Annotated in this window: 51 protein-coding genes, 3 tRNA genes and 1 pseudogene; 37 read left to right on the top strand and 18 right to left on the bottom strand. The window is 71.4% G+C overall.

The window, feature by feature from the left end; all coding sequences use genetic code 11:
- Positions 1-75: 75 nt before the first annotated feature.
- On the bottom strand, positions 76-1,800 hold the full coding sequence (locus tag ARTHRO9V_RS05825) for a glycoside hydrolase family 13 protein (protein WP_159826082.1): 1,725 nt from the start codon (positions 1,798-1,800) through the stop codon (positions 76-78).
- A gap of 129 nt (positions 1,801-1,929) precedes the next feature.
- Here ARTHRO9V_RS05825 and ARTHRO9V_RS05830 point away from each other — a divergent pair, with 129 nt between their 5' ends.
- Positions 1,930-2,874 carry an aldo/keto reductase gene (locus ARTHRO9V_RS05830; protein ID WP_159826084.1) on the top strand — a complete coding sequence of 315 codons (945 nt, stop codon included), beginning with the start codon at positions 1,930-1,932 and terminating at the stop codon, positions 2,872-2,874.
- Positions 2,875-2,883: 9 nt separating this feature from the next.
- On the opposite strand, the gene ARTHRO9V_RS05835 is transcribed toward ARTHRO9V_RS05830, so the two are convergent.
- Positions 2,884-3,456 carry a 2'-5' RNA ligase family protein gene (locus ARTHRO9V_RS05835; RefSeq protein WP_159826086.1) on the bottom strand — a complete coding sequence of 191 codons (573 nt, stop codon included), beginning with the start codon at positions 3,454-3,456 and terminating at the stop codon, positions 2,884-2,886.
- 126 nt (positions 3,457-3,582) lie between these two features.
- Here ARTHRO9V_RS05835 and ARTHRO9V_RS05840 point away from each other — a divergent pair.
- The 5 genes from ARTHRO9V_RS05840 (at position 3,583) to ARTHRO9V_RS05860 (ending at position 6,958) form a co-directional block, all read left to right on the top strand.
- Positions 3,583-3,654 (top strand) — tRNA-Thr (locus ARTHRO9V_RS05840).
- A gap of 52 nt (positions 3,655-3,706) precedes the next feature.
- Positions 3,707-3,780, top strand: a tRNA-Met gene (locus ARTHRO9V_RS05845).
- 130 nt (positions 3,781-3,910) lie between these two features.
- On the top strand, positions 3,911-5,029 hold the full coding sequence (locus ARTHRO9V_RS05850; RefSeq protein WP_159826088.1) for a type III polyketide synthase: 1,119 nt from the start codon (positions 3,911-3,913) through the stop codon (positions 5,027-5,029).
- Positions 5,026-5,808, top strand: coding sequence for a class I SAM-dependent methyltransferase (locus tag ARTHRO9V_RS05855; RefSeq protein ID WP_236556941.1), 783 nt, complete (start codon positions 5,026-5,028; stop codon positions 5,806-5,808). The genes ARTHRO9V_RS05850 and ARTHRO9V_RS05855 overlap by 4 nt, the downstream gene beginning before the upstream one ends.
- The gene (locus tag ARTHRO9V_RS05860; protein ID WP_159826090.1) at positions 5,795-6,958 is read left to right on the top strand and encodes an NAD(P)/FAD-dependent oxidoreductase; all 1,164 of its coding nucleotides are present in this window, start codon (positions 5,795-5,797) and stop codon (positions 6,956-6,958) included. The genes ARTHRO9V_RS05855 and ARTHRO9V_RS05860 overlap by 14 nt, the downstream gene beginning before the upstream one ends.
- Before the next feature lie 54 nt (positions 6,959-7,012).
- Here the strand turns inward: ARTHRO9V_RS05860 and ARTHRO9V_RS05865 are convergent, their stop codons facing one another.
- Together ARTHRO9V_RS05865 and ARTHRO9V_RS15775 are read right to left on the bottom strand one after the other, a co-directional pair.
- On the bottom strand, positions 7,013-7,915 hold the full coding sequence (locus ARTHRO9V_RS05865) for a UbiA family prenyltransferase (RefSeq protein WP_159826092.1): 903 nt from the start codon (positions 7,913-7,915) through the stop codon (positions 7,013-7,015).
- Between the two features lie 301 nt (positions 7,916-8,216).
- Positions 8,217-8,435: pseudogene (locus ARTHRO9V_RS15775) on the bottom strand (DUF3072 domain-containing protein); the annotation flags it as partial.
- Between the two features lie 215 nt (positions 8,436-8,650).
- Here ARTHRO9V_RS15775 and ARTHRO9V_RS05875 point away from each other — a divergent pair.
- The 3 genes from ARTHRO9V_RS05875 to ARTHRO9V_RS05885 are packed head-to-tail and all read left to right on the top strand — an operon-like array spanning position 8,651 to position 10,625.
- Positions 8,651-9,109 (top strand): MaoC family dehydratase N-terminal domain-containing protein, encoded by a 459-nt coding sequence (locus tag ARTHRO9V_RS05875; RefSeq protein ID WP_159826094.1) that lies wholly within the window; start codon positions 8,651-8,653, stop codon positions 9,107-9,109.
- Positions 9,106-9,537 (top strand): MaoC/PaaZ C-terminal domain-containing protein, encoded by a 432-nt coding sequence (locus ARTHRO9V_RS05880; RefSeq protein ID WP_159826096.1) that lies wholly within the window; start codon positions 9,106-9,108, stop codon positions 9,535-9,537. Before ARTHRO9V_RS05875 ends, ARTHRO9V_RS05880 begins: the two co-directional genes overlap by 4 nt.
- Positions 9,534-10,625, top strand: coding sequence for a UDP-N-acetylmuramate dehydrogenase (locus tag ARTHRO9V_RS05885; protein ID WP_255477492.1), 1,092 nt, complete (start codon positions 9,534-9,536; stop codon positions 10,623-10,625). The genes ARTHRO9V_RS05880 and ARTHRO9V_RS05885 overlap by 4 nt, the downstream gene beginning before the upstream one ends.
- 79 nt (positions 10,626-10,704) lie before the next feature.
- On the opposite strand, the gene ARTHRO9V_RS05890 is transcribed toward ARTHRO9V_RS05885, so the two are convergent.
- The 5 genes from ARTHRO9V_RS05890 to ARTHRO9V_RS05910 form a co-directional block, all read right to left on the bottom strand.
- Positions 10,705-11,346: a response regulator transcription factor gene (locus tag ARTHRO9V_RS05890; protein ID WP_159826098.1), complete on the bottom strand. Its 642-nt coding sequence runs from the start codon at positions 11,344-11,346 to the stop codon at positions 10,705-10,707.
- Between the two features lie 65 nt (positions 11,347-11,411).
- Positions 11,412-12,629 (bottom strand): sensor histidine kinase, encoded by a 1,218-nt coding sequence (locus ARTHRO9V_RS05895; RefSeq protein WP_159826100.1) that lies wholly within the window; start codon positions 12,627-12,629, stop codon positions 11,412-11,414.
- An 84-nt stretch (positions 12,630-12,713) separates the two neighbouring features.
- Positions 12,714-13,523 carry an ABC transporter permease gene (locus ARTHRO9V_RS05900; RefSeq protein WP_056046543.1) on the bottom strand — a complete coding sequence of 270 codons (810 nt, stop codon included), beginning with the start codon at positions 13,521-13,523 and terminating at the stop codon, positions 12,714-12,716.
- Positions 13,520-14,440: an ABC transporter ATP-binding protein gene (locus ARTHRO9V_RS05905; protein WP_159826102.1), complete on the bottom strand. Its 921-nt coding sequence runs from the start codon at positions 14,438-14,440 to the stop codon at positions 13,520-13,522. Before ARTHRO9V_RS05905 ends, ARTHRO9V_RS05900 begins: the two co-directional genes overlap by 4 nt.
- A 100-nt stretch (positions 14,441-14,540) precedes the next feature.
- Positions 14,541-15,743, bottom strand: a complete 1,203-nt coding sequence (locus tag ARTHRO9V_RS05910) for a pyridoxal phosphate-dependent aminotransferase (RefSeq protein WP_056046539.1) — start codon at positions 15,741-15,743, stop codon at positions 14,541-14,543.
- 233 nt (positions 15,744-15,976) lie between these two features.
- Between ARTHRO9V_RS05910 and ARTHRO9V_RS05915 the strand changes: the two genes are divergently transcribed.
- The 6 genes from ARTHRO9V_RS05915 (at position 15,977) to ARTHRO9V_RS05940 (ending at position 19,595) form a co-directional block, all read left to right on the top strand.
- Positions 15,977-16,049, top strand: a tRNA-Trp gene (locus ARTHRO9V_RS05915).
- 84 nt (positions 16,050-16,133) lie between these two features.
- The gene (secE, locus tag ARTHRO9V_RS05920; protein ID WP_043592949.1) at positions 16,134-16,415 is read left to right on the top strand and encodes a preprotein translocase subunit SecE; all 282 of its coding nucleotides are present in this window, start codon (positions 16,134-16,136) and stop codon (positions 16,413-16,415) included.
- Between the two features lie 95 nt (positions 16,416-16,510).
- Positions 16,511-17,605, top strand: coding sequence for a transcription termination/antitermination protein NusG (gene nusG / locus ARTHRO9V_RS05925; protein WP_159826104.1), 1,095 nt, complete (start codon positions 16,511-16,513; stop codon positions 17,603-17,605).
- Positions 17,606-17,714: 109 nt separating this feature from the next.
- On the top strand, positions 17,715-18,146 hold the full coding sequence (gene rplK / locus ARTHRO9V_RS05930) for a 50S ribosomal protein L11 (protein ID WP_043592945.1): 432 nt from the start codon (positions 17,715-17,717) through the stop codon (positions 18,144-18,146).
- Positions 18,147-18,246: 100 nt separating this feature from the next.
- Complete coding sequence (gene rplA / locus ARTHRO9V_RS05935) at positions 18,247-18,936, top strand: 50S ribosomal protein L1 (RefSeq protein WP_043592944.1); 690 nt, start codon at positions 18,247-18,249, stop codon at positions 18,934-18,936.
- Positions 18,937-19,058: 122 nt separating this feature from the next.
- On the top strand, positions 19,059-19,595 hold the full coding sequence (locus ARTHRO9V_RS05940; RefSeq protein WP_159826106.1) for a GNAT family N-acetyltransferase: 537 nt from the start codon (positions 19,059-19,061) through the stop codon (positions 19,593-19,595).
- 55 nt (positions 19,596-19,650) lie between these two features.
- Here the strand turns inward: ARTHRO9V_RS05940 and ARTHRO9V_RS05945 are convergent, their stop codons facing one another.
- Positions 19,651-20,637, bottom strand: coding sequence for an NADP-dependent oxidoreductase (locus ARTHRO9V_RS05945; RefSeq protein WP_369794389.1), 987 nt, complete (start codon positions 20,635-20,637; stop codon positions 19,651-19,653).
- A 129-nt stretch (positions 20,638-20,766) separates the two neighbouring features.
- Here ARTHRO9V_RS05945 and ARTHRO9V_RS05950 point away from each other — a divergent pair, with 129 nt between their 5' ends.
- Complete coding sequence (locus tag ARTHRO9V_RS05950; RefSeq protein WP_159826108.1) at positions 20,767-21,408, top strand: Pr6Pr family membrane protein; 642 nt, start codon at positions 20,767-20,769, stop codon at positions 21,406-21,408.
- Here ARTHRO9V_RS05950 and ARTHRO9V_RS05955 read toward each other — a convergent pair.
- Together ARTHRO9V_RS05955 and ARTHRO9V_RS05960 are read right to left on the bottom strand one after the other, a co-directional pair.
- Complete coding sequence (locus tag ARTHRO9V_RS05955; RefSeq protein WP_236556943.1) at positions 21,390-22,124, bottom strand: YqaJ viral recombinase family protein; 735 nt, start codon at positions 22,122-22,124, stop codon at positions 21,390-21,392. The genes ARTHRO9V_RS05950 and ARTHRO9V_RS05955 overlap by 19 nt on opposite strands.
- A gap of 88 nt (positions 22,125-22,212) precedes the next feature.
- The gene (locus tag ARTHRO9V_RS05960) at positions 22,213-23,403 is read right to left on the bottom strand and encodes an ROK family transcriptional regulator (RefSeq protein WP_159826110.1); all 1,191 of its coding nucleotides are present in this window, start codon (positions 23,401-23,403) and stop codon (positions 22,213-22,215) included.
- Between the two features lie 217 nt (positions 23,404-23,620).
- Between ARTHRO9V_RS05960 and ARTHRO9V_RS05965 the strand changes: the two genes are divergently transcribed.
- The 12 genes from ARTHRO9V_RS05965 (at position 23,621) to rplL (ending at position 35,765) form a co-directional block, all read left to right on the top strand.
- Positions 23,621-24,364, top strand: a complete 744-nt coding sequence (locus ARTHRO9V_RS05965) for a sugar phosphate isomerase/epimerase (protein WP_152970255.1) — start codon at positions 23,621-23,623, stop codon at positions 24,362-24,364.
- Complete coding sequence (locus tag ARTHRO9V_RS05970; RefSeq protein WP_159826111.1) at positions 24,361-25,509, top strand: Gfo/Idh/MocA family protein; 1,149 nt, start codon at positions 24,361-24,363, stop codon at positions 25,507-25,509. The genes ARTHRO9V_RS05965 and ARTHRO9V_RS05970 overlap by 4 nt, the downstream gene beginning before the upstream one ends.
- Positions 25,510-25,641: 132 nt before the next feature.
- Positions 25,642-27,006, top strand: coding sequence for a sugar ABC transporter substrate-binding protein (locus tag ARTHRO9V_RS05975; protein ID WP_233568362.1), 1,365 nt, complete (start codon positions 25,642-25,644; stop codon positions 27,004-27,006).
- A gap of 79 nt (positions 27,007-27,085) precedes the next feature.
- Positions 27,086-28,081 carry a carbohydrate ABC transporter permease gene (locus tag ARTHRO9V_RS05980; protein ID WP_082460311.1) on the top strand — a complete coding sequence of 332 codons (996 nt, stop codon included), beginning with the start codon at positions 27,086-27,088 and terminating at the stop codon, positions 28,079-28,081.
- Entirely contained in the window at positions 28,074-28,913 is an 840-nt protein-coding gene (locus tag ARTHRO9V_RS05985) for a carbohydrate ABC transporter permease (RefSeq protein WP_043592933.1), read from the top strand. The genes ARTHRO9V_RS05980 and ARTHRO9V_RS05985 overlap by 8 nt, the downstream gene beginning before the upstream one ends.
- A complete protein-coding gene (locus ARTHRO9V_RS05990; protein ID WP_347342498.1) occupies positions 28,910-30,082 on the top strand; it encodes a Gfo/Idh/MocA family oxidoreductase in 1,173 nt (390 codons plus the stop codon). Before ARTHRO9V_RS05985 ends, ARTHRO9V_RS05990 begins: the two co-directional genes overlap by 4 nt.
- A 27-nt stretch (positions 30,083-30,109) precedes the next feature.
- Positions 30,110-31,123, top strand: a complete 1,014-nt coding sequence (locus tag ARTHRO9V_RS05995; protein WP_056047744.1) for a sugar phosphate isomerase/epimerase — start codon at positions 30,110-30,112, stop codon at positions 31,121-31,123.
- A 15-nt stretch (positions 31,124-31,138) separates the two neighbouring features.
- Complete coding sequence (locus ARTHRO9V_RS06000; RefSeq protein ID WP_159826113.1) at positions 31,139-32,104, top strand: PD40 domain-containing protein; 966 nt, start codon at positions 31,139-31,141, stop codon at positions 32,102-32,104.
- A 103-nt stretch (positions 32,105-32,207) separates the two neighbouring features.
- Positions 32,208-32,966, top strand: coding sequence for a response regulator transcription factor (locus ARTHRO9V_RS06005; RefSeq protein WP_056046521.1), 759 nt, complete (start codon positions 32,208-32,210; stop codon positions 32,964-32,966).
- On the top strand, positions 32,963-34,570 hold the full coding sequence (locus tag ARTHRO9V_RS06010; RefSeq protein ID WP_159826115.1) for a HAMP domain-containing sensor histidine kinase: 1,608 nt from the start codon (positions 32,963-32,965) through the stop codon (positions 34,568-34,570). Before ARTHRO9V_RS06005 ends, ARTHRO9V_RS06010 begins: the two co-directional genes overlap by 4 nt.
- A 246-nt stretch (positions 34,571-34,816) precedes the next feature.
- Complete coding sequence (gene rplJ, locus ARTHRO9V_RS06015) at positions 34,817-35,332, top strand: 50S ribosomal protein L10 (RefSeq protein ID WP_043592926.1); 516 nt, start codon at positions 34,817-34,819, stop codon at positions 35,330-35,332.
- A gap of 49 nt (positions 35,333-35,381) precedes the next feature.
- Positions 35,382-35,765, top strand: coding sequence for a 50S ribosomal protein L7/L12 (gene rplL / locus ARTHRO9V_RS06020; RefSeq protein WP_056046519.1), 384 nt, complete (start codon positions 35,382-35,384; stop codon positions 35,763-35,765).
- Positions 35,766-35,894: 129 nt separating this feature from the next.
- On the opposite strand, the gene ARTHRO9V_RS06025 is transcribed toward rplL, so the two are convergent.
- Complete coding sequence (locus ARTHRO9V_RS06025; RefSeq protein ID WP_159826117.1) at positions 35,895-37,337, bottom strand: APC family permease; 1,443 nt, start codon at positions 37,335-37,337, stop codon at positions 35,895-35,897.
- 42 nt (positions 37,338-37,379) lie between these two features.
- The gene (locus tag ARTHRO9V_RS06030) at positions 37,380-38,975 is read right to left on the bottom strand and encodes a LuxR C-terminal-related transcriptional regulator (protein ID WP_159826119.1); all 1,596 of its coding nucleotides are present in this window, start codon (positions 38,973-38,975) and stop codon (positions 37,380-37,382) included.
- A gap of 236 nt (positions 38,976-39,211) precedes the next feature.
- Between ARTHRO9V_RS06030 and ARTHRO9V_RS06035 the strand changes: the two genes are divergently transcribed.
- Complete coding sequence (locus tag ARTHRO9V_RS06035) at positions 39,212-41,086, top strand: ABC transporter ATP-binding protein (RefSeq protein ID WP_123570508.1); 1,875 nt, start codon at positions 39,212-39,214, stop codon at positions 41,084-41,086.
- 15 nt (positions 41,087-41,101) lie between these two features.
- On the opposite strand, the gene ARTHRO9V_RS06040 is transcribed toward ARTHRO9V_RS06035, so the two are convergent.
- Positions 41,102-41,755 (bottom strand): DUF305 domain-containing protein, encoded by a 654-nt coding sequence (locus ARTHRO9V_RS06040; protein WP_236556944.1) that lies wholly within the window; start codon positions 41,753-41,755, stop codon positions 41,102-41,104.
- Between the two features lie 77 nt (positions 41,756-41,832).
- Positions 41,833-42,507 (bottom strand): DUF3105 domain-containing protein, encoded by a 675-nt coding sequence (locus tag ARTHRO9V_RS06045; protein ID WP_159826123.1) that lies wholly within the window; start codon positions 42,505-42,507, stop codon positions 41,833-41,835.
- A gap of 245 nt (positions 42,508-42,752) precedes the next feature.
- Between ARTHRO9V_RS06045 and ARTHRO9V_RS06050 the strand changes: the two genes are divergently transcribed.
- Positions 42,753-44,117, top strand: a complete 1,365-nt coding sequence (locus ARTHRO9V_RS06050) for a cystathionine beta-synthase (protein WP_056046509.1) — start codon at positions 42,753-42,755, stop codon at positions 44,115-44,117.
- A 92-nt stretch (positions 44,118-44,209) separates the two neighbouring features.
- The gene (locus ARTHRO9V_RS06055) at positions 44,210-45,364 is read left to right on the top strand and encodes a cystathionine gamma-synthase (RefSeq protein ID WP_056046507.1); all 1,155 of its coding nucleotides are present in this window, start codon (positions 44,210-44,212) and stop codon (positions 45,362-45,364) included.
- A 100-nt stretch (positions 45,365-45,464) separates the two neighbouring features.
- Here ARTHRO9V_RS06055 and ARTHRO9V_RS06060 read toward each other — a convergent pair whose 3' ends face one another.
- Positions 45,465-47,333 carry a cell wall-binding repeat-containing protein gene (locus tag ARTHRO9V_RS06060; protein WP_159826125.1) on the bottom strand — a complete coding sequence of 623 codons (1,869 nt, stop codon included), beginning with the start codon at positions 47,331-47,333 and terminating at the stop codon, positions 45,465-45,467.
- A 94-nt stretch (positions 47,334-47,427) separates the two neighbouring features.
- Between ARTHRO9V_RS06060 and ARTHRO9V_RS06065 the strand changes: the two genes are divergently transcribed.
- The 6 genes from ARTHRO9V_RS06065 to ARTHRO9V_RS06090 all read left to right on the top strand — a co-directional run bounded on the left by ARTHRO9V_RS06065 (position 47,428) and on the right by ARTHRO9V_RS06090 (position 55,113).
- Entirely contained in the window at positions 47,428-48,810 is a 1,383-nt protein-coding gene (locus ARTHRO9V_RS06065) for an MFS transporter (RefSeq protein ID WP_159826127.1), read from the top strand.
- A 178-nt stretch (positions 48,811-48,988) separates the two neighbouring features.
- Positions 48,989-50,008, top strand: a complete 1,020-nt coding sequence (locus ARTHRO9V_RS06070; protein ID WP_233568360.1) for a LacI family DNA-binding transcriptional regulator — start codon at positions 48,989-48,991, stop codon at positions 50,006-50,008.
- A gap of 332 nt (positions 50,009-50,340) precedes the next feature.
- Positions 50,341-51,891, top strand: coding sequence for a multiple monosaccharide ABC transporter ATP-binding protein (gene mmsA, locus ARTHRO9V_RS06075; protein WP_056046505.1), 1,551 nt, complete (start codon positions 50,341-50,343; stop codon positions 51,889-51,891).
- Entirely contained in the window at positions 51,888-53,255 is a 1,368-nt protein-coding gene (mmsB, locus tag ARTHRO9V_RS06080; RefSeq protein ID WP_043592911.1) for a multiple monosaccharide ABC transporter permease, read from the top strand. Before mmsA ends, mmsB begins: the two co-directional genes overlap by 4 nt.
- A 110-nt stretch (positions 53,256-53,365) precedes the next feature.
- A complete protein-coding gene (locus ARTHRO9V_RS06085; RefSeq protein ID WP_056046504.1) occupies positions 53,366-54,463 on the top strand; it encodes a sugar-binding protein in 1,098 nt (365 codons plus the stop codon).
- A gap of 92 nt (positions 54,464-54,555) precedes the next feature.
- On the top strand, positions 54,556-55,113 hold the full coding sequence (locus tag ARTHRO9V_RS06090) for an MOSC domain-containing protein (protein WP_236556945.1): 558 nt from the start codon (positions 54,556-54,558) through the stop codon (positions 55,111-55,113).
- A 46-nt stretch (positions 55,114-55,159) separates the two neighbouring features.
- Here the strand turns inward: ARTHRO9V_RS06090 and ARTHRO9V_RS06095 are convergent, their stop codons facing one another.
- Complete coding sequence (locus ARTHRO9V_RS06095; RefSeq protein WP_043592905.1) at positions 55,160-55,726, bottom strand: TetR/AcrR family transcriptional regulator; 567 nt, start codon at positions 55,724-55,726, stop codon at positions 55,160-55,162.
- Positions 55,727-56,027 lie beyond the last annotated feature (301 nt).

The following is a 56,027-nucleotide window of genomic DNA, read 5'->3' on the forward strand; positions in this document are numbered from 1 at the left end:
GGTCCCGCGTCCGCGCGGCACGCACGAGAAGAGCCCCACCTGTCGCCAGGTGGGGCTCTTCCGTCGTCGCCGCCGCTACGACGTGGTGGCGAGCCAGACCGTCGCGTTCGCCGGCAGGGCCGGCCCGTCGACGACCATGGTGGCCAGCAGGACCTCGCCCACGGGGAGCTCGACGGGGACGTCGCCCATGTTGGCCACGACGGTGACCCCCTGGCTGCGGAACGCGACCACCTCGGGCCCGAAGCCCTCGAGCCAGGTCAGCGTGCCCGTACCCAGCTCGTGCTCCGCACGGAGGCGGAGCGCCCGCGTGTAGAGCTCGAGCGTCGACCCGGCGACGCCCCGCTGCTCGTCCCGGGCGTACGTCGACCAGTCCGCGGGTTGGGGCAACCAGGAGGCGCCCGTCGCGTTGAACCCGAAGGCCGGCTCGGTCGCGGACCAGGGCAACGGCACGCGGCAGCCGTCCCGGCCGTAGCGCTCCCCGTCCGTGCGGAACCACGTGGGGTCCTGCCGGGAGTCGTCGGGCAGGTCGATGGCCTCGGGCAGGCCGAGTTCTTCGCCCTGGTAGAGGTACGCGCTGCCGGGGAGGCCCAACATGAGCGCCGATGCGGCTCGCGCCCTGGCCAACCCGAGCTCGGGGACGGGCAGCCCCTCGGTCTTCGGCCCGATGCCGTACCCCTGCGGGTTCTCGGTAGTCAGGGCGAGCCGACTGGCGTGCCGGACGACGTCGTGGTTGCTCATGACCCAGGTGCTGGGGGCTCCGACGCTCGAGAAGGTCTGGAGGGACGCGTCGACGACCTCGCGGACGGCCGGAGCGGACCACCCGGTCTCGAGGTAGGCGAAGTTGAACGCCTGGTGCATCTCGTCGGGGCGCACCCAGTCGGCCAGACGCGAGAGCGGTTCGACCCAGGCCTCGGCGACGAGCACCCGGTCGCCCGGGTACTCGGCGAGGACGGTGTGCCACTCGCGGTAGATCTCGTGGACGCCCTCCTGGCCCCAGTAGGGCGGGGGAGCGGACTCGCCCTGGCCGCCGCCCATGCTGCCGGACTCGGCGGGGGGCGTGTAGTCGGGCAGGCCCTCGGCCTTCACCATGCCGTGTGCGACGTCGACCCGGAACCCGTCGACGCCGCGGTCGAGCCAGAAGCGCAGCACGTCGACGAACTCGTCGCGCACGCGGCGGTTCGTCCAGTCGAGGTCGGGTTGCGACGAGTCGAACAGGTGCAGGTACCACTGGCCCGGTCGGCCGTCGGCCTCGGTCACGCGGGACCACGCCGGGCCGCCGAAGACCGACTGCCAGTTGTTCGGCGGCAGGTCGCCGTCGGGGCCGCGGCCGTCACGGAACAGGTAGCGACCGCGGGCGGCCGAACCGGCCGGCGAGGCGAGGGCCTCGCGGAACCACGCGTGGTCGCTCGAGGTGTGGTTCGGCACCACGTCGACGATGACCCGCAGGCCCAGCTCGGTGGCCCGGGCGCGGAGGGCGTCGAAGTCGTCCAAGGTGCCGAACAGCGGGTCGACGTCGCGGTAGTCGGCCACGTCGTAGCCCGCGTCGCGCTGGGGCGAGGTGTAGAAGGGCGACAGCCAGACGGCGTCGACGCCGAGCTCGCCGAGGGCGTCGAGGCGCGACGTGATGCCGGGGAGGTCGCCGACGCCGTCGCCGTCGCCGTCGGCGAACGACCGCGGGTAGACCTGGTAGATGACGGCGGTGCGCCACCACTCGTGGCCCTGGTCGGCGGTCGTCGCGGTGCCCTCGAGGGGGGCGGTCGGGGTCAGCGTGTCGGTCTCGGCCGGATCTCGTGTGGACATGAGGCCACGATACGGCAGGCCCCCGACGCGGCATCGGCTACGGTCGTGGTCAGGACAGCCCGGAGGGGGACCTCCGGGACGAACACCCGCGACACGATTGGCACGATCCTGAACCCTGCGACCGATCTCGTGACGGCCGACCTGCCCGCCGGCACCCGGCCGTTCCCGCTCGCGCTCGGAACCAACGTCTTCGGCTGGACGGTCGGCGCCCCCACCGCCCTCGAGGTGCTCGACCTGTTCGCCGACGACGGCGGCCGCGTCGTCGACACGGCCGACGTCTACTCGGCGTGGCTGCCGGGCAACTCCGGGGGCGAGTCCGAGGCCATCATCGGCCGGTGGCTCGCCCGACCGGGCAACCGCGACCGGGTGGTGCTGAGCACCAAGTGCGGGCAGCACCCCGACGCTCCCGGCCTGTCGCGCGTCAGCATCCGTGCGGCGGTCGAGGCGTCGCTGCGCCGTCTGCGCACCGACCACGTCGACTTCTACTTCACGCACTTCGACGACGACGAGACACCGCTGGACGAGACCGTGGGCGCGCTCAGCGAGCTCGTCGACGAGGGCAAGATCCTCTGCGCCGGGGCGTCCAACTACACCGGTGCGCGCCTCCGGCAGGCCCTCGCGATCGCGGACCGCGACGGACTCCACCCGTTCCGGTTGGTCCAGGTCGCGTACAACCTGGTGCGACGGGGCGAGTACGAGCACGACGTCGCCGCCATCGTGGACCACTACGACCTCGCCGTGTTGCCGCACTCGTCCCTGGCGAGCGGGTTCCTGACGGGCAAGTACCGTCACGAGGCCGGCCGCGGCGACTCTCCCCGGGGCAGCCGGGCCCTCAGCTACGTCACGCCGCAGAACCAGGGCACCCTCGAGGTCGTCGTCGAGATCGCCGAGCGTCTCGACGTCGAGCCGGGCGCCGTCGCCGTCGCGTGGCTCGCCTCCCGCGACAACGTCATCGGCGCACTCGGCAGTGCCCGGACCCCCCGCCAGCTCGAGGGCCTGCTCGACGCCGCCCGGGTCGAGTTGACCGAGGGCGACCTGGCGTCCCTCGAGGCGGCCTCGCGTCCGCTCGTCTGACGTCCGGGGTCAGCGCCCTGCGCCGTCCCTCTCATCCGCCTCCGTGTCCGCGGCGACGGGACCCAGCGGGACGATCGTCCGCGCTCCCGGGTCCCAGCGCCGCAGCCGGGACAGCACGACCGGCCGGGTCGACGGGACGCCGGCCTCGGAGAGGGCGTCGAGGGCCCGGGCCACCTGGTCGGGCGTCAGGCGTGACGCGAGGGTGACGTGGGGGGTCCACCGACCGGGCGTGGTGTGCGGGACGTCCCCCGCGCCTCCGAGGCTCTCGTGCACCCGGGCGTGGAGGTCCAGCAGTTCTCCCGTCACGACCACGGGTCGCACGAGCACGAGCCCGCGCGGGGGCGATCCGAAGAGCAGCAGCCCGCCGAGCTCGGCGGGCATCGGCAATGCCTCCGAGAGGGGCAGGAGGCGCGGGTCGGCAGCTGGGTCGAGGTCGGGTCGTGCCACCAGGGTGACGTGCGGCGCGTTCGACGTCCCGACGTGGTCGCCCTGCGACGGGAGGCCCGCCGCGGACAGCACGCGCCATTCGTCACGGACGGCTCCGTCGGAGGCCGGGTCGAGCAGGAGTTCGAGGCTGTGCACCCGTCGATCCTGCCCCGCGGGGCCCTCGGCGGGCCGGGTCGGCACGTGGCGTCAGCAGCCCGTTCGCTCTGCTACCCTTGTCTGGTGCCAATCGGCAGCGGCCCCGGTCGCTCGCCTGGTGGTCACGCCCCGATAGCTCAGTGGTAGAGCACTTCCATGGTAAGGAAGGGGTCGTCAGTTCAATCCTGACTCGGGGCTCTGGCTGTCTCGGTCCCGTCCCGGTGTGATGCCGGCAGGGCCTGCAGCCTGCGGCGGGGTAGCTCAGTTGGTTAGAGCACACGGCTCATAATCGTGGTGTCGCGGGTTCAAGTCCCGCCCTCGCTACCGCAGGCCCGGATCTCTCACGAGTTCGGGCCTTCGTCGTCCGTACCCTCGGTGGTCACCCGCCGAGTCGTCTCCGTGCACCGAGACGCGACCGGTGCGCCGTGCCCAGGCGTCGGGCATACGATGAAGCATGGCCGTGAGCATCCGCAGCATCGGCACCGCGGTGCCCCCGACCATCATCCGACAGGACGACGTCCGAGAGATCTTCGCGACCCAGGCCGGCCTGGGTCGCCTCGGTCAGCGCATCGTCGGCGCCGCGTTCGGTGCCTCGGCCATCGAGACCCGGCACACCGTCGTCGACGAGCTCGACCGGCGACCGCGCGAGGGCGAGCCCACGTTCTACGACGCCGCGTCGAACGAGATCCTCCGACCCGGCACGGGCGCACGCAACCAGGTCTACACGGACCGGTCGCCCGAGCTGTTCCTCGACGCCGCTCGTGCCGCGCTCGCGGCGGCGCCCGACCTCGGGCCCGACGACGTCACGCACGTGATCAGCGTGTCGTGCACCGGCTTCTTCGCCCCCGGGCCCGACTACCTGCTCGTCCGGGGCCTCGGGTTGTCGCCGTCGACCCGTCGCCACCACCTGGGCTTCATGGGCTGCTACGGGGCCTTCCCCGCCCTCGCCGCCGCACGCGACTTCTGCCTCGCCGATCCGGAGGCGGTCGTGCTCGTCGTCTGCGCCGAGCTCTGCACGCTGCACCTGCGGAGCTCCGACGACCCCGACTCGATCGTCGCCTCGTCCGTGTTCGCCGACGGGGCGGCCGCCGCCGTGGTGACCGCCCGCCCGGCGCCGTCGGGCTCCGTCGTGCTCGACCTCGACGTCCTCGAGACGGTGCTCACGCCGGTCGGCGAGACCGACATGGCGTGGACGATCGGCGACTTGGGCTTCGACATGGTGCTGAGCAGCTACGTCCCGCAGATCATCGAGCTGCACATCGACTCGGCCCTGGCACCGCTCTTCGAGGCCGGCGGCGTCGGCGTCGGCGACGTCGACCTGTGGGCCGTCCATCCGGGCGGGCGCAGCATCCTCGACCGCGTGCAACAGCAGCTCGGGCTCACCGACGCCCACCTGGCGCCCTCACGCGACGTCCTGCGCGACTACGGCAACATGTCGAGCGCGACCGTCCTGTTCATCCTCGCCGACCTCCTGGCCGGGCCCCCCGCCCCGTCGCAGCGCGTGGGTGCCATGGCCTTCGGCCCCGGGCTGACCGTCGAGACCGCGCTGATGACGCGTCGCGCGGTCTCGTGAGCGCGACCCGCACCTCCTCGGCTCCGTCGGTCGCGGTGCGGCCGCCCTGGTGGCCCGACCTGTCGCGACGAGGCGTCGGACTCGTCGAGCTGATGGACGACCCGGGCTGCGACCTCGGCCTGCTGAACGCCACCTACCGGGCCTTCCCGGTCGTGAACGGTCTCGTGGCGGGGTGGCGCCGGGCGTACCTCCGCCGACTGCGCCCGCTGTTGTCGGCCGACGTGACGACCAGGCTGCTCGACCTCGGGTCCGGCGGCGGCGACCTCGCGCGCGCCCTGGCCGGCTGGGCCCGTCGCGACGGGCTCGCCCTCGAGGTCGTGGCCGTCGATCCCGACGAACGGGCCCACGCCTTCGCGGCGTCCTGCCCCGTCCCGCCCGGCGTCGAGTTCCGGCGGGCCTCGAGCGCCGACCTCGTGGTGGCGGGCGAGACCTTCGACGTGGTCGTGTCGAACCACGTCCTGCACCACCTCGACGACGAGGCCCGGGCGGCCGTGCTGGACGACAGCGCCCGCCTGGCGTCCCGTCTCGTGCTGCACGCCGACATCGAGCGGGCCCGCGGGGCGTACCTCGCCTACCGGGCCGCGACCTGGCCGTGGCGGACCCGCTCGTTCGTCCACGTCGACGGGCTCCTGTCGATCCGCCGCAGCTTCACCGCCGACGAGCTGGTCGACGAGGCTCCGCCGGGGTGGCGCGTCGTCCGGCAGTCGCCCTTCCGCCTGCTGCTCGTCCGCGAGATCGGCGTCGACGCCCCCGGGGGTGCCGGCCGTGCGGACGCATGACGTCCTGATCGTCGGTGGGGGGCCCGTCGGGGTGATGCTCGCCGCCGCCCTGGCGGATCGCGGCCTCGATGCCGTCGTCTGGGAGGCGCGGGTCGACGATCCGGCGCACTCGCGCGCCCTCGGCGTGCATCCGTCCTCGATCGACCTCTTCGACCGGCTCGGCCTCGCGGACGACCTGCTCGCCCACGCCGTCCGCATCCGGCGGGGGATCGCCCGGAGCGGCGAGCGGACGGTCGGCGTGGTGCCGTTCGACCGGGCGTCGTCGCGGTGGCCGTTCGTCGCGGCGGTGCCGCAGGACCGCACCGAGGCGGTGCTACGGACGGGGTTGGCCGCGCGGCGGGACGACGCGCTCCGTCGGGGCGTGCGGTTCGTCGGGCTCGCACAACGCGACGAGGACGTGGTCGTCGAGGGGGTCGACGACGAGGGGCCGGTGGTCGTCGCCGCCCGCTTCGTCGTCGGGGCCGACGGCACGCGCAGCGCCGTCCGCGCCGCGCTGGGCGTCGACACCAGGGCCCGGGACCTGCCCGACCGCTACGTGATGGGCGACTTCGCCGACGCCACCGGCCACGGCCCCGACGCCGTGATCCATCTCGAGCGCTCCGGGGTGGTCGAGTCGTTGCCGTTGCCCGCGGGTCGACGACGGTTCGTGGTGCACGTCGGGTCGGCTCACGCAGCGACCGCGTCGGTCGCACCGGACGACGTCGCGCGGCTCGTGTCGGACCGCACCGGGTCGCCCGTCGACCCGACGACCTCGACCATGACGAGCGGGTTCGGCGTCCGGCGCCGGCTGGCCGTCCGGACGGTCGTCGGCCGGGTCACGCTGATCGGCGACGCCGCCCACGAGATCAGTCCCATCGGCGGCCAGGGCATGAACCTCGGCTGGCTCGACGGGCACGCGCTCGAGGCCGTCATCGCCGCGGCGGTGAAGCGGAGGGGTGGCCGGGTGCTCGATCCGACCACGTTCGGCCGTTTCGACGCCGACCGTGCCCGCGCCGCCCTCCGCGCCGCCCGGCAGGCCGAGTGGAACACCGCCCTCGGTCGGCCCGTCGGCGGGGGAGCGGCTCGGGCCCGGGACCTGGCGCTCGGAGCCGTGCTGAGGGCTCCGAGCAGGCACCTGCTCGCGTCGGTCTACGCCATGCGCTGGGCCTGAGCGGTCGGCCCCCGCGGCCGCGCCGTCTCGGCTCCCCTCCGCCGACCCGCGTGCTCAGGCGACGACGGTGCCGCCGCTGAGGGCGAGCTGCACCACGAGCAGCACGGCCGCCACCATGATCAACCGGAAGAGGGCCCGGTCGACGCGTCCCGCGAGCACGAGGCGCACTCCGACGACGGCGATGCCGAGGGTCACGGCGGTGCCGACGGCGGCAGCGACGAGGCCCGGAGCCGACGAGTCGCCGACCAGTCGGCCCGAGAGCAGCAGGACGGCCGCGATGGCCAGCGCCGCGAACGCGACGACTCCCGAGACGGTCCGCCCGAGGCGGTGGGGGAGCCCGACGATGCCGGTGCGCGCGTCGTCGTCGAGGTCGGGCAGGACGTTCGTGAAGTGGATCGCGATGCCGAACACGGCTCCGACCGCCACGGCCCAAGCGACGGGAGGCGACGGTGGTGCCGCCGCGAGGGTGGCGACGGCCGGCAGCAGGCCGAAGCTCACGACGAAGGGCACCACCGAGACCGGGGTCCGCTTGAGCCCGAGGTCGTACGCCCACCCCGAGGCCACGAGCACGAGGTGGGCCGTGCCGGCTGCGGGCCCGAGCGCGTAGGACGGCACGAGCATCAGCACGCCGCAGACCACCGCGGCACGGCGAACGGCCGACACGCTCACGAGGCCCTGGGCCACCGGCTTGTCGGTCCGGCCGACGGCGCGGTCGCGCCCGGCGTCGAGCCAGTCGTTGGCGAACCCGATCGAGGCCTGTCCGAGCAGCACCGCGAGGGCGAGCAGCACGAGTCGGCCGAGGGGCAACCCCGAGGAGGCGCCCAGCACGACGGCGAGGACGGTCACCACCACCGTCGGCCCCGGGTGCGTCGAACCCAGCAGGGCGGCGGTCCACGAGGCAGGGCCGTCGCGGCGACCGGAGCCGGCGGTGGAGACCGGGGGCTCGGGGGAGGTCATCCGTTCACCCTAGACGGACGGAGCCGCACGGCCCCGAGTCGGTCGGCCCCGGACGGCAGGACACGATGCGGTGGGCGACGTGAAGAGGTGCACCCGAGTCGGGGGAGGACTCGGATGCACCCCGTCGCACCCTCGGCGCTCGAGGTGCAGGTGGATCAGTACCGGCACGCGCCAGAGGAGGGTGCCCACGTCGAGTTACCATCCCAGACGTGACTGGAGTGTACGACTGCCACGGGTGGATCGGAAGGGGCACCGGGCCGTCTTTCGCGGATCGGCCCGGGCCCCGGGGGACGACGAGGGGTCAGGCCCCGCGGCCGGTCTTCTGCTGGAGGCGGTCGATGTGCTCGCTCGCCTCGGCCTTCGTCATGTCGGCGGGCAGCTCTTCGCCGGCCTCGCGGGCGAGGGTGTCGAGGTAGCTCTTCTGCGGGCCGGTGATGGGCTCGTCGCCGGTGACCCAGTCGTCGGGGTCCTTCGACGCCGTGCTGCCGCCGTCGGGGCGGGCGCCGCCGAGCGTCTCGCCGTGTGCGGGCGCCGCGTTCTCCTCGCGGGCCGTGGCGGCCTGGTCGGTCTCGTCGGTGGTCGTCGTGTCGGTGGTCGTCGTCTCGTCGGACTCGGCCGCTGCCGGGTCGACGGGGGTGATGTCGGGGTCGATGTTCGCGTCGCTCATGACGTGAACGTACGCCGTGCCCCCGACACCGGGCCGGGCGACGTACCCCGCTGGTTAGACTCGACCGCGTGTCCGTGAACCCTGATCTGCAAGGGCGGGTCTTCCCGCCGGCCCCGCCCTACCTCGTGGGCCGCGAGAAGGTGCGTGAGTTCGCCCGCGCGACCGGCTCGACGAGCCCGCTCTCGTTCGACGTCGAGGCGGCCCACGCGGCCGGGCACGGCGACCTCGTCGCCCCGCCGACCTTCGCCGTCGTCGTCCAAGAGGCCACCCTCGCCCAGTTGCTCGCCGAACCCGACGCGGGCATCGACTTCTCGCGCGTCGTCCACGGCGAGCAGCGCTTCTCGCTCTCGCGTCCGATCGTCGCGGGGGACGAGCTCACGGCCACCCTGACCGTGACGAGCGTCAAGACGCTGGGCGGCAACGCCATGGTCACGGCGTCCTCCGACATGCGCGACGTCGACGGGCGGCACGTGGTCACCGCCGTGTCGACGCTCGTCGTCCGCGCCGACGACGAGGTCGCCGCGTGAGCGCCCTCGAGGTCGGCCAGGTCGTCGCCGAGAAGACCTACCCCCTGACTCGCGACTCGTTGGTGCGCTACGCCGGCGCCTCGGGCGACTTCAACCCCATCCACTACCGCGACGACGTGGCGGCCGCGGTCGGCCTCCCCGGTGTCCTGGCCCACGGCATGCTCACGATGGGCACCGCCGTCCAGCCGGTCGTCGAATGGCTCGAGGGGGCGGGCGACGACGCCGGCGTGCTCGGTTGGGTGTCGGACTACCAGGTGCGCTTCACGCGTCCCGTCGTGGTCGACCCCACCGCCGGGGCCGAGATCGCCGTCGTCGCGAAGGTGGGCAAGCTCGACGCCGCGGCCGGCACGGCGCGCATCGACCTGACCGTGACCGCCGGCGGCCAGACCGTGCTGGGCAAGGCCCAGGTCGTGGTGACGCTGGCGTGACGACCTTCGCCGAGCTCACGACGATGCAGGTGGGCGGCGAGCCCGCCCGCCTGGTCGAGGCGACGACGACCGACGAGCTGCTGGCCGCGGTCCGTGAGGCGTCGGTCGGTGACCACCCCTGGTACGTCCTGGGCGGCGGGTCGAACACGGTCGCCTCCGACGAGCCGTTCGACGGCACGGTCGTCCACGTGGCCACCCGGGGTGTCGAGCGCGTCGACTCCGACGACCACCGCGTCCACCTCCGCGTCGCCGCCGGTGAGCCCTGGGACGACCTCGTCGCCTCCACGGTCGAGCAGGGCTGGTCGGGGCTCGAGGCGCTCAGCGGCATCCCCGGCTCGACGGGCGCGTCGCCGATCCAGAACATCGGTGCCTACGGCCAGGAGGTCGCCTCGACGCTCGTGGCCGTCGACTTCCTGGACGACGACTCGGGCGAGTTCGTCCGCATCCCCGCGGCCAACCTCGACCTCGGGTACCGCACGAGCGTCTTCAAGCAGGGCCGTCGGGGCGTCGTCACGGCCGTGGAGTTCGCCCTCACGGACCACGGAGGCGCGAGCGAGCAGGTCGCGTACCCGCAGCTCGCGAAGGCCCTCGGCGTCGAGCTCGGGGCCCGGGTCTCGGTCGCCGACGTGCGCTCCAGCGTGCTCGCCCTGCGGGCCGCGAAGGGCATGGTGCTCGATCCGGCCGACCGCGACACGGCGTCGAGCGGATCGTTCTTCACCAACCCGATCGTGTCGCGGGCCGACGCGTCGACCCTGCCGGCCGACGCGCCACGGTGGCCGACCGGCCCCGAGCCCGAGCGCCAGGTCGTGCCACTCGGTGAGGAGCCGGCCGCCCCGGCGCCCCGTGCGCCCGCCGAGGTCAAGCTCAGCGCCGCCTGGCTGATCGAGCACGCCGGCATCGCGAGGGGTTTCCGCCTGCCGGGCTCGCGAGCCGCCGTCTCGTCCAAGCACACCCTGGCCCTGACCAACCGTGGCGGTGCCACGGGCGACGAGGTCGCCGAGCTCGCGCGCTACGTGCAGCAGCGGGTCCAGTCCGAGTTCGGCGTGCTGCTGCACCCCGAGCCCGTCCTCCTCGGCCTCTCGCTGTAGGGACGCGGCCGCGTGTGTCCGACGCGGCGATGGCCGCCCGACGCGGCGGTGCCCGTCCGACGTCGCGGCGCAGAGATCCTCAGCGGCGCGGCAGGTGGCCGAGCTCGAGCGCCAGCGTGACGGCGCGCGTCCGGTCGTTGACGCCGAGCTTCTCGAAGACGTGCAGCAGGTGCGTCTTGACCGTCGCCTCGCCGACGAACAGCCGGCGTCCGATCTCGCGGTTCGAGCAACCCTCCGCCACGAGGGCGAGCACGTCGGTCTCGCGAGGACTCAACGGGGTCGGGCGCGGCACGGGCTCGGCGCCGCTACGTGCGCGGCCGACGAGACGGGCCGCCATCGCGGGGGCGAGGGCCACCTGTCCCGCGACCACGGCTCGGAGGCCCGCCACGAGCTCGTCCTCCGGGGAGGCCTTCAGGAGGTAGCCGCTCGCCCCCACCTCGATCGCCCGCAGGATGCTGTCGTCGGACTCGTAGGTGGTGAGTACGACGACCTTGGTCGTCGGGTGACGTGCCAGGACGGCCTCGGTCGCCTCGACACCGTCGAGGCCGGGCATGCGGAGGTCCATCACGATCAGGTCGGGCTCGAGCGAGTCCGCCAGGGCGACGGCCTCGGAGCCGTCGCTCGCCTGCCCCACCACGACGAAGTCGTCCGTCGTCGCGAGCAGGGCGGCGATGCCCTGCCGCACGATCGGATGGTCGTCGGCCACGAGGGTGCGGTGCACGGGCGATCCCGCCGACGAGGCTCCGGGCCCGGTCGACGTCGCACCCTCGTGCGCGGGCCCCGCGGTCACGGGGTCACCACCGAGGCGCGGGGGACCTGCGCGGTGACGACCGTCCCGTCACGATCCGACGAGACGTCGAGGCGGCCGCCCGACAGTTCGAGCCGCTCGCGGAGACCGTCGAGGCCGAACCCGGTCGATGCGACCGCCGTGTCGAACCCGGTGCCGTCGTCGGACACGACGAGCACGGCCGTCCCGTCCGTCGCCGTGAGCGTGACCCGCGCCGACGTCGACGCACTGTGCTTGCGGACGTTGGCCAGCGCCTCCTGGGTGCACCGCACCAGCACGACCTGCAGGTCGCGGGGCAGGTCGACCTCGACGGCGTCGACCGTGATCCCGATTCCGCTCTCCCGCTCGAAGCGCTCGCCGAGGCGATGGAGGGCGGCCGCCACGTCGGTGCCCGCCGGTCCGGTGGACGCGGTCGCCGCGACGAGGGTGCGCGCCTCGGTGAGGGCCTCGCGGGCGGCGGCCTCGATCACGTCGAGCCGTTCACGGATCGTCGCCAGGTCGCCGGCCGCGAGGGCTCCGCGGGTCTGCTGCGCGAGCATGACGACTCCGGTGAGGCTCTGGGCGATCGTGTCGTGGATCTCCCGGGCCAGGCGCTCGCGTTCGGTGCTCGTGCCCGCGTCGCGGTGCCGCGCGGCCAGTTCGGCCTGGGCCTCGCGCAGCTCGTCGAGCAGCCGGCCGCGTTCGACCCCGACCCGGGCGATCGTGGTGATCCACATCCCCAGCGCGATGCTGAAGACGAGCGAGAGGCCTTCGCTGGTGGCGGCCGTCGCGAGGGCCTCGGCCGACCAGCCGAGGCTGACGACGAACCCGATCGAGATGGCGACGCACAGGCAGACGTTGGCGACGATCGCGGACCGGGTGCCGGGCAGCAGCGTCCAGATCAGCGGCATGAGGAAGGCCTGCACGACCGCGAGTTCGGGGGTGGCGGCCACCGTGACGCCGCCCACCACCACGAGCGCGGCGACGGCCGTCACGGTCGGGAGCGACAGCAGCGCGACGGCGCGACGCACCACGGGCCGCGCGAGGGCGAACCACGTGAGCACCAGCAGCCCGACGGCGACGAACGAGGCCGTGACCCGGCCGCTCGACGAGGTCGTGGCCAGGACGACCATCACCACGACCGTGATCGCGAGGCCGGCGTCCCACCAGCGCATCGAGATGGCGGTTCCCGACCGGGCGGGGGCCGCGGCCTCCGCCCGGTCGCCGGTGTCGTCCATGTCGATCACGCTAGTGGCAGCCGCGGGCCGGCGAGGCCGTCGTGGTCGTCGCCGATCGGGCGGAGGACGGTGGCCGTCCACGGGTCAGGTGTCCTTCCTGATCCACCGGAAGGTCAGCAGCGAGGCGACGGCGCCGGCGACGAGCCAGACCGCCAGCCAGAGGGCGACGCCGGGCAGGTCCCACGATCCGCCGGCCTCGGCGGCCGAGAACGTGTCGGGCAGGAACACGCTGCGCATGCCCTGCGCCAGCCACTTCAACGGGAACACCGAGGCCACCGACTGCAGCCAGTCGGGCAGCTGGGTGAACGGCAGATAGACCCCCGAGATGAACTGCAGCACGAGCGTGATCGGGACGATCACGGCCGTGGCGCTCTTCCCGCTGCGGGGCACGCGCGAGAGGGCGATGCCGACCAGCGCCGACGTCGCGATGCCGAGCAGGTAGACCCAGGCGAGCGTCAGCCACGACCCGGCGTCGGTCGGCAAGGGCACGCCGAAGAGCACCCGGGCCACCAGCACGAGCAGCGCCACCTGCAGCAGGCTCGTGACGAGCACCTGGCCGAACTTGCCGACGAAGTACGACCCGACCGGCAGGGGCGTCCCCGAAAGTCGCTTGAGGGTGCCGTCGCCACGCTCGAGGGCGATGTCGACGGCGAGGTTCTGCACGCCCGAGAGCAGGATGCCGGCCGCGATCATGCCCGGCAGGTAGAACGCGGCGGCCCCCACCTCGGAACCGTCCGGCCGCGTGCCGAACGAGCCCGAGGCGCTGAACGCCGTGGAGAAGATCGCGAGCATCACGACCGGGAACAAGAACGTGAAGAAGACGGTGTCGCCGGCCCGGAAGTACCCCCGCACCTCGTACCGGGTGCGGCTCAGGCCGAGCGAGAGCGTCCTCACGAGGTCACCCCGGACGAGGAGGCGCGCGGCGCGTCCCCGGCGTCGGTCGCGATCCGTTCCCCGTCCGCGACGGTCTCGGCGGTCGCGACCAACCCGAGGTACACGTCCTCCAGCGACGGCCGGATCACCTCGAGCGAGCGCGGTTCGCCTCCGCGGGCGTGCAGGTCGGCGACCAGGGCGCCCGGTGCGGAGGTGCGGACGTCGTGCCGTCCGTGTTCGTCGAGCCAGGTCACGCGAGGGGTGCGCGCCTCCTCGTCCCCGAGCTCGTCGGGTCGCCCCTGGGCGACGAGCCGGCCCTGCGCGATCACCGCGACGCGGTCGCTCAGCTGCGCCGCCTCGTCGAGGTAGTGGGTGGTGAGGACGATGCTCGTCCCGTCGTCCGACAGCGACCGGATCAACTGCCAGAACTGTCGGCGGGCCTCGGGGTCGAAGCCCGTGGTCGGTTCGTCGAGGAACAACAGCTCGGGGCCGCCGACCACACCGAGCGCGACGTCGACGCGTCGTCGCTGCCCCCCGGACAGCGACCGGATGCGTGCCCCGGCCTTCGCCTCGAGACCGACCGCGGCGATCACCTCGTCGACGTCGCGCGGGTTCGGGTAGAAGCCGGCGAAGTGGGCGATCTGCTCGCGCACCGTGGCCGTCCCCTGTTCGCCGGAGGTCTGCAGGACGATGCCGAGGCGCGCCTTCCAGTCGAGACCGGCGTGCTGCGGGTCGGCGCCGAGCACCGACACGTCGCCGCCCGACCGGTCGCGGTAGCCCTCGAGGATCTCGATGGTGGTCGACTTGCCGGCGCCGTTGGGGCCGAGCAGGCCGAGGGTCTCGCCCGCGGCCACCTCGAACGAGAGGCCGTGCAGAGCCGTGGCGGTGCCGTAGGTCTTGGTGAGGTCGTGCACTCGCACGACGGGTTCGGGGGTCATGGCTCCAGCGTGCGCCGTGGCGGCTCCGCGCACCAGGCCCGACCGGTCGAGGCCGGGTCCACCGATCGGTGGACCCGGCCTCGGGACGGGGGTCGCGGCCTCAGGCGAACAGGCGCTGGAGGCGGCGGACGCCCTCGAGCAACTCGTCGTCGCCGAGGGCGTAGGACAGCCGGAGGTACCCGCTGGGCCCGAAGGCCTCACCGGGCACGGTGGCGACGTCGGCCTGTTCGAGGATGAGGTCGGCGAGTTCGAGCGACGTGGTGGGCGTGACGCCTCCCCACTCGCGACCGAGCAGGCCCTGCACGTCGGGGTAGACGTAGAAGGCTCCCTCGGGGGTGGGGGTGACGACGCCGTCGATCCGGTTGAGCTCGCGGACGATGGTGCTGCGTCGGGCGTCGAAGGCGACCCGCATGGCCTCGACCTCGTCCTGCGGTCCGGTGAGGGCCGCCAGGGCCGCCCGCTGCGACACGTTCGAGACGTTCGACGTGAGGTGCGACTGGAGGTTCGCGGCACCCTTGACCACGTCGGTCGGGCCGATCATCCAGCCGACCCGCCACCCGGTCATCGCGTAGGTCTTGGCCACGCCGTTGACCAGGATCGCCTGATCGGCCAGCTCGGGCACGGCCTCGGTGATCGAGACGGCCGTCACCCCGTCGTAGGTGAGGTTCTGGTAGATCTCGTCGGTGATCACCCAGACGCCGGCCTCGAGGGCCCAACGACCGATCGCCTCGACCTCGTCGGGTGAGTAGACCGCGCCCGTCGGGTTCGACGGCGAGCAGAACAGCAACACCTTCGTGCGCTCGGTGCGGGCGGCCTCGAGCTGGTCGACCGTGACCTTGTAGCCCTGGTCGGCACCGGCGAAGACCTCGACGGTGACTCCGCCGGCGAGGGCGATGGCCTCGGGGTAGGTCGTCCAGTAGGGCGACGGCAGGAGGGCTTCGTCGCCGTCGTCGAGCAGCGCCTGGAAGGCCTGGTAGACGGCCTGCTTGCCACCGTTCGTGACGATCACCTGCGACGTCGACACCGTGGTGCCGCTGTCGCGCAGGGTCTTCTCGACGATCGCCTCGCGCAGTTCGAGCAGGCCGGCCGCGGCCGAGTAGCGGTGGTTGCGCGGGTCGCGGGCGGCGACGACGGCCGCGTCGACGATGTGGTCGGGCGTGGGGAAGTTGGGCTCGCCCGGGCCGTAGCTGATGATCGGTCGGCCCTGTGCCAGCAGGGCCTTGGCCTTCGCGTCGACGGCCAGCGTGGCCGATTCGGCGATCGACGAGATACGGGACGAGAGACGGCGCGCGGTCGGGGTCACGCGGGTCAGCCTAGCGGGGGTGTCACCGGCCCGGACGGGTGCGCCCACCGAGGGTCCGTCGGACCCCGCGGCGCCCGGCTTTGCACGCGCCCGCCGCTTCGCCTACACTTGACGAGGCGATCGAATGCGCCAAGCTTCAGCGCGCCTCTGCAGTCCGGTTCACCAACAGCCGACTGAGAGAGGCAGGGCCTCCGGGTCCGACCGAGAGGTCATCTGAAGGGCGTCGATCCCATAGGGCGGTGGCTCAATTGGTAGAGCAGCGGTCTCCAAAACCGCAGGTTGCAGGTTCGAGTCCTGTCCGCCCTGCAGCCCGGCTGTGTTCTTCATGACACGGTGATCACACACAGATACGGACACAGGCCCACGGGCCGAGCTCGGAAGGTCGGAACAGTGGCGAGAAAAGACGTTGACGTCCCCAGTGAAGACGTCGTCGAGAAGGCGAAGAGCGACGGTGCGACGCGCCGCAGCCCCTTCGCCCGCATCGCGTTGTTCATCCGCCAGGTGATCGCCGAGCTCAAGAAGGTCGTCACGCCGACCCGCAAAGAGCTGCTGAGCTACACCGGCGTCGTCCTGGTCTTCGTGGTCATCATGATGGCCCTCGTCTCCCTGCTCGACCTGGTGTTCGGCACCGGCGTCGGCTACGTCTTCGGCAACGGCCCGACCGGCAGCTGACGCGGCACCCACCGGCCGACTCCCCGAGCACCACGTGAGCGGGTCCCGTGCCACCGAGCACGAGCACCCGACAACCCCGATCGAAAGAAGAACCCTTGCCTGACAACGAGCGCGACGACATCGACCTCGCCACCGCTGCCGAGCAGTCCTCCGAGGTCGAAGAGGCCCAAGAGGGCGGCACGCTGGCCGCCGACGAGGACGCCGTCGAGCCCGCCGAGTCCGAGGCCCTCTCGGTCGTCGACGAAGGCGACTCCGGTTCGACCGACACGAGCGACCTCGACGGCCTGCTCGACACGCTGGCCGAGGCGCGCGACCCCGAGGCCGACGCGATCGTCGACGACGCCCTCGACGTCGACGACGAGTTCGAGGCCGAGGCCGCGGTCGAGGCCACCGACGACGAGGCCGACTCCGAGGCCGAGCAGGCGGCCGACGAGGGCGACGCCCCCGCTGCGAACGCCGTCATCGCCGAGGCCGAGCAGTCCGTCCAGGACGCCGACGCGGAGATCGCGCACGACGACGTCGACGTCGACGTGTCCGCCACCGAGGTCGAGGACGACGAGCCCGCCGAGGTCGACCCCTACGAGGCCTTCCGTTACGAGCTGCGGGGCAAGCCCGGCAAGTGGTACGTCATCCACTCGTACGCCGGCTTCGAGCGCCGCGTGAAGCAGAACATCGAGAACCGCATGGTCTCGATGACCATGGAGGACTACATCTACCAGGTAGAGGTCCCCATGGAGGACGTGGTCGAGATCAAGAACGGGCAGCGCAAGCTCGTCACCCGCGTCCGCATCCCCGGCTACGTGCTCGTGCGTCTCGACCTCAACGAGGACAGCTGGTCCGTCGTCCGCCACACCCCCGGCGTCACGGGCTTCGTGGGCAACGCCCACAACCCGACGCCGCTGCGTTTCGAAGAGGCCTTCAACATGTTGAAGAGCCTCGTCCAGGTCGACACGACCCCGGCGCCCGCCAAGGGCGGCGCCAAGGGTGGCAAGCAGGCCCAGCGGGTCATCCCCGCCGAGGTCGACTTCGAGATCGGCGAGACGATCACGATCAAAGAGGGGTCGTTCGCCGGACTTCCCGGTACGATCAACGAGATCAAGCCCGAGAGCGGCAAGCTCACCGTGCTGGTCTCGCTGTTCGAGCGCGAGACGCCGGTCGAGCTCAGCTTCGACCAGGTCACGAAGCTCTAGCAGGCACCCACCCCCCAGGTCTACAGATCACCGGAGTCCGCGCCGCGGGCCACCGGGAGAGCAGGTCGCGACCGCGATCGGTTCGAACCCCACAAGAAGGAAAAGAACAATGGCACCGAAAAAGAAGGTCACGGGTCTGATCAAGCTTCAGATCAACGCCGGCGCCGCGAACCCCGCCCCGCCCATCGGCCCGGCCCTGGGTCAGCACGGCGTGAACATCATGGAGTTCTGCAAGGCGTACAACGCGGCGACCGAGTCGCAGCGCGGCAACGTCGTCCCCGTCGAGATCACGGTCTACGAAGACCGCTCGTTCACGTTCATCCTCAAGACCCCGCCCGCCGCCGAGCTCATCAAGAAGGCCGCTGGCGTCGCCAAGGGTTCGGGAACCCCGCACACCACCAAGGTCGGCAAGCTGACCATGGACCAGGTGCGCGAGATCGCGACGACCAAGCAGGCCGACCTGAACGCCAACGACATCGACGCCGCGGCGAAGATCATCGCCGGCACCGCCCGTTCCATGGGCATCACGGTCGACGCCTAAGCAGCACCCCTCCGTGCAGGCGACCCGCCTGCACGACCCTGACATCAGTGGGAGAGCCGGCCAGGCTCGCAACCACGTCCCCAGTACGAAGAGGTCCAACATGGCTCAGAAGTCCAAGGCGTACCGCGCCGCTGCCGAGAAGATCGAGGCAGGCAAGTTCTACAGCACCAGCGAGGCCGTGGCCGTCGCTCGCGAGACCGGCTCGAAGAAGTTCGACTCGACCGTCGAGGTCGCGCTCAAGCTCGGCGTCGACCCCCGCAAGGCCGACCAGATGGTGCGCGGCACCGTCATCCTGCCGCACGGCACGGGCAAGACCGCCCGCGTCATCGTGTTCGCGACGGGTGCCGCCGCCGAGGCGGCCATCGCCGCGGGTGCCGACGAGGTCGGTGGCGACGAGCTCATCGAGAAGGTCGCGGGCGGCTACACGTCGTTCGACTCGGCCGTCTCGACCCCCGAGCTCATGGGCAAGGTCGGTCGTCTCGGAAAGGTGCTCGGCCCCCGCGGCCTCATGCCCAACCCGAAGACCGGCACCGTGACCCCCAACGTCGCGCAGGCCGTCAACGACATCAAGGGCGGAAAGATCGAGTTCCGTGTCGACAAGCACAGCAACGTGCACTTCGTCATCGGTAAGGCCGGCTTCTCGGAAGAGCAGCTGAACACCAACCTCGACGCCGCCCTCGAAGAGGTCGTCCGCCTCAAGCCGTCCTCGTCCAAGGGCCGCTACATCACCAAGGGCACGCTGTCGACGACCTTCGGTCCCGGCATCCCCCTCGACATCAACGTCTTCTAGGTCCTCAGACCTCCCAGGCACTGCGTCGCCCGAAGGCCGTCCCACTCTCGAGTGGGGCGGCCTTCGTCGTCGGCTCCCGTCCGTGGTCGGGCGGGGAGGCGCGGGTGGGGCACCATGGGCAGATGACCGTCACCGTGCGCCCTGCCCTCCCGACCGACGCCCCCCTGCTCGCCGAGGTCGCCGCGGTGACCTTCCCGCTCGCCTGCCCGCCCGGGTCGGACCTCGCGGACATCGCCCGGGTCGTCACCACGGTGCTGTCCGAGGAGGCCTTCTCGCGCTACCTCGCCGACGACACCCGGACCGTCCTGCTGGCCGTCGACCCCACGGCCCGGGGGGCCCTCGGCTACAGCATGATGATCGCGGGAGATCTCGAGGACGCGGACGTCGCCGCAGCCGTCTCGTCCCGGCCGACCGTCGAGCTGAGCAAGTTCTACGTCATGCCGCAGGGGCACGGCACGGGGGCGGCCTCGACCCTGATGGCCGCGACCCTCGAGGCAGCCCGCGCGACCGGCGCCTCCTCGGTGTGGCTCGGGGTCAACCAGCAGAACGAACGGGCGCTTCGCTTCTACGCCAAGCACGGACTCGTGAAGGTCGGGACGAAGACCTTCGCCCTCGGCGACGACCTGCAGCAGGACTTCGTCCTCGAGCGTCGGATCTAGGCGGGGTCGCGTCGGCCCACGGCGGCCGGTCCGGAGGCCGGGTCCGGAGGCCGGGTCAGGCGGCCTCGGTGTCGTCGGTGACGCGCAGCACGAGCTTGCCGCGGGTGTGCGACCGCTCGAGGCGGGCATGGGCGTCACGGGCGTCGACCAGGTCGTAGACCTCGTCGACGTAGACCCGGACGTCTCCCGAGTCGAGCAGTCGCGAGATGACCGCCAGCGTGGCGCCGTCGGGGGAGACGGCGAACCCGGTCGACCGGACGCCTGCCTGCGCGGCCTTCTCGGCGAAGGCGGCCCCCGAGGCGAGCGGTGCGTGGACGGCGAGCCCTCCGGGTCGGAGCAACCTCAGCGACCGGTCGGCCTCGACGTCGTCGTCGACCAGGTTGAGCACGACGTCGACCTGACGGACGCTGCGGTCGACGTCGGCCGCGCCGTAGTCGACGACCTCGGCGGCACCGAGCTCCCGCAGCCAGGCCGAGTTGGCCTGCGAGCCGGTCGCGACGACGTGTGCGCCGAAGTACGAGGCGAACTGCACCGCGAAGTGCCCCACCCCGCCCGCGCCGGCGTTGATGAGGAGGCGCTGGCCCTCGTGGGCCTTGGCGACGTCGACGACCATCCCCCAGGCCGTGAGCGCCGCGAGGGGCACCGCGGCGGCTTCGAGGTGCGACAGGGTGGTGGGCTTCCGGGCCACCGACAGCGACGGGACGCTGATGTACTCGGCGTAGCTGCCACCGGAGCGCGGGCACGGGGCCATGCCGTAGACGGCGTCGCCCGGACTCAGTGGATGCGCCGCGTAGGGCGTCTCGACGACGACGCCGCTGAAGTCGTGGCCCAGCACGGCCGGGAACGCCGGGATGGCGTCGCTGTCGCCGCGACCGGCCCGGGTCTCCAGGTCGAAGCGGTTGACGCCGGCGGCGACGACGCGCACGAGCACCTCGGCGTTGACCCTTCGCGGGTAGGGCACGTCGGCGGCGACGAGCTGTTCGGGCCCGCCGGTCCGCTCGATCACCATCGCCCGCATCGTCGTCTGCATCGTCGTGTCCATCGGCGGCCCCTGTCGGCTCGTGTGCGCCGTGGCTCCGGCGCGGTGGTCAGGTCAGTCAACGGGACGGATGAGTCACCCGTGTTTCGCGGGTGTCACCGAGAGGGAAACGATGATGGGTACGGTGTGGACATGAGAGCATCGGTCGCCGTCCTGCGCGTCGCGGCTGCGGTCGCGGTCCTCGTCGCCGTCGTGGCCCAGTGGGAGAACAGCCTGCGCGACCCGGGGTACCGGTTCGTGGACTTCTTCGGGTACTTCACCATCCAGAGCAACCTCATCGTGCTGCTGGCCCTGGCGATCGGGGCGTTCACGGTGCTGCGCCGGACGACGCCGCCCCGGTGGACGGTCGCGGTGCGGGCGGCGGCGACCACGTACATCGCGTTGACCGGGCTGGTCTTCAACCTGCTGCTGGCGGGCTTGCCCTCGAACGACCCTTACACCGTGGGGTGGGCGAGCAACGTGTTCCACCGGGTGATCCCGCTCTACGTCGTGCTCGACTGGGTGCTCTTCGCCGACCGCGACCGCCAGCCCTGGCGGCGGTTGTGGCAGTTCCTGGCCTTCCCGTTGATCTGGGTGGTCGTCGTCCTGGCCCGGGGCGCCGACTTCGTGCCGTACCCCTTCCTCGACGTGGCGACCCTCGGCGGGGGCGTCGTGGCGCTCTGGTGCGTGGGCATCGCCGTCGCGGTCGCCTTGATCGGGGCCCTCGTCGTGGCGGCGTCGCGCCTGCGCCTCGTCGACCCGGATCGGCGCGTGCCTCAGCGCAACGGATCGTAGGGCGGGGGTTCGTAGGCCTCGTAGTCGTCGGGCGGTGGCGGCGCCGACGCCCGACCGCCCGGCGCGAACGGGTCGACCGGCGCCTGTCGTGCAAGGGTGTCGAGCACCTGGTCGGCGAGGGCCACGAGACGGTGGATCTCGTCCTCGTCCCGCTCGACCCAGCGGCACTGCGGATCGCCGTGCAGGGGAACGAAGTCGGTGTGCTGCTCCCACACCACGAGGGTGCGCTCGGCGCCGAGCACGTACTGCTGCCAGGCCACCTGACGCAGGTACGAGCGGGGGATCGACGACCAGGCCTTCTTCGTCGTCTTGATCTCGCACAGCTCGACGGTGCCGTCGGTGCGGACGGTCACGCCGTCCGGGGTGGCCAGGTGTCGGCGCTGACCCGCGGCGTGGAAGAGCTTCTGGCTGGACTCGATGCCGTGCCGCTGCAGCACCCACCGGGCGATCTCGGGCTCACGCGCCCGCCCGTGGTCGGTGTAGGCGTTGCCGCCGAAACCGTTGCCGTACAACTTGTCGAGCACGACGGCCTGCACGGCGCGCGGGCTCGAGAGCCGGGCGACGTCGGTGGCCGTGATGCCCTGGCTGCGAGCCCGCAGCCATGCGATGCGGTCCGACGAGTCGGCCAGCACGCGCGTCAGGTGCGCAGGAGGCGCGGCGGGGGTCGTCGGCTCGTCGTCGTCCCACAGGGAGAGCATGGGTTGGACGACGGTCATGGTGACCATTCTCCCTCGCCGGGGGCGCGAGGACGATACCCGCGCCTCCTCGTGTCGCGGCGGAGCGGCGAGCACCGGGAGCCCGCGGTCAGACGGCGGCGGCGAGCTCGTCGATCGCCGCGGGGGAGAGGGCGTGGTGGATCGCGAGCATGCTCGCGCCCATGAGCCCCGCCCGGTCGCCCGCCCGGGACGGCACGATGCTCAGGTGCTCGGTCGCGAGCGGCATCGACCGCTGGTAGACGACCTCGCGCACGCCGGCCAGCAAGTGCTCGCCGGCCTGCGCCATGGAGCCGCCGATCGCGATGACCGAGGGGTTGATCATGTTGACGCAGGCGGTCAGCACCTCGCCGAGGTCGCGACCCGCCTGGCGGACGGCCTGCACCGCGTCGACGTTGCCGGCCCGGACGAGCTCGACCACCTGGCGGCCACCCTCGCAGTCGTGGCCGAGGGCCCGCAGCGAGCGGGCGAGGGCCGGGCCGGAGGCGACGGCCTCGAGGCACCCGACGTTGCCGCAGTGGCAGACGACGCCGGCGCCGCGGGGGATCTGCACGTGGCCGATGTCGCCCGCGATGCCCTGGGCGCCGCGCTGCAGGCGACCGCCCGAGATGATGCCCGAGCCGATGCCGGTGGCGACCTTGACGAACAGGAAGTGGTCGGTGCCCGGCCAGGCGTGGCTGCGCTCGCCGAGGGCCATGATGTTGACGTCGTTGTCGACGAGGACGGGCACGTCGAGGTGGCGCCTCACCCAGCCCGGCACGTCGACGCCGTCCCAGCCGGGCATGATCGGCGGGTTCACCGGTCGACCCGTGCTGAACTGCACGGGGCCCGGCAGGCCGATCCCGACCCCGATGAGGTCGTCCCGGGTGCGACCGAGCCGGTCGAGCAGGGCGTCCGCCCCGGTCACCATGCCGGCGAGGGTCGTCTCGGGACCGTCGGCGATGTCGATCAGGCGACGGTCGCTGGTCAGCTCGACGCCCATCAGGTCGGTCAGGGCGAGGTTGACGTGGCCCGCTCCGAAGTCCGCGGCCAGGACGACGCGCGCCGAGGGGATGAGCGCCACGCGCGAGGGAGGGCGGCCACCCGTCGAGACGGCGTCGGCGGAGGGGCCGACCAGACCGAGTTCGGCCAGGACGTCGAGGCGCAGGCCGATCGTCGACCGGGCGAGGCCCGTCATCGCCGCGAGTTCGGCCCGGGTGCGCGGCACGCCGTCGCGGAGCAGCTGGAAGATCTCGCTGGCTCCGGTGCTGCCGAGGGCAGACGACCTCGTCGTGTCGGACATGGCAGCAGTAAACCACAGCCCTCGGCGACGCCCGAGAGAACCCCGCCGAGAAAAGGTCGACTTTTGCTTGCGGGTCGACAGAAGCGGTCCTATGGTGAGTCTCGGTCGACGCCGACCGCCACTCTTCCGGGGGTGACCGGTCGACGGCTCGACCGCTGAGAGTCCCCGACGGTGCCCGTCGCCGTCGCACATCCACTCGGAAGAGGAGACACCCCTGGTGACCACCGCAAGCCCGATCTCGGTCCAGCTCTACACGGTCAGAGACGCCATCGCCGCCGACCTGCCCGGCACCCTGAAGCGCATCGCCGACCTCGGCTACACCCAGGTCGAGCCGTACGCCTTCGTCGACCGCGTCGACGAGTACGCCGAGGCCCTGCCCGCCGCCGGACTCACCGCGCCCAGCGCGCACGTCGGCCTGATCGGCAAGGACCTCGAGCCGATCTTCGCCGCCGCCACCCGTCTCGGCGTCGGCACGATCATCGACCCGCACATCGACGAGACCCGCTGGGTCACCCGTGAGGACGTCGAGGCGATCGCGAAGGAGCTGGGCGAGATCGCCGACGCGGCCGCCGCACACGACCTCACCATCGGCTACCACAACCACGCCTTCGAGCTGGAGAACCTGATCGACGGCACCCCCGCCCTCGAGGTGTTCGCCGCGGCCCTGCCCGCGAACGTCGTGCTCGAGATCGACACCTACTGGGTCGAGGTCGGCGGCGTCGACGCCGCCGAGCTGCTCGCCCGCCTCGGCGACAAGGTGCAGTTCCTCCACGTGAAGGACGGCCCGAAGAACAAGAACGACGTCGAGCAGGTCGCCGTCGGGCGCGGGTCGATGCCCGTCCGCGACATCCTGCAGGCGGCCCGTCAGGCCACCCCCGTCGTCGAACTCGACGACCACGCCGGTGACGTGTTCACCGCGCTCGCCGACAGCCTCGAGTTCCTGCAGGGGGTCCGCGCATGACCGACGTGACGACTGCCTCGCGGCCCGCCGTCGCCTCCGACGGCAAGACCGGCCCGGTGGGCGTCGGGGTCATCGGCGCCGGCGTGATCAGCGACCAGTACCTCGGCAACCTCACGCAGTTCCCCGACCTCGAGGTGCTCTTCATCGCCGACATCGACCAGGCCCGCGCGGCGGCCCAGGCCGAGAAGTGGGGCGTGCCCGCCAGCGGCACGGTCGACGAGTTGCTCGCCCTCGACGACGTCGAGATCGTGGTCAACCTGACGATCCCGGCGGCCCACGTCGACGTGGCGCTGCAGGCCGTCGCCGCGGGCAAGCACGTCTGGGGTGAGAAGCCCTACGCCCTCGACCGCGAGAGCGGTGCCCGGCTGCTGGCCGCCGCGAAGGAGGCGGGCGTCCGCGTGGCCGTCGCTCCGGACACGTTCCTCGGCGCCGGTCTGCAGACCGGACTGCGGGTCGTGAAGCGAGGCGACATCGGCACGCCCCTGACCGGCCTCGCGCTCTTCCAGGTGCCCGGCCCCGAGTCGTGGCACCCCAGCCCCGAGTTCCTCTTCGCCTACGGCGCGGGACCGATGTTCGACGTCGGCCCGTACTACCTGACCACGCTCGTGCAGGTCTTCGGACCCGTCGCGAAGGTCACGGCCACGGCGTCGAAGGCCCGGGACAGCCGGGTCATCGGCTCGGGGCCGAAGGCCGGAACGGTCTTCCCCGTCGAGGTGCCGACCCACGTGAGCGCCCTGCTGCAGTTCGAGAGCGGCGCCAGCGCGCAGGCCGTCTTCAGCTTCGACTCGAAGCTGGCCCGTGCCGGCTTCGTCGAGATCGCCGGGACCGAGGGCACGGCCGTGTTCCCCGACCCGAACGAGTTCGAGGGCGACACGACGGTCCACACGGGCACCGACGAGCCGGTCGTCGTCGCGGCCACGGGTTCGACCTTCACCCGCGGCACCGGCGTCGCCGAGCTCGCCCAGGCCATCCGCGAGGGTCGCCGTGAGCGCGTGCCCGGCGAACTCGCCTTCCACGTCCTCGACGTCATGGTCTCGTTGGCCGAGTCCGCCGAACGCGACGAGAGCGTCCGCGTCGACTCGACCCTCGAGCCGACGCCCGAGCTGCCCGAGAGCTGGGACCCCTCCGTCCCGGCCCTCGGCTGATCCGGTGCGGTGCCGGCGCCTCCTCGACGCCGGCACCGCGCCTCCCGACCCGTCCACCCCCTGAGCGCACCACCCGCACCACCGGAGTCACCACAGCACCACGAACCCCCGCACCACCCCTTCCCTCACTCGATGAAGAGAAATCTCGAAGAAGAGACACCAGGAGAAGTCATGCAAACGAAGTTCCGTTGGCTCGCCGCCCTCGCGGTCGGAGCCCTCTCGGTCGGATCGATGACCGCCTGCAGCGCCTCGGGCGGCAGCGGCGACGCCGACACGATCACCTACTGGGCCAGCAACCAGGCTCCGACGGTCGAGAAGGACGCCGAGATCCTGCAGGAGAGCATCGACCGCTACACGGAGGAGACCGGCGTCAAGGTCGACCTCGAGGTCATCCCGTGGTCCGACCTCTACAACCGCATCCTCACCGCCGTCTCGAGCGGCGAGGGGCCCGACGTCCTCAACATCGGCAACACCTGGGCGGTGTCGCTGCAGTCCAGCGGCGCCTTCGTGCCCTGGGAGGGCGACGCCCTCGACCAGGTCGGTGGCCAGGACCGCTTCGTGCAGTCCAGCTTCGCCACCGGCGGTGCCGAGGGTCAGGCACCCACGTCGATCCCGCTCTACGGGCTGTCGTACTCGCTGTACTACAACACGAAGATGTTCGAGGCCGCGGGCATCACCACCCCGCCCGCCACCTGGGACGAGTTCGTCGAGGACGCCAAGAAGCTGACGGTCGACACCGACGGCGACGGCACGATCGACCAGTGGGGCGTCACCATGGCCGGGTCGAGCATCTCGAACAATGCCCACCAGGCGTTCGTCCGGGGCCTGCAGAACGGAGGCGCGCTGTACGACGAGGACGGCGAGCCCGACTTCGGCAACGACGGCGTCGTCAAGGGCGTCAAGGAGTGGGTCGACCTGATGGCGGTCGACAAGGTGGTCTCACCGTCCGACGCCGAGAGCGTGAACGGTTCGGACATGGCGGCGACGTTCGCGGACGACAAGGCCGCGATGTTCTTCGACCAGGCCCCCGACGCGAACCTCTCGGCCCGCGACTTCACCGACTACGCCGCGGCACCCGTGCCGATGGAGTCCGCCGACGCGACCGGTCTGCTGGGCACCCAGAGCCACGTGGCCGGCATCAACGTGAGCGTCTTCGAGAACAGCGGCAACAAGGACGCGGCGATCGACTTCGTCAAGCACCTGACGAGCGACTCCGAGCAGGTGTACCTGAACAAGGCGTTCAGCTCGCTGCCCGTGGTCACGAGCGCGTACGACGACCCGGCGTTCCAGTCGGACACGATCAAGCTGAAGCAGACGATCCTCGAGGACCACGCCCAGCCCATGCCCCTCTACCCCTCCGAGGGGCAGATGGAGACCTTGGTCGGCACCGCGATCAAGAACCTCCTCGCCACCGCAGCCCAGGGCGGTTCCGTCAGCGAGTCCGACGTCAAGTCGGCCCTCGAGGACGCGAACAGCCAGATGAGCTCGGGTCAGTAGCCCGTCCCACCGCCCGTGACGGGGGCGGCCGGTCCGATCGACCGGCCGCCCCCGCCACCCAGGCCCCGAGAGGACCCTCATGACCGTCAACGTCCTGCCCCCCGCCACCGCCGAGAAAGACCTCCCGCCCGACCCGCACCAGCAGGCCCCGATCGAGCCGGCCAAGCGCAAGAAGCACCGATCGCCGCTCGCCTACTTCCTGGTGGCGCCCGCCGCCCTGGCCGAACTGCTCGTCCACATCGTCCCGATGGTGCTCGGCATCTGGATCGCGTTCATCACGCTGAACCAGCTCAGCATCGCCAACTGGGTCAACGCGCCCTTCGTCGGCCTGCAGAACTTCGTCACCGCGCTCGACCCGTCCTCGCCCATCGCCGGCCAGCTGTACGGGGCCCTGGGGCGCACGCTGATGTTCACCGTCATCGTGGTGGCCATCGCCTGGAGCATGGGCATGCTCGGCGCGGTGCTCCTGACCAGCTCGTTCAAGGGCCGCGGCATCCTCCGCACGCTCTTCCTCGTGCCCTACGCCCTGCCGTCGTACGTCGGCACCATCGCCTGGGCCTTCATGTTCAACCAGCGCGACGGGGCCATCAACCGCTTCCTGGTGGACGACCTCGGCATCCTGCAGGACCGCCCCTTCTGGCTGCTCGGCGGCAACTCGTTCTGGGCCATCGTCATCGTGACGGCGTGGCAGTTCTGGCCCTTCGCCTTCCTGATGCTGCTCGCCGCGCTGCAGAACATCCCGGGCGACGTCTACGAGGCCGCGAGCCTCGACGGCGCCAGCCTCTGGAAGCAGTTCACCCAGATCACCCTGCCCATGGTCAAGCCGGCCAACGCCGTGCTGCTGTTGATCATGAGCCTGTGGATCTTCAACCAGTTCAACGTGCCCTACGTGCTCTTCGGCCCGGCGTCGCCCGAGCAGGCGACGCTCATCTCGCCGTTGATCTACCAGCAGTCGTTCAACAACTGGAACTTCGGCCTCGGCGGTGCCATGAGCGTGATGCTCCTGGTCGTGCTGCTGATCGCGTCGGCGTTCTACATCCGCATGGTTCTGCCGAAGGGACAACACGATGATTGAGACCCGTGGGTTCAAGGTCTTCCGCTTCTTCGGGCTGGCCTTCCTGTCGCTCGTGGTGGTCGTCCCGCTCTACGTGGTGCTGACCACCTCGATCAAGCCGCTCGCCGACGTCCAGGGCTTGTTCACCTGGATCCCCAGCCGGGTGACGCTCGAGCCGTACGTGCAGATCTGGCAGACGGTGCCGCTGGCGTCGTACTTCAAGAACAGCCTCATCGTCACGATCTCGGCGACGGTGCTGTCGGTGGCCATGGCCGTGCTCGCCGCGTACTCGCTGGCCCGCCTGCGGTTCAAGGGCCAGCGCAGCTTCAGCCTGGTCGTGCTGTCGACGCAGATGTTCCCGGGCATCCTGTTCCTGTTGCCGCTGTTCCTGATCTTCGTGCAGATCCAGCGCACGGTCGGCGTGCAGCTGACCGGCAGCTACCTCGGCCTGATCATCACCTACATGACGTTCTCGCTGCCGTTCTCGATCTGGATGCTGACGGGCTACTTCGCGTCGATCCCGAAAGAGCTGGAGGAGGCGTCGATGATCGACGGCACGGGTCGCCTCGGTGCCCTGTTCCGCGTGATCATCCCGGTCGCCAAGCCGGGCATCATCGCGGTCGCGGTCTACGCCTTCATCACGGCCTGGGGCGAGGTGCTCTTCGCCTCGGTGCTGACGAGCAAGGACACGCGCACGCTCTCCATCGGCCTCCGCGCCTACGCCTCGCAGCAGGACGTCTACTGGAACCAGCTCATGGCCGCCTCGGTCGTCGTCTCGCTGCCCGTGCTCATAGGCTTCATGCTCGTGCAGAAACACTTGATCACCGGACTGTCGTCGGGGGCCGTGAAGTGACCGAGCCGGCCGTGGCCACGGCGGTGGGGCCGGTGGGCGCCACCGCCGGCCCGGCCGGCCGGGCAGCGCCGAGCCGAGGAGGCGCGGGTCGCGTCGAACCCCTGCGCGTCGGCATCGTGGGCGGCGGCTTCATGGCGCGCGTGCACGCCGGCGCCGCGCGGTCGGCCGGCGCCCGCGTGGTCGCCCTCGCCTCCTCGAGCGCCGCCAGCGCGGCCCACGCGGCGGCGTCCCTGGGCGTCGACACCTCCCACGAGAGCGTCGACGACCTCGTCACCGATCCCGGCGTCGACGTCGTGCACGTCTGCTCGCCGAACGCCACGCACGCGCCCGTCGCGCTGGCGGCGCTCGCCGCCGGCAAGCACGTGGTCTGCGAGAAGCCGCTGGCGACCTCGAGCGCCGAGGCCGAGGCCCTGGTCGAGGCCGCCCGGGCCGGGCGACTGGTCGGTGCCGTGCCCTTCGTCTACCGCTACCACCCGATGGTGCGCGAGGCCCGGGCCCGCGTCGCCACGGGCGAGGTCGGCCGCGTGCTGAGCGTCCGGGGTTCGTACCTGCAGGACTGGTTGCTCGACAGCGACGACGTCGACTGGCGGGTCGACTCGGCCGCGGGTGGTCCCTCGCGGGCCTTCGCCGACATCGGCAGCCACCTGGTCGACCTGCTCGAGTTCGTCCTGGGCGACCGGCTGGCCCGGCTGACCTCGACGACCACCACCGTGCACACGCACCGCGGCGGCTCGTCGGTCGACACCGAGGACGAGGCGGCCGTCGTGTTCGAGACGGCACGGGGGGCGATCGGCACCCTCTTCGTGTCGCAGGTCGCGCCGGGTCGCAAGAACCGCCTCCTGCTCGACCTGTCGGGCACCGCCGAGAGCCTCGAGTTCTCGCAGGAGGAGCCCGAGACGCTCTGGGTCGGACGCCGGTCGGGCACGCAACTCGTGGCCCGCGACGCGGCCGTGCTCGCACCCGACGCCGCCCGCCTGTCGACCGTCCCCGCCGGGCACCCGATGGGCTACGTCGACGCGTTCGCGGGGTTCGTGCGCGACGCCCACGACGCCGTCCGGGGCGGGACCCCCGAGGGGCTGCCCACCTTCGTCGACGGCCTGCGCGCCGTCCGGGTGACCGAGGCGGTCCTCGCGTCCGCCGCGTCGCGCCGGTGGGTCGACCTGCCCTGACCCCGACCGTCCCGACCCAAGGAACCCATGGCCGAGAGCTCCCGCCCCGTCACCCTGTTCACCGGCCAGTGGGCCGACCTGCCCTTCGAGGAGGTCGCGGCACTCGCCGCCGGGTGGGGCTACGACGGCCTCGAGATCGCCGCGTCGGGCGACCACCTCGACCTCGAGCGCGCCGACCAGGACGACGCGTACCTGCGGTCGCGACTCGACGTGCTCGAGCGGCACGGCCTGGGGGTCTGGGCGATCTCGAACCACCTGACCGGGCAGGCGGTCTGCGACGACCCGATCGACTTCCGGCACCAGGCGATCGTGCGCCCGTCCACCTGGGGCGACGGCGAGCCCGAGGGCGTCCGGCAGCGGGCCGCGGAGGACATGAAGCGGGCGGCACGGGTGGCCCGCAAGATGGGCGTCGACACCGTCGTCGGCTTCACCGGCTCGAAGATCTGGCCCTACGTGGCGATGTTCCCGCCGGTCCCGGCGAGCGTGATCGACGCCGGCTACCAGGACTTCGCCGACCGCTGGAACCCCATCCTCGACGTGTTCGACGCCGAGGGCGTCCGGTTCGCCCACGAGGTGCACCCGAGCGAGATCGCCTACGACCACTGGACGAGCGTCCGGGCGCTCGAGGCCATCGAGCACCGGTCGGCCTTCGGCTTCAACTGGGACCCCTCGCACATGCTCTGGCAGGGGGTCGACACGGTGTCGTTCATCACCGACTTCGCCGACCGGATCTTCCACGTCGACTGCAAGGACACCCGCATCAAGCCCGTCAGCGGGCGCTCGGGCGTGCTCGGCTCCCACCTGCCCTGGGGCGACCCCCGCCGGGGCTGGGACTTCGTCTCGACCGGCCACGGCGACATGAAGTGGGAGGACGCCTTCCGCGCCCTCGACGCGATCGGCTACGACGGCCCGATCTCGATCGAGTGGGAGGACGCGGGCATGGACCGGTTGCACGGTGCTCCCGAGGCGCTCGCCTACATCCGTTCACTCCTCTGGAGACGACCGAGCGCCTCCTTCGACGCCGCCTTCTCGAACCAGTGACGGCAGACTGATCCCATGCCCCGAACCCTGCTGCCCGGCCAACGGAGCCGCCTGCTCGTCGTCGACCCCGCGACCGGCGACGTCGAGGTCGTCCTCGAGAGCACCCGCGTGCTCGTCGAGGCCCCGAACTGGAGCCCCGACGGTCGATGGCTCGTCGTCAACGGCGACGGCCTGCTCTGGCGGGTGCCCGCCGACGCCCGTGGGGTCGACGAGACGGCGCTCGAGCCGGTGCCGATGGGCGACGTGCCCGAGATCAACAACGACCACGTGATCGTTCCCGACCAGGGGGCCGTGATCGTGAGCGCCCGGGACGGCCACCTGTACGAGGTGCCGTGGGACGGCGTGACCCCGGGCGGCACCGCCCGCCGCGTGACGCGCGACCACCCGGCGGGCCGCAACCACAAGAACTACCTGCACGGCGTCTCGCCCGACGGTGCCACGCTCAGCGTGATCGTCGGCGCCCTGCCGGCGCCGGTCGACGACCCGGACGACGAGGAGGCGCGGGCCGGCTGGCGCACGAACGTCGCCCTGGTCTCGCTCGCCGACGGCGCGACCACGCCGGTGACCGACGACGAGCACCCCGACGACGGGGCCGAGTTCTCTCCGGACGGGGCGTGGCTGTGGGCGAACTCGGAGCGCGCCTCCGAGGGGGTCGCCGGCCACGCGCAGCTCTTCCGGAGCCGCCTGGACGGCGGAGACGTCGTGCAGGTGACCGACGACGAACGGGTCAACTGGTTCCCGCACGTGTCGCCCGACGGCTCGATGCTGCTCTGGGTGTCGTTCGAGCCCGGCACGCTCGGCCACCCCGAGAACCGCGACGTCGTGCTGCGCACCCTGCCCCTCGGTCCCGACGGCCTGCCCGTGCCGGGCCGGGCGCCACGCGACGTGCTCGCCCTCTTCGGCGGCCAGGGCACGATCAACGTGCCCTGCTGGGCCCCGGACTCGGCTCGCTTCTCCTGCGCCGACTACCCGTCCGCCTGACGCGCGCCCGGCACCCCGGGGGCTCGCGGCCCCCGCGGGTCGCCCGGGGACGATGCGCAGCCCGCTCATCGACTGATCACAGTCGGTTCATAGGAACCACTCGATACTTGGAGAGGTGACCACAACGACCCCCGCCACCGCCTCGGCCCCCCGCCTCACCCGTGCCGACGGAACGCCCCTCCGAGTCCTCGTCGTCGACGACGAGAACAGTCTCACCGACCTGCTCTCGATGGCCCTCCGCTACGAGGGATGGGACGTCAAGGCGGCCTCCGACGGTCAGGCGGCCCTCGCCACGGCGCGCGAGTTCAAGCCCGACGCGATCGTGCTCGACTGGATGCTGCCCGACATCGACGGCATCCAGGTGCTGGGTCGACTGCGGTCGAGCGGTGACGACACCCCGATCCTGTTCCTCACCGCGAAGGACAGCGTCGAGGACCGCGTGTCGGGTCTCACCGCCGGGGGCGACGACTACGTCACCAAGCCGTTCTCGCTCGAAGAGGTCGTGGCCCGGCTGCGCGGCCTGATCCGCCGGTCGGCCTCGGCCATCAGCGAGGCGGGCGACTCGCGCATCGTCGTCGGCGACCTCGTGCTCGACGAGGAGAGCTACGAGGTGACGCGCGCCGGTCGCGAGATCGAGCTGACCGCCACCGAGTTCGAGCTGCTGCGCTTCCTGATGCGCAACCCCCGCCGCGTGCTGAGCAAGGCGCAGATCCTCGACCGGGTCTGGAGCTACGACTTCGGCGGCAAGTCGAGCGTCGTCGAGATCTACATCTCGTACCTGCGCAAGAAGATCGACGTCGGCGAAGAGCCGATGATCCACACCGTGCGCGGCGTCGGTTACGTGATCAAGCCCACGTCGTGAGCGATGCCCTGCCCGCCCGGGTGGGCTCGCGCCTCCGGGGCCTGGTGGGCCGGGCGCCCGGTCTCGCCGGGCCGCTCACGCTGCGCAACCGCCTGATCCTCAGCATCGTCGCGCTCGTGGTGCTGCTGACCATCGTGATCGGCTCGGTCAGCGTGTTCGTGCTCCAGGCGTCGCTCATGCGTCAGCTCGACGACGAGCTCGAGGGGGCGACGGGCCGCTCCGTGCCCATGGTGAACGCGCAGGGCTCGACGAGCCGGCCCTACCTGACGCCCGACGGCGACGACCTCTCGGGCCCGCGGCAGTCGCCCGGCACCTTCACGGCCGTCGTCGTGAACGGGACGGTCGTGGCGGCGTACCAGGTCGAGCAGTCGGGTCGGGTCGTCACGCCGCGCCTGACCGACGACCTCACCTCGGTCGTGACGACGGTCGCCGGCTCGACCGCGCCCGAGTCCGTCTCGCTCGGGTCGGCGCTGGGTTCGTACCGGGTGGAGTCGCTCGCGGTCGGCTATCAGACGACCACCACGTCGGGCTCCCTCGCCACCACGCCGGCGTACCTCGTCGTCGGTCTGCCGACGAGCAACGTCGACCGCACCATCACCGTCATGGTGGTCACGATCCTCGCGGTGACCCTCATCGGCCTCGCGGTCGCGATCGCGATCGCCTACGGGGTCGTGCGGAGCGCCCTCCGCCCGCTCGAGCGCATGTCCGACACGGCACTGCGGGTCGCCGAACTGCCGCTCGACCGCGGCGAGGTGGCCCTCGCGGAACGCGTCGACGAGGCCGACGCCGACACCCGCACCGAGGTCGGCCGCGTCGGCGCCTCGCTCAACCGCATGCTGGGCCACGTGGCCGGGGCCCTCGAGGCCCGTCAGCAGAGCGAGAACAAGGTGCGGCAGTTCGTGGCCGACGCCTCGCACGAGCTGCGCACCCCGCTCGCGTCGGTCCGCGGCTACGCCGAGCTGACCCGCCGCATGAACACCGGACTGCCCGACGACGTGGTCTACGCCATGGGCCGCATCGAGTCGGAGTCGCTGCGGATGACCTCGCTCGTCGAGGACCTCCTGCTGCTCGCCCGCCTCGACGAGGGTCGCGACCTCGTCACGGGCGACGTCGACCTGACCAGGGTCGTGCTCGACACGGTCAACGACGCCCACGTGGCCGGACCCACGCACGACGTCGACGTGTACGTGCCCGACGAGCCGGTGACCGTGTCGGGCGACGCCATGCGCCTCCACCAGATCGTCGCCAACCTGTTGACCAACGTGCGCACCCACACGCCCGACGGCACCCACGTGCACGTCTCGCTCACGGTCGACGACACGTCGGGGGAGGCCGTCGTCTCGGTCGCCGACGACGGACCGGGCATCGACCCGGCCGTGCTGCCCGTGCTGTTCGAACGGTTCGCCCGCGCCGACAGCTCGCGATCGCGGAAGGCCGGCTCCACGGGTCTCGGCCTCGCGATCGTCCAGGCCGTCGTCCACTCCCACGGCGGCACCGTCGACGTCGCGAGCTCGGCCGGGGGAGCGACCTTCACCGTCCGCCTGCCGCTCGCGACGCCCGCGGGCGCACCCCATCGCGAAGCCGAGGAGGCGCGACTTGCGTGAGCGCGCCTCCTGCGTCTACTCTGTACGAAGCCCAAGACCGCCGGTTGTAGTCGTCTGCTCGCAGACGGGTGCCGAAGGTTCTCGAGAGAGAGCGACCAGCGCAGGTGTGTGAAGTCGTTCCTCTTCTCGAAGAGATCCAGCTCCGTGCGCTTGCGCCGGAGCTTTTTTCATTGGTGCGGCGCCGGTCTCGGCGCGGCCGAGTCGAGTTCCCGGGGGCTGCCGGCACACCCACGTTTTAGGAGAGCCATGGCGAACAAGGAAGCATCGGTCGCCGAGCTCACGGACAACTTCCGTGACTCGACCGCCGTCCTGCTCACCGAGTACCGCGGTCTCACTGTTGCCGAGCTGAAAGAGCTCCGCAAGTCCATCAGTGCAGACGCGACGTACGCCGTGGTGAAGAACACGCTCAGCAAGATCGCGGCCAACAACGCCGGAATCAGCTCGTTCGACGACGAACTCGTCGGACCGTCTGCGATCGCCTTCGTGCACGGTGACCCTGTCGCCGTCGCCAAGAGCCTGCGTGACTTCGCCAAGGCACACCCCGCTCTGATCGTGAAGAACGGTTACTTCGACGGTAACCCGCTCACGGCAGACGAGGTCAAGCAGCTCGCCGATCTCGAGTCCCGAGAGGTGCTGCTGGGCAAACTGGCCGGCGCCTTCAAGGCTTCGCTGTTCGGTGCTGCCTACCTGTTCCAGGCACCGCTGTCCCAGGCCGTTCGCACGGTCGAGGCGCTGCGTGCCAAGCAGGAAGCCGACAGCTAAACAGCTGTCGTACCAACCCACACTTTAGAAAACCCATAAGGAGAACACCATGGCGAAGCTCACGCAGGACGAACTGATCGAGGCCTTCAAGGAGCTCACGCTCATCGAGCTCAGCGACTTCGTGAAGAAGTTCGAAGAGGTCTTCGAGGTCACCGCTGCTGCCCCCGTGGCCGCTGCCGGTGCCGCCGGCCCCGCCGCCGCCGCTGAAGAGGTCGAAGAGCAGACCGCTTTCGACGTCGTCCTCGAGGCTGCCGGCGACAAGAAGATCCAGGTCATCAAAGAGGTCCGCGCGCTCACGAGCCTCGGTCTCGGCGAGGCCAAGGCCGTCGTCGACGGTGCCCCCAGCACCGTCCTCGAGGGTGCCACGAAGGACGCCGCCGAGAAGGCCAAGGCTCAGCTCGAGGCCGCCGGCGCGACGATCACCCTCAAGTAGTCGGCGGGCCCTCGCGGCCCCCTGCGCTTGAGCGGCACGTCTGCTCAGCACCACATGGAAGGCGCCACCCCTCGGGGTGGCGCCTTCTGGCGTCTCCGCTGCGACCCGCCGACCGTGCGGAGAGCCGGGTCAGGAGGCGCGGGCCAGGACCGAGTGTCGGCGGCCGTACCCGAGGTACACCGCGGTGCCCACGACCATCCAGACGGCGAAGGCCGCCCAGGTGACCCACCCGAGGGTCACCATGAGCAGCACGCAGAAGGCACAGCCGAGGACCGGGGTCAGCGGGTAGAGCGGCACCTTGTAGGTGCGGTCGAGCTCCGGGCGGTTGCGGCGCAGCCAGATGACCGACACGTTGACCAGGGCGAAGGCGAAGAGCGTGCCGATGCTCGTCGCGTCGGCCAGGGCGCCCAGGGGGATCACCGCCGCCGCGACGGCCACGGCTCCGCCGACGATCAGGGTGCCGGCGACGGGGGTCTGCGTGCGCGCCGAGACGCGGCCGAGGACGCGGGGCACGAGGCCGTCGCGGGCCATCGAGACGAAGATGCGCGTCTGACCGTAGAGCACCGTCAACACGACGCTCGCGATCGCCGCCACGGCGGTGACGGCGAAGAGGAAGGCGACCCACGGCTGTCCCGTGATGTCGGCGACGATCGTGACGAGGGTCGCCTCGCCGTCGGTGAAGGTGGTCCACGGGCGCGCACCGATAGCGGCGACGGCCACCAGGATGTAGAGCACCGTGATGATCACGATCGAGGCGATGATGGCGCGCGGCAGGTCGCGCTTCGCGTCGCGGGCCTCTTCGCCGGCCGTGGACGCCGCGTCGAAGCCGATGTACGAGAAGAACAGGCGCGAGGCCGCCGCCGAGACGCCGGCCGCGCCCATCGGTGCCAGCGGCTCGAAGTTCCCGGCGCGGAAGGCCGTGAAGGCGACGGCGACGAAGAACACGAGCAGCGCCACCTTGACGACGACGAGCAGGGTGTTGACCCAGGCGCTCTCGCGCGCGCCGGGAACGAGCACGAGGGTGGCGAGCAGGACGAGGACCGCGGCGGGCAGGTTGAGGACGCCGCCGGCGCCCGGGGGCTCGGCGATCGCGGCCGGCAGGGCGAGCCCGAACACGTCGAGGGCCTCGTTCACGTACTGCCCCGCCCCGACGGCGACGGCCGCGACCGAGACGGCGTACTCGAGCACGAGGCACCACCCGCAGACCCACGCGATGCCCTCGCCGAGCGTCGCGTACGCGTACGAGTAGCTCGACCCCGACACGGGCACGCTGCCCGCCATCTCGGCGTACGACAGGGCCGACAGCAGGGCCGCGACGCCCGCGAGGACGAACGAGATCCAGACGGCGGGGCCGGCCAGCGGGACGGCGGTGCCCAGCACGACCAGGATGCCCGTGCCGAGGGTCGCCCCGATGCTGATCGCCGTGAGGTGCCAGACGCCCAGGGTGCGTCGCAGACGGGGGCCGCCGTCGGCGGATGCTGCGCTCTCGGCGACGTAGGCCTCGAGGGGTTTGCGCGCCCTCAGCTGGGCGAGGAGGGACGGACGGGACGTGACGCGGGACTCGTGGGGCACCGCGAGAGGTTACCCCACGGCCGGCACCGCGCCTCCTCGTCCCTAGTCGTCGAGGTCGAGGCCGAGCTGCTTGACGCGGGTCATCGCCTCGCGCCGCGACGACGCCTGCAGCTTGCGGTAGATGCTGCGGACGTGGCTCTTGACGGTGTTGACCGAGATGAACAGCTGGCTGCCGATCTGGCCGAGGGTCTGACCGGTGGCCAGGTGCCGGACGATCACGAGCTCGCGGTCGCTCAGCGGCTCGGCGAGCTGCGGCACGACGTCGGCCGTGGTCCCGCGCAGGCGGTCGAGCACCCCGACGATGGCGGCCGGCTGACGACGGCCGACGGCGCGCTGCACGAGGTGGTCGAGGACGTCCTCCGGCAGGGTGGCGAAGAGCCAGATCGACCCGTTGTGACCCGCGCTCAGCAGGGCCTGGTCGAAGGCGAGGTCGCTGCGCGCGGCGTCGCCGAGGGCGAGGTGTGCGGCCGCCTGGAGGGCGTGCACCTGGCCCATCGTTCGCTCGCTGTGCAGGTCGCCGATGGCGAGGCACGGTTCGAGCGCCTCGAGGGCGGCCTCGGGTTCACCGGCGGCGAGGTGCACGAGGGCGAGCACGCGACCGGGACAGCGGATGTGGTGGTGCGACGACGTCACCGACGACGCGAGTCGACGGGCCTCGTGCGGCTGACCGAGCAGGCGCATGGTCTCGGCCCGCAACACCGTGGCCGAGTCGGTGAGGGCGCTGTGCCCGGTGAACCCGTCGATGGTGCGGGTGATCCGCGCCAGCAGGTCGAGCACCTCGATGTAGCGGCTCTCGGACAGCAGCACGTGCGCTTCGGCGAACAGGCCGAGCGCCTCCCAGTCGCTGCCGCGCGACGCCTGCCGCACGTCGGCGAGCAGGCCCTCGTGGCCGCTCACGGCCTCGCCGCGTTCGAGGGCGAGGTGCACGCGCGTGATCTGGGTGAGGGCCCCGAACGAGCTCCCCAGCAGGTCGGTGCCGTCGGCGAGCTCGCGGGCGAGGTCGACGTGGCGGTCGGCGAGGTCGAAGTCGCCGATCAGCATCGCGACGAAGGCGAGCGCCGAGAGGCACTCGACCCGCTCGGCGGTGCTGAGGTGGTCCTCGCCGAGACCGTTCGCGAGGCTCAGGGCGAAGCGGGCCTGGTCGATCTCGCCGTAGTGCAGCCGGATGAGGCCGAGCTGCAACGAGAAGGAGGCGCTGAGCGAGATGCGCACGCTGATCGACTCGGCGAGGTCGTTCTCGATGAGGGTCCGGGCGACCTCGAGGTGCTCGTGGGCCACGACGAAGTTGCCGAGGGTGCGCAGCGACGCCCCGAGGTGCACGTGGTAGCCCGCCCGGATGTCGAGCGGCAGGTCGGGGTCGGCGTCGAGCGCCTTGGCGACGCCGCGGAACCAGGGCAGCGCCGCACTGCGCGAGCGGGAGCCGACCGAGCGGTGGCTCGCCGCCAGGGCGAGCAGGATGCGGGGTCGGCCGCGCCATTCCTCTTCGGGCGTCGAGCGGATGGCCTCGCGCAGACGCGCTCCCTGCAAGGGGGCGATCTGGGTCCAGCCCTGCTCGATGGCATCGAGAGCGGCCCGGTGGTCGGCGGGCTGCAGTTCGGCACTCGGCGGTTCGACGGCCGTGGGGTTCGACGTGTTCACGATGGTCCTAGCTCGGCCGCTTCGGGAGGCTCGCCCGTCGGGTAGGGAGAACGCGGCTGCCGGAGCCTGGTCAGGTGCACCGACACCGCCATACTAAACTGAGTGTTCATTACGCCGTATGGTCTGTCGGGCATTGCGCCCACAACTGGGGGACGAACGGTCGTTCTACGGCGTGTCGCGGCGTCGGCGTCCGACGGTGGGCCACTCGTGACGGGGGTCGGGCCTACGCTGACCGCATGAGTTCGATGCACGCCCCCGCAGGCGGTCCCCGGGGCGGAGGCCGACCGGGCGGGTCCGGCCGGGTCTCGAGCGGCGACGCCGAGGCCCAGCGTGCGGCGAACGCCACCGCGCCGCGCATCCCCGACCTGTTCCGTCGCATCCGCGGCCTGTTCGCCCCGCACCGGCGAGCCCTCGTCGTCACCGTCGTGCTCGTCCTGATCGGGGCCGCCGTCAGCGTGGCTCCACCGCTGCTCACCAAGCAGGCGTTCGACCGGGGGTTGTTCCCCCAGGGCGGTCCCGACGTGCCCGTGCTGCTCGAACTCGTGGGCGCCATGGTGGGACTCTGGGTGCTGTCCGCCGGCATCGGCGTCTGGCAGACGTACCTGACCGCCACGGTCGGCAACAAGGTGATGGGTGCGTTGCGCATCCGCCTCTTCGGCCACCTGCAGCGCATGGAGCTCGCGTTCTTCACCCGCACCAAGACCGGGGTCATCCAGTCCCGCCTGCAGAACGACGTCGGCGGCGTCGCGAACGTGCTGAGCAACACCATCTCGAGCGTCCTCGGCAACACGGTCACGGTCATCGCGGCCTTCGTGTCCATGCTCGTGCTCAGCTGGCAGATGACCGTCGTCACGGTCGTCCTGCTGCCGCTGCTGGTGGTGGCCCAGCGACGGGTGGGCCAGGTGCGCGCCCGCATCGCCACCAAGACGCAGGAGTCGCTCAGCGACATGACCGCCATCACGCAGGAGGCACTGAGCGTCAGCGGCATCCTGTTGGCGAAGAGCTTCAACCAGCAGCGCGCCGAGGTCGAGCGCTACTCGGCCGAGAACCGCACCCAGATCGGGTTGCAGGTGCGTCAGCAGATGAGCGGGCAGTGGTTCTTCGCCGTCGTCCAGATCTTCCTCTCGGTCATCCCCGCCCTCATCTACCTGGTCGCGGCCTGGCTGATCCTCCGTGACGTGCCCGTGACGGCGGGCACGATCGTGGCCTTCACCACGGTGCAGGCCCGCTTGACCTTCCCGCTCATGGGGCTGCTGCGGGTGGCCCTCGACCTGCAGACCTCCGGAGCGCTGTTCGCCCGCATCTTCGAGTACCTCGACCTCCACCCGGCGATCACGAACGACCCCTCGGCCGAGCCGGTCGACGAGACGCAGCTCGGCCGGGTCGAGTTCGACGACGTCTCGTTCTCGTACCCCGACGCCGAGCCCGGGCAGAAGACCCTCGACGGCGTCTCGTTCGACATCGCACCGGGTCAGTTCGCCGCCTTCGTCGGCCCGAGCGGTGCGGGCAAGACGACCGTCTCGTACCTGATCCCTCGGTTCTACGAGGCGTCCGGCGGAGCGGTCCGCTTCGCCGGCACCGACGTCCGGCGCCTCGACCAAGAATCGCTGGTCGGCAACATCGGCATCGTCAGCCAGGAGACCTACCTCTTCCATGCCAGTATCGGCGACAACCTCCGGTACGCGCGACCCGACGCGACCGACGAACAGCTGGTCGACGCAGCCCGGCAGGCGAACATCCACGAGACCATCGCGTCGTTCCCCGACGGTTACGACACGATCGTGGGCGAGCGGGGCTATCGCCTCTCGGGCGGCGAGAAACAACGCATCGCCATCGCTCGCGTCCTGTTGAAGGACCCCGCCGTCATGGTCCTCGACGAGGCGACGAGCGCCCTCGACACGGTGTCCGAGCGCGTGGTGCAAGAGGCCCTCGACACGGCGACCCGTGGCCGGACGACGATCGCCATCGCGCACCGGCTCTCGACCGTGCGCGACGCGGACGTCGTGTTCGTCGTGGTGGCCGGTCGCGTCGTCGAGCGGGGGACGCACGACGAGCTGCTCGCCCTGGGCGGGGTGTACGCCGAGCTCTACGGGCAGCAGGTGTCGTCGTAGCGCTGCGGTGTCCTGTCAGCCGCGCTCGACGAGCATCGCCTGCATGGCGTCGACCTCGCTCTGCTGCGTCTGCAGCATGCCCGAGGCGAAGGCCCGCACCTGCGGCACCTCGCTGCGCGCCAGGACGGCGTCGGCCATCTCGATGCCGCCCTCGTGGTGCGCGATCATCAGGGTCAGGAAGATCCGCTCGGCCTCGACGCCGTTCGCGGAGTCCAGGGACGCGAGCTGCTCGTCGGTCGCCAGCCCCGGCATGCGGCCGCCGGGTTCGTGGGTGGCGACGGGCGTGGCCGAGCCGCCCGCGCCTCCGTCGTCGGTCATGTGGTGGCTGCCGTAGTCCCCGTCGAGGGTCGGTCGGGTCATCCAGGTCATGGTCGGCTCCGAGGGTGCCTGCGGCAGGCGCCACAGCTCGAGCCAGGCGTACATCTGACCGGCCTGCTGCGACTGCGTGAGGGCCATGTCGTAGGCCAACGAGCGGACCGCGGGGTCGTCGGTCCGGTCGCGGACCATCATCGCCATCTGCACGGCCTGCTCGTGGTGCACCTGCATGTCGCGCGAGAACCCCGCCTCGACGCTGTCCGTGCCGGGCGTGACGGGGGTGGGCGAGCTGAGCCGCCCGAGCGCGACGCCGACCAGCAGCACGATCGCCACGGTCAGGACCCCCGCGATCACCAGCCTCAGCCGACGACCCGAGGAGGCGCGGTGCGGCCCCGCCCCGTCGGTCGCGTCAACGTCGTGCCCCGGTGCCGTCACGCGATCTTGCCGGTGCCGTCCACGCCGCCGCTGCACGGTGCACCGGGCTCGGGGGCGTTCGTGGACTTCCAGTACTTGGTGACGAAGTCGGACACGGTGGCCTCGTCGTCGGCCACGTTCGCGAAGGGCAACTGGGCGCCCCAGGCCGAGACGTACATGGGGGAGTCGAGGCCCTCGTAGGGCGAGACGACCGCGTACGTGTCGGGGGCGAAGTCGCGCAGCGCCTCGATCTCGCCCTCGCTGACCTGCTCGGGGTCGTAGGTGAACCAGACGGCGCCGTGCTCGAGGTCGTGGACGGCGTTCTCGTTCGGCACGGGCTCGGTGTAGACGCCGCAGTTCAGCCAGATCTGGTTGTGGTCGCCGCCCGCGGGAGGGGTCATCGCGTAGTCGACGCTGCCGCCGACGTGGTTCGCGGTGAGGTCGGAGTAGGTCTTCACGCCGTCGATCTCGATGGCCTGGGGGTCCTGCCGCGGCTGGCCGCTCGTCACGACGAAGGTGATGACCAGCGCGATCGCCGCCGCGCCCGCGACCGAGGCGGTGACGATGCCGATGGTGCGGTTGCGCTTCGCCCGGGCCTGTTGCCGCTTGAGCTCGGCCACCTTCTCGTGACGCCGGGCGTCTCGCTGCTGCTTGACGGTGGGTTTGTCGGTCGGCTTGTCGCTGCTGGCCACGGGGGTCCTCTGGGGTCGGGGAGGTGGTCGGGACGCACCCGATCGTGGATGCGTCACCCATTTTCTCTCACGGCTGCCTGGGAGGCGCGTGCCAGCCGGTCGGGCCCGCCGACCCTCCGTCACACGCCACGACCCCGTCGTTAGACTCGACGAACGGGTCCGGCGGGGACGCCCCGACCGACCCGACCACCCGAGTCGTCGACCTGCGCGCGCCCCACGAGGGCCCCGCGAGAACCGGAGCACCCGTGAAGTACGCCGAGACCGTCCTCGACCTGATCGGTGACACGCCGCTCGTCAAGCTGAACAAGGTGACCGAGGGCATCACGGCGACCGTGCTCGTCAAGGTCGAGTACGTCAACCCGGGTGGTTCGTCGAAGGACCGCATCGCGACGCGCATCATCGACGCGGCCGAGCGCGACGGGCTGCTCGGGCCCGGGGGCACCATCGTCGAGCCGACCAGCGGCAACACCGGGGTGGGCCTCGCCCTCGTCGCCCAGCAGCGCGGCTACCGCTGCGTCTTCGTCCTGCCCGACAAGGTCGGCGAGGACAAGCGCAACGTGCTCAAGGCCTACGGCGCCGAGATCGTCGTCACGCCGACCGCCGTCGAGCCGACCAGCCCCGAGTCCTACTACAGCGTCTCCGACCGCCTCGCGCGCGAGATCCCCGGGGCGTTCAAGCCGAACCAGTACGCCAACCCCAACGGGCCGCTCAGCCACTACGAGACGACGGGCCCCGAGATCTGGCGCGACACCGACGGCCGCATCACGCACTTCGTCGCGGGCGTGGGCACCGGCGGCACCATCAGCGGTACCGGCCGCTACCTCAAAGAGGTGTCCGGAGGCGCGGTGCAGGTCGTCGGCGCCGATCCCGAGGGCAGCGTCTACAGCGGGGGCACCGGCCGTCCCTATCTGCTCGAGGGCGTCGGCGAGGACTTCTGGCCGGCCGCTTACGACCCCTCGGTCGTCGACCGCATCATCGCCGCGGACGACGCCCGTTCGTTCGAGCTGACCCGGCGCCTCGCCCGCGAGGAGGGACTGCTGGTCGGCGGCTCGTCCGGCCTGGCCGTCGCGGCCGCCCTCGACGTGGCCCGCGAGCTCGGCCCCGACGACGTCGTCGTCGCCCTGCTGCCCGACGGCGGGCGCGGCTACCTCGGCAAGATCTTCAACGACGCGTGGATGCGCTCGTACGGCTTCGGCGTCAGTCACGACGAGCGGTCGGTCCGCGACCTGATCGCCTCCAAGACCGGGCAGCTGCCCGACCTCGTCCACGCCCACCCGTCCGACACCGTCCACGACGTGATCGGCATCATGAAGACCTACGGCGTCTCGCAGATGCCCGTGCTATCGGCCGAGCCCCCGGTCGTCATCGGCGAGGTCGTCGGTGCCATCGAGGAGAAGGCGTTGCTCGAGGCCATCTTCCGCGGGGGCGCGACCATGGGCGACGCCGTCTCGGCGTACCTCGGCGACCCCCTGCCCCTGATCGGCGTGAACGAACCCGTCTCGGCGGCCCGGTCCGCGCTCGAGTCCGTCGACGCCCTGCTCGTCACCGACGACGGCCGCCCGGTCGGCGTCGTCACCCGCCAGGACGTCCTCTCCTTCCTGTCCTCCTGAGCGGCCGGGGCGGCACCGTCACCCGGCGGCCCGGCCCGCGCCTCCTCGTCCCCCTCCGTCTGCACCACCCGTCCCCCTCGAAAGGACATCCCATGACCCACGGCTTCTCGACCAGGGCGATCCACGCCGGCCAGGACTTCGACCCCACGACCGGTGCCGTCGTCCCCCCGATCTACCAGTCGTCCACGTTCGTCCAGGACGGCATCGGCGGGTTCCGCGGCGGCTACGAGTACGCGCGCTCGGCGAACCCGACGCGCGACTCGCTGCAGACCCTGCTCGCCGACCTCGAAGGCGGCAGCGCCGCGTTCAGCTTCGCCTCGGGGCTGTCGGCCGAGGACGCGCTGCTGCGTTCGGTCCTGGCACCCGGCACGCGCATCGTCATGGGCAACGACGTCTACGGCGGCACGCACCGCCTCGTCAACCGGGTGTGGGTGCCCTGGGGCGTCACGCTCGACACCGTCGAGATGAGCGACCTCGACGCCGTGCGTGCCGCGGTCCAGGCCGCCCCGACGGCCGTGCTCTGGGTCGAGACCCCGAGCAACCCGCTGATGAAGATCAGCGACATCGCGGCGCTCGCCGAGATCGGGCACGCGGCCGGGGCCGTCGTCGTCGTCGACAACACGTTCGCGTCGCCGTACCTGCAGCAGCCCCTCGCGCTGGGGGCCGACGCGGTCGTCCACTCGACGACGAAGTACATCGGCGGTCACTCGGACGTCGTGGGCGGGGCCGTCGTCGTGCGCGACGACGAGCTCGCCGCGAAGGTCGGCTTCGTCCAGTTCGGCGTCGGTGCCGTGTCGGCGCCGATGGAGGCGTGGCTCACGGTGCGCGGCATCAAGACGCTCGGCGTGCGCGTCGACCGCCACTCGTCGAACGCCCTCGCCATCGCCCGGGCCCTCGAGGGGCACGCGGCGGTCGAGCGCGTCTACTACCCGGGGCTCGAGTCCCACCCGGGCCACGAACTCGCCGCCCGGCAGATGCGGGCGTTCGGCGGCATGCTCTCGGTGCAGCTGAGCGCGGGTGCCGCCGCGGCCCGACGGTTCGCCGAATCGACCGAGCTGTTCCAGCTGGCCGAGTCGCTCGGCGGCGTCGAGTCGCTGATCGGCTACCCGAGCGAGATGACCCATGCCTCGGTGCGCGGCACCGAGCTCGAGGTGCCCGACTCGATCGTGCGGCTGTCGGTCGGCATCGAGGACGTCGACGACCTGCTCGGCGACGTCACGCAGGCGCTCGCCCGCCTCGACGCGTAGGCGACCTCGCGAGAGACGACGGAGGCGCGGTGCGGGTGGTCCCGCACCGCGCCTCCGTCACGTGGCCACGTCGAGCGCGTCCATCAGGGACGGGCCCCGGTCAGAGCCCGGCCTCGACCGCCGGGCTGACGGCGTTGGGGCCACCCAGCACGACCAGGCCGTCGGTGCCGAGCTTCGTCAGGGCGGTGCGCACGCTGACGGGCAGCGCGTCGGGTCGTGTGAGCAGGACGGGACCGCCCAGCCGGCCCGCGGTCGGTGCTCCGGCGAGCGCGTCGGGGAAGTTCACACCCGTCGAGACGAACGCCACGTCGGAACCGGCGGGGTAGCCGGCGGCGGCGATGACGGCCGAGGTGTCGAAACGGTCGGCACCCGAGAGCCGCGACGTGGGCGCGACGGCCCGGAGCTGGGCGATGACCGATTCTCCCACCGCGTTGACCCCGCCGAGCACGACGATGCGGGCAGGGGCCAGCCGGGTGAGCTCGGTCGAGACCGTCTGCGGCAGGGCGTCGGGCCGCGTGAGCAGCATCGGGCCCTTGTCGGGGCCGCCGGCCAGGGCTGCACCCGAGAGGGCGTCGGGGAAGTCCAGGCCGGTCGCGACGTAGGCCGTCCCGCCCCGACCCTTCGGGAAGGTCGTGCTCGAGATCGTCGCAGACGTGTCGAATCGGTCCGCACCCGAGACGCGGGTGACGCCGGGGGCGCCGGTCGTCGCGATCTGGGAGAGCTGCTGACGCACCGTGTCGGAGACCGCGGCCACGCCGCCCAGGACGACGACGCGTTGCGGGCGGAGCTCGGCGAGTTGGGCGCGGGTCGCGTCGGGCAGGGTGTCGGGGTAGGTCAGGAGGACCGGAGCGCCCCGGTAGCCGGCGGCCGCGCCCCCGGCGAGGGCGTCGGGGTAGGTGCTGCGCGACGCGACGTAGACCAGGGGGATCGAGGCCTTGGTCGGGGCGTTGCCGTTCACGACGACCGGTGGGGTGAAGGCGCTGGCGGCGATGGTCGCCGCGGTGGCGAAGGCGTCGGCTCCCGAGAGACGGCCCACGGCCGGGGTGGTCGGTCGGGTGAGGGCCGCGAGGTCGGCCTCGGTGCCGTTGAACACGTCCTGGTCACCGGGGTAGGGCGAGTCCTCGGTCTGGGACCACTGCCAGAACGTCCAGGTCGCGAAGGACGAGGTCGGCGGGGCGACCGGGGTGTTCGTGGTCGCCGTCGGGTAGTACGCGACGAAGAGGCGGTCCTTCGGGAACGCCGAGCTGTTGCCCGTGCACGAGCTCCAGAAGTCCTGGTTGGTGTAGATCAGCGGTTGGACGCCCTGCTGGGCGACGACGGTGCCGATCCACGACTGGATCCAGGTGACCATCTCGGACTGCGACAGCCCCCAGCAGCGTCCACCCTGCTTGGTGGGGTTGGTCGACACCTCGACGTCGAGCACCGGGGGCAGCATGCCGGGTCTCCAGGCCGTGGCGTTGTCGAGGAAGAACTGCGCCTGCGGTGCCCCGGACGAGTAGAAGGGCAACGCGTAGTGGTAGAAACCGGCCGTCAGCCCCGCCGCCTGCGCGCCGGCGAACTGGGCGGAACGGTAGCGGTTGGTGCTGCCGGTGGGGTTGCCGTTCGTGTAGGTGCCGGGCACGCCCTCGGAGGCCTTGACGAACGTGAAGCGGGCACCCGCCGAACGCGCGGCGGCGAAGTCGGGGGACGGCTGGTACGAGCTGACGTCGAAGCCGGGCACGCCACGAGGAGGCGAGACGGCCGCGGCGCGCGAGAGGCGTTCGTCGGCCCCGTCCCGGGTGCCGCCCGATGCCCCCATCTCGTGGTCGGAACCCGCGTCCTGCTGGGCGAGCGTCGGGGACGAGGTCGAACCGGCGGTGACGGGAGCCGCGACGGCGACCGTGGTCGTCCCGAGCCCGAGGACGACGCCGAGGGCGACCGTCAGGGCGAGACCGCGGACGGACCCGGCACGGTGAGAAGAAGTGGACACGAGAGAGACCCCCAGACGCAGGCGACGCCCCTCGCCGCCTGAGGGCGATCCTAGGGGAGGGGGTGCCGTCGGTGGCTCGGCCTAGGCTGACGACATGACCGACGCCGCCGCCGTGAGCACCCGCCCCGAGGGCGTGCTCAGCGGTCGGTACCGGCTGGCCACCCTCGGCATGTGCGCCCTGATCGGCATCGCGGCGTTCGAGTCGCTCGCGGTCACGACGATCATGCCGATCATCAGCCGTGAGCTCGACGGCGAAGCGCTCTACTCGCTCAGCTTCGCGGCGCCCCTCGCGTCCGGCCTGGTCGGCATGGTGGCGGCGGGCAACTGGGCCGACCGCAGCGGGCCGCGCGTCGTGGTCATCGCCTCGATGCTGCTGTTCGCCGTCGGGCTGCTCGTCGTCGGCACCGCGCCCGACATGGTCGTGCTGCTGGTCGGCCGTCTGGTGCAGGGCGTCGGCTCCGGCGCGGTCATCGTCGGCCTCTACGTCATGGTCGCCCGGCTCTACCCGCCGGGCCTGCATCCGTCGATCTTCGCGGGGTTCGCCGCGGCCTGGGTCGTCCCGGGTCTCGTCGGGCCACTCGTCGCGGGCGTCGTGGCCGAGACGGTGGGCTGGCACTGGGTCTTCCTCGGTGCACTCGGCCTCGCCGTGCCCGCGTTCTTCGCCGTCCTGCCGAGCCTCCGTCGCGTCCCTCCGCCCGTGGTGGCGGAGGGTGGGCGGCGCGTGCCCTGGAGCATCGGTCGCATCCTCTGGTCGGTCGGCGCGGCCCTCGGCGTGCTGGCCCTCAACCTGGTCTCCGAGTTCCCGACCTGGTTGACCGTCGTCGTCATCGTGGTGGCGGTGGTCGTGCTCGCCGTGGCGCTCAGGCCCCTGTTGCCGCCGGGCACGCTGCGCGCCGCGCCGGGGCTGCCCACCCTGGTGCTGCTGCGTGGTCTCGTGGGGGCGGCGTTCCTCGGCAGCGAGGTCTACATCCCGTACATGCTCTCGGCCGAATACGACTTCAGCGCCTCGGCCTCCGGCGTGACGCTGACCCTGGGGGCGCTCGGCTGGGCGTTCGCGAGCTGGGTGCAGGGCAGGCTCGGCGACCGGGTGGCCCAGCGCGACGGCATCCGCATCGGCATCGTCCTCGTGCTCCTCGGCGTCGTGGTCGCCGCGCTGACCCCCCTGTTCCACCTGCCCCCGGCCTTCCTCATTGCCACCTGGGCCGTCGCGGGATTCGGCATGGGGTTCATGTACCCGCGCTTCTCGGTGCTCGTCCTCGCGCTGTCGACCGAGTCCGAGCGCGGGTTCAACAGTTCGGCGTTGACCATCGCCGACTCCACCGGTTCGGCCGTCGCGCTGGCCTTGACCGGCGCCGCGTTCGGGGTGCTCGGCGGCGCGTCCAGCCCCCTCGCCTTCGTCGCCTGCTTCGCCGTCGGCACGGGCGTCGCGGTGCTCGCGCTCGCCCTGAGCGGCCGCGCGGTGCCCCGGGGACGGTGACCGCGCCTCCTGCCCGCCGATGGTGCCGCCGCTCCACCGATGCCGGTACCGGCGCCGGGCATCGCGGCGGGGCGGTGACCCCCGTCCGGGACGTCGGCGACCTCCGGGGAATGCATAATGGTCTCCGGACGACGATGTGTACGGTCACATCGCCCGGTCACAGAGCGACGGAGCGACGGTGAAGCCTGACATCGACAAGGTGCGTGCTCCCAACATCCGCGACGTGGCCGCTCTCGCGGGGGTCTCGTACCAGACCGTCTCGCGCGTGCTCAACGACAGTCCGAGCATCCGGCCGAGCACGCGGCAGAAGGTGCTCGACGTCATCGACGAGATCGGCTACCGACCGAACCAGGCCGCGCGGGCACTGGTCACCAGCCGGTCGAAGGCGATCGGCGTGCTCACCCTGCAGAACGTCCACTTCGGTCCGCAGACGATCGTCAACGCCATCGAGGTCGCGGCCCGGACGGCCGGCTACCGGCTGAGCATCGCGAGCACGACCACGGTGTCGGACGACGTCCGGGCGAGCCTGCAGTTGCTCACCAACCAGGCCGTCGAGGCGATCATCGTCATCGCCCCGCAACGCAAGTTCTTCGACGTGATCGACGAGCTCGACCTCGACGTCCCCATCGTCGCGCTCGACTCGACGCAGCGGGCCCGGGCGCACAGCCTCTCGGTCGACCAGTTCGAAGGCGCGCGCCTCGCCACCCGGCACCTGATCGACCTCGGCCACCGGCACATCGTGCACGTCGCCGGACCCCAGGACTGGATCGAGGCCGACGAGCGGATGCAGGGCTTCCTCTTCGAGATGGGCGAGGCCGAGTTGTCCATCGAGCCGCCCATCCTCGGCGACCTGACCGCCGACTTCGGCTACACGGCCGGGCAGGAGCTGCTGCGTCGCCGCGACTTCACCGCCGTGTTCTCGGCCAACGACCTGATGGCCGTGGGGTTGCTGCACGCCTTCCGCGAGGCCGACGTCGACGTACCCCGCGAGGTCAGCGTCGTCGGCTTCGACGACTCGCCGACCGCACCGCACCTGTGGCCGCCGCTCACGACGGTGCGTCAGGACTTCGCCCTGATCGGCCGACGAGCCGTCGAACTCGTCGTGGCCGAGCTCGAGGGCGGCACGGTCGTCGACCGCACCCTGATCCCTCCGGAACTGGTGGTGCGCGGGTCGACCTCGCGCCCCTGGTTCCTCTGACGGCCCGTCACCGCACGGCAGGACGAGCCGTCAGGAGGCGCGGCGCGCGTCGGTCGGCCCGCGTTCGATAACGGATCGGCATCGGCATTTGACAGCACACCCTCTCGGGATTAGCTTTGCTCCAGTCGCAGTGTGAACGGTCACATTCGGCGGGTCCGGCCCCTTCGCCAGGCTCGACGGACGGCCCGGCACGGCGGCGACGAATCACAGGATGCCCGTCGGTGCACATCACCGGCGGACGACGACGAGGTCGAAGGTCGAGGACGACGTGCCCAGTGCCGTGACGCAGAGCGAACAGCTCGCGAGCAGCCACATCCCCGGGGGTGCCCCGCATGGGCGTTGACTCTCCCGTCATCCTCGAGATGCGCTCCATCACGAAGGAGTTCCCGGGCGTCAAGGCGCTCGACGACGTGTCGATGCAGGTCCGCGCCGGTGAGGTGCACGCGATCTGCGGCGAGAACGGCGCCGGCAAGTCGACGCTGATGAAGGTCCTCTCGGGTGTCTACCCGTTCGGCACCTACACGGGCGACATCGTCTACCAGGGTGCCGAGATGCGCTTCCGCGACATCCGCTCGAGCGAGTCGCAGGGCATCGTCATCATCCACCAGGAGCTGGCACTGATCCCCGAGCTCTCGATCACCGAGAACATCTTCCTCGGCAACGAGCCGACCCGCTTCGGGGCCATCGACTGGCGCGCGGCGAAGACGAAGGCCATCGACCTGCTCGCCCGCGTCGGCCTCAAGGACGACCCCGACACCGCCATCAAGAACCTCGGCGTCGGCAAGCAGCAGCTCGTCGAGATCGCCAAGGCGCTGAACAAGAACGTCAAGCTGCTGATCCTCGACGAGCCGACCGCGGCCCTCAACGAGGCCGACTCGCAGCACCTGCTCGACCTCATCCGCGGCCTCAAGGGTCGCGGCATCTCGTCGATCATGATCAGCCACAAGCTCAACGAGATCGAGGCCATCGCCGACTCCATCACGATCATCCGTGACGGCAAGACCATCGAGACGCTCGACGTGAAAGAGGACGGCGTCAACGAGGACCGCATCATCCGCGGCATGGTCGGCCGCAACCTGGCCAGCCGTTTCCCCGATCGCACCCCGAAGATCGGCGAGGTCTTCTTCGAGGTCAAGGACTGGTGGGTGCGCCACCCGCAGACGGCCGAACGCTTCGTCTGCAAGGGCTCGTCCATCACCGTGCGCAAGGGCGAGATCGTCGGCCTGGCCGGCCTGATGGGCGCCGGTCGCACCGAACTCGCGATGAGCATCTTCGGTCGCTCGTACGGTCAGTTCGTCTCGGGCGAGATCGTCAAGGACGGCCGCAAGATCGAGATAAAGAACGTCTCGGACGCGATCGACAACGGCCTGGCCTACGTCTCCGAAGACCGGAAGGTGCTGGGGCTCAACCTGCTCGACGACATCAAGCGCTCGACGGTCGCGGCCAAGCTCACCAAGATCTCGAAGGCCTCCGTGGTCAACACCTACGAAGAGCACTCGATCGCCGAGGACTACCGGAAGAGCCTGCGCGTCAAGACCCCCACGGTCGACGAAGGGGTCGCCAAGTTGTCCGGCGGCAACCAGCAGAAGGTCGTCCTGGCGAAGTGGATGTTCACCGACCCCGACCTGCTCATCCTCGACGAGCCCACGCGAGGCATCGACGTGGGCGCCAAGTTCGAGATCTACAACATCATCAACCAGCTCGCGGCCCAGGGCAAAGGCGTGATCGTCATCTCGTCCGAACTGCCCGAGCTGCTGGGGCTCTCCGATCGCATCTACACGATCTTCGAGGGTTCCGTCACGAACGAGATCGAGGCCTCCGAGGCCGACGCCGAGACGCTCATGCGAACCATGACCTCGAAGAAGAAGGAGCAAGCCGCATGAGTGGCATCAAAGACCTGAAGAAGGTGTTCGGCGGCAACACGTCGAACGCGCGCCAGTTCGGCATGATCGCGACGCTCGTCGTGGCCATCCTGATCTTCCAGGTGCTGACCGACGGGCTCACCCTGCAGCCCACGAACCTCATCGCCCTGGTCAGCCAGTACTCGTACATCCTGATCCTCGCCATCGGCATGGTGATGGTCATCGTGGCCGGTCACATCGACCTCTCGGTCGGTTCGGTCGCCGCCTTCAGCGGCATCGTCGTCGCCAAGGCGATGGACAGCTGGGGTCTTCCGTGGGGTGCCGCGATCCTGCTCGGCCTCGTGGTCGGCGTGGTCATCGGCGCCTGGCAGGGCTTCTGGGTCGCCTACGTCGGCGTCCCCGCCTTCATCGTGACGCTGGCCGGCATGCTGCTCTTCCGCGGTGCCAACCAGTTCGTCGGCAACGCCGACACCATCCCGGTCCCCGAGGGATTCACGGTCATCGGCGCGGGTTACCTCCCCGAGTTCGGTCCGAACACCGGCTACAACAACGCGACCCTGCTGCTCGGCCTCGTCATCATCGTCGCCGTGGTCTACAACGAGTTCCGCCTGCGTCGCATCCAGCAGAAGATGGGCTCCGAGCGGGCTCCCCTCTGGGTCAGCGCCGTCAAGCTGGTCGTGCTGGTCGCGATCATCGCCTACGCCGCGACGCTGTTCGCCGGCGGCCGCGTCGGGACGTCGTTCCCGATCTCGGGCATCATCCTCGGCGTGCTCGTCCTGGTCTACGGCTTCGTCACGCAGAACACGATCTTCGGTCGGCACATCTACGCGGTGGGTGGCAACTCGCACGCCGCCGAGCTCTCGGGCGTCAAGGCGAAGCGCATCAACTTCTTCGTCATGATGAACATGTCCGTGCTCGCCGCCCTGGCCGGCATGATCTACGTCGCCCGTGCCGGTGCCTCCGGCCCGCAGGACGGCCTCAACTGGGAGCTCGACGCCATCGCCTCGGTCTTCATCGGTGGCGCCGCCGTCGCCGGCGGCATCGGCACGGTGACCGGCTCGATCGTCGGTGGTTTCGTTATCGCCGTGCTGAACAACGGCCTGCAGCTCATGGGCGTCGGCTCCGACAAGGTGCAGATGATCAAGGGCCTCGTGCTCCTGATCGCTGTCGCGGTCGACGTCTACAACAAGAGCCAGGGTCGTCCGTCCATCACCGGGTTCCTCACCCGGGGCCTGCGTCGCGACAAGAACGGCATCGCGGCCTCCGACCTGCCCCCGGGCGCCCAGAACGGCGTCGGTCGCGACGCCGAGACGACCGAGCCCGCCCTCACCCCGAACGGCGACATCTCGGACGTGCAGCGTCCCAAGGCCACGACGCCCAACTAGACCCACCACCCGCGCGCCCGTCCATCGACGGCCGGGCGCGCCTCCACCGGGAGTCCGCACCGCGGGCGACCACACGGCATCACCCCTCACAACGAGAAAGTAGACACAGCATGCGCAAACTCGCGCTGACGACCTTCGCGGTCGCCGCAGCAACGACGCTGATCCTGAGCGGCTGCTCGAACTCGGCCCGCACCGACGCGGGTTCGGGCGACGCGGCCTCGGGCTTCGAGTCCGGCTCGACCATCGGCGTGGCCCTGCCGGCCAAGACGAGCGAGAACTGGGTCCTCGCCGGCGACCTGTTCACCAAGGACCTCACCGACGCCGGGTTCAAGCCCGACGTGCAGTACGCGGCCGCCAGCGGCACCGTGGCCAACCAGCAGGACGAGATCCAGTCCATGGTCACCAAGGGCGCGAAGGTCATCATCATCGGCGCGGCCGACGGTGGCCAGCTCGGCACCCAGGTCAAGGCCGCCCACGACGCCGGCGCCGTGGTCATCGCCTACGACCGCCTGATCCTCAACACCGAGGACGTCGACTACTACGTCGCGTACGACAACTTCAAGGTCGGCGAGCTCCAGGGCCAGGCCCTGCTCGACGGCATGGCCGCGAAGAAGGCCGACGGCCCCTACAACGTCGAGCTGTTCTCCGGCTCGTCGGACGACGCCAACTCGAAGGTCTTCTTCGACGGCGCGATGAGCGTCCTGCAGCCGAAGATCGACGACGGCACCCTCGTCGTCGCCTCGGGCCAGACCGACATCAAGCAGACGGCGACCGACGGCTGGAAGCCCGAGAACGCCCAGCGTCGCATGGACTCGCTGCTCACCAGCACCTACGGTGACAAGGAGCTCGACGGCGTCCTGAGCCCGAACGACACCCTGGCCCGCGCCATCATCACCTCGGTGAAGCAGGCCGGCAAGGACATCCCGACCGTCACCGGTCAGGACTCCGAGGTCGAGTCGGTCAAGTCGATCATGGCCGGCGAGCAGTACTCGACCATCAACAAGGACACCCGCAACCTCGTGAAGCAGGCCGTCGCGATGGTCAGCTCGCTCAGCAAGGGCGACAAGGCCGAGACGAACGACGACGAGTCGTACGACAACGGCAGCAAGGTCGTCCCGGCCTACCTGCTGCCCCCGCAGATCGTGACCAAGGACAACGCCGCCGAGGCGTACGCCAACGACACGACGCTCGAGCCGCTCACCAAGTAGCACTCCCGCTGCCCTCGGGCAGCACCGGCACCGGCCGGGCACCCCGCACGGGGTGCCCGGCCGTCGTCGTCGGCGGGCGGTATCGTGCGTCCGTGGACACCGACCGACGAGCGCAGGAGGCGCGGGCCGCGTCCGCGACGCCGGTCACCGTCGAGTCGCTGCTCGCCTCGCCCCGGTCCCGCTACGTCGGCCGCCCCGCCGACGGCCCGGCCCCGGCCCCGACCACGGGCCCCGAGTCGCACGACGCCGTCACCGTGCGCGCCCACCTCGGCATCGTGGGCGACCGCTACTTCAACGCCCCGGCGCACCGCGGGGCCTCGGTCACCCTGTTCGCCGCCGAGCAGCTCGGGCACCTGGCCCGCGAGCTCGGTCTGCCCGAGGGCACGGTGCTCGACGCCGCCCTGACGCGTCGCAACGTGGTCGTGCGCGGCATCGACGTCGACGCCCTCGTGGGTCGCGAGTTCGACCTCGACACGGGCGACGGCCCGGTGTCGTTCCGCGCGAACCGGGCGGCGAACCCGTGCGCGTGGATGGACGTGGTGTTCGGCGCGGGGGCCTTCCGCGCGCTCCGGGGCCGCGGGGGAGTGCGATGCGAACCGCTCACCGACGGGGTGCTGCGCGTGGGGCCGGGACTGCTGCGCGCCTCCTAGGCGGCTGGGCGGCCCGCCGAGCCGTCGGAACGGGGAGCGCTGCGGGTCAACCCCACCAGGTGGGCAGCATGAGGTTCATGGTGTCGAGCAGGGCGCGGCGGCTCGTCCGCTTGCCGCCGAGCCAGGCCTCGACGGCTCCCACGAGCCCGTGTGCCAGGTGGCCGGCGGCGATGTGCACCGCGAGCCCCTCGGGGAGGCTGCCGGCGGGCAGGCCGGCGAGGTGCTGCACGCTCGACTCCTCGAAGTGGCGGGCCAGCGCCTGGTGGATCGACGCGTCGAGCGGGTCGGGCAGGGCGAGACGGTAGATCTCGCGGTACCGCACGACGTGGTCGACGACCTTCTCCATCGCACGCCGCGTCGCGTCGGGGCCGTCGGCCCGGCCGTCGAGCCGCAGCGCGTGGTCCTCGTCGCGGATCGCGTCGAGCTCGGGGGTGAGCACCGCGGTGAGCAGGCTGCCGGGCGAGGTCGCGTGGCTGTAGAACGTCGCGCGGTTGATCCCCGCGGCCCGGGTGACGTCGGCGACCGAGATGCTCGACACGGGCCGGGTCGAGGCGAGCTCGACGACGGCGGCGTGCAGTGCCTTCGTGGTCTGGACGATGCGCGCGTCGACCATGGACGTTCCTCCTCGGGTGCTCGGACGGGACGATCGCGTCCGAGGCCAGGTCGAGCCTAGACCGGGCCGACGCGCCGACACGGCACGGCGCGAGCCGCCGAGGCGGAAGGGCTGTCGCGGGGGTGCACGGCGGGGTTAGGCTGAGAACCGACGGGTGTCGTGCAGCGACGCCGTGCCCCTCCCTCCTCCCACCCCCTCCGATCTCGTGGTGGTCGTGCGCGACGGCCGGGTCGCATCGATTCGAGCCGCGAGCCGGCCTCGTCGTCGTGGCCGCGGCTCCTCGCGTGCCCCGATCCGTGAC

This window comes from Frigoribacterium sp. 9N (assembly GCF_902506305.1).
Lineage (GTDB): Bacteria > Actinomycetota > Actinomycetes > Actinomycetales > Microbacteriaceae > Frigoribacterium.

Bases quoted from the DNA above. Each gene is read 5' to 3' on its own strand.
- rplA (WP_043592944.1), top strand. From the start codon at position 18,247: ATGGCTCAGAAGTCCAAGGCGTACCGCGCCGCTGCCGAGAAGATCGAG.
- ARTHRO9V_RS05940 (WP_159826106.1), top strand. From the start codon at position 19,059: ATGACCGTCACCGTGCGCCCTGCCCTCCCGACCGACGCCCCCCTGCTC.
- ARTHRO9V_RS05970 (WP_159826111.1), top strand. From the start codon at position 24,361: ATGACCGACGTGACGACTGCCTCGCGGCCCGCCGTCGCCTCCGACGGC.
- ARTHRO9V_RS06095 (WP_043592905.1), bottom strand. From the start codon at position 55,726: ATGGTCGACGCGCGCATCGTCCAGACCACGAAGGCACTGCACGCCGCC.
- ARTHRO9V_RS05945 (WP_369794389.1), bottom strand. From the start codon at position 20,637: ATGGACACGACGATGCAGACGACGATGCGGGCGATGGTGATCGAGCGG.
- rplK (WP_043592945.1), top strand. From the start codon at position 17,715: ATGGCACCGAAAAAGAAGGTCACGGGTCTGATCAAGCTTCAGATCAAC.
- ARTHRO9V_RS05895 (WP_159826100.1), bottom strand. From the start codon at position 12,629: ATGGACGACACCGGCGACCGGGCGGAGGCCGCGGCCCCCGCCCGGTCG.
- ARTHRO9V_RS05975 (WP_233568362.1), top strand. From the start codon at position 25,642: ATGAAGAGAAATCTCGAAGAAGAGACACCAGGAGAAGTCATGCAAACG.
- ARTHRO9V_RS05955 (WP_236556943.1), bottom strand. From the start codon at position 22,124: ATGACCGTCGTCCAACCCATGCTCTCCCTGTGGGACGACGACGAGCCG.
- ARTHRO9V_RS05985 (WP_043592933.1), top strand. From the start codon at position 28,074: ATGATTGAGACCCGTGGGTTCAAGGTCTTCCGCTTCTTCGGGCTGGCC.
- ARTHRO9V_RS05950 (WP_159826108.1), top strand. From the start codon at position 20,767: ATGAGAGCATCGGTCGCCGTCCTGCGCGTCGCGGCTGCGGTCGCGGTC.
- ARTHRO9V_RS06065 (WP_159826127.1), top strand. From the start codon at position 47,428: ATGACCGACGCCGCCGCCGTGAGCACCCGCCCCGAGGGCGTGCTCAGC.
- rplL (WP_056046519.1), top strand. From the start codon at position 35,382: ATGGCGAAGCTCACGCAGGACGAACTGATCGAGGCCTTCAAGGAGCTC.
- ARTHRO9V_RS05995 (WP_056047744.1), top strand. From the start codon at position 30,110: ATGGCCGAGAGCTCCCGCCCCGTCACCCTGTTCACCGGCCAGTGGGCC.
- ARTHRO9V_RS06055 (WP_056046507.1), top strand. From the start codon at position 44,210: ATGACCCACGGCTTCTCGACCAGGGCGATCCACGCCGGCCAGGACTTC.
- ARTHRO9V_RS05905 (WP_159826102.1), bottom strand. From the start codon at position 14,440: ATGACCCCCGAACCCGTCGTGCGAGTGCACGACCTCACCAAGACCTAC.
- ARTHRO9V_RS05850 (WP_159826088.1), top strand. From the start codon at position 3,911: ATGGCCGTGAGCATCCGCAGCATCGGCACCGCGGTGCCCCCGACCATC.
- ARTHRO9V_RS05980 (WP_082460311.1), top strand. From the start codon at position 27,086: ATGACCGTCAACGTCCTGCCCCCCGCCACCGCCGAGAAAGACCTCCCG.
- mmsB (WP_043592911.1), top strand. From the start codon at position 51,888: ATGAGTGGCATCAAAGACCTGAAGAAGGTGTTCGGCGGCAACACGTCG.
- ARTHRO9V_RS05865 (WP_159826092.1), bottom strand. From the start codon at position 7,915: ATGACCTCCCCCGAGCCCCCGGTCTCCACCGCCGGCTCCGGTCGCCGC.
- mmsA (WP_056046505.1), top strand. From the start codon at position 50,341: ATGGGCGTTGACTCTCCCGTCATCCTCGAGATGCGCTCCATCACGAAG.
- ARTHRO9V_RS06035 (WP_123570508.1), top strand. From the start codon at position 39,212: ATGAGTTCGATGCACGCCCCCGCAGGCGGTCCCCGGGGCGGAGGCCGA.
- ARTHRO9V_RS06085 (WP_056046504.1), top strand. From the start codon at position 53,366: ATGCGCAAACTCGCGCTGACGACCTTCGCGGTCGCCGCAGCAACGACG.
- rplJ (WP_043592926.1), top strand. From the start codon at position 34,817: ATGGCGAACAAGGAAGCATCGGTCGCCGAGCTCACGGACAACTTCCGT.
- ARTHRO9V_RS06000 (WP_159826113.1), top strand. From the start codon at position 31,139: ATGCCCCGAACCCTGCTGCCCGGCCAACGGAGCCGCCTGCTCGTCGTC.
- ARTHRO9V_RS05825 (WP_159826082.1), bottom strand. From the start codon at position 1,800: ATGTCCACACGAGATCCGGCCGAGACCGACACGCTGACCCCGACCGCC.
- ARTHRO9V_RS05960 (WP_159826110.1), bottom strand. From the start codon at position 23,403: ATGTCCGACACGACGAGGTCGTCTGCCCTCGGCAGCACCGGAGCCAGC.